The organism is Pantoea sp. DY-17, from assembly GCF_019795975.1.
Lineage (GTDB): Bacteria > Pseudomonadota > Gammaproteobacteria > Enterobacterales > Enterobacteriaceae > Pantoea > Pantoea leporis.
The window spans coordinates 172730-230400 of record NZ_JAIMIG010000004.1 but is presented as its reverse complement, the minus strand read 5'-3'; the positions used below and the strand labels follow the sequence as shown (position 1 = coordinate 230400).

Here is a 57671-nt window from a genome sequence, read left to right as displayed (position 1 = left end):
CACCGCTTCACGCAGATCGGCGGTGGTCACATCTTCAGCATGCTGGGTCGAGAGTACAACTGCATCGATACCGACAATTTTGCCGTCATCGTACTGGAAGGTGATCTGGCTTTTTGCATCCGGACGCAGCCACGGCAGTGAACCACTTTTACGCACTTCAGCCTGACGCTGCACAAGACGGTGCGCGTAGGTGACCGGCGCTGGCATCAGCACATCGGTTTCGTTGCTGGCGTAGCCAAACATCAGGCCCTGATCGCCCGCGCCTTGTTCCAGCGGATCGGTACGGTCAACGCCCTGATTGATGTCTGGAGATTGCTTACCAATCGCGCTCAGCACTGCGCAAGAGTTCGCATCAAAGCCCATATCGGAATGGACATAGCCGATTTCACGTACGGTATTACGGGTGATCTCTTCGATATCCACCCATGCGCTGGTGGTGATTTCACCGCCAACCAGCACCATACCGGTCTTTACGTAAGTTTCGCAGGCCACGCGCGCTTTCGGATCCTGCTCGAGGATCGCATCCAGCACGGCATCGGAAATTTGGTCAGCGATTTTATCAGGATGTCCTTCTGATACGGACTCAGATGTAAAAAGGTGTTTAGCCATTCTGTTCTTTACCTTAAAAATGGTTTGAATACGACTGCATAGCGTAAGCGGAATCAGACCGACTCGACGCCCCTTCAGGCAAAGCCGCAAGCAGTGGCAGCGAGAGCATTAACTCACACCGCCTGGATGTTAATCAGTTTAGATGGAAAACCATCTGGACGGCTATTCTAGGTTACTCAGTGAGCACTTTTCCAGTGCTTTTTCCGATCCCGCATTTTCCGCAACATCCTAAGTGGAATCATTTCCTGACACCGCGCGCAGTTACTGACAAAGATTTTGCAATTTACCCCGCGTGGCTGTATAAAACGCCGCTGCTGTCGACCACAGCCGCAAAGGATGACGCCGCCGTGCGTCGCGCCGTCAGATGCCATTTAATCTGACCTTCACCCAAGCCGTTTCTCGCATGCTTTAAGCAGGCGATGGAGGTGATTAAAGTAATGAACCACTCTTTCTCTCGCTTTGGTTCACTGCGCTGTTCCGGCGCGCTGGCACTCCTTTCACACTCCAAACCCGTTCTTTTCTCTTATCGACGTTGTGTTCATTCTCCCGACACGCGCGCCGGTTAACATTTCTCTGCATCTATTACTCTATTTCGCTGTCTACTGACCGTGGAAGTCTCAGGCTATTTGCCCCGACTTTGGCGCGGTGTTTTACACTTAGAGTCAGCATTGCACAGTGCAACCTTACAGAGGCAGCAAGCAGGATGAGGCAATTTTTACCTGGCGCCACCATGACAAAACTCGGTAACAAATTCATATTTCAACGGAAAATTGAGGTTCGCGATGTCTGACGACATGAAGAATATCAAGGGTTCGTCAGCTGGCGAACAAGGTGTACTCCGCTCCATGCAGGAGGTGGCGATGAACGATCAGGAAGCGAGCAGAATGCTGCGTACCTACAACATTGCCTGGTGGGGAAACAACTATTACGACGTCAACGAGCTGGGGCACATCAGCGTGTGTCCCGATCCGGATCAGCCGGAAGTGCGCGTTGACTTAGCGAAGCTGGTGAAAGAGCGCGAAGCCGACGGTCAACGTCTGCCAGCGCTGTTCTGCTTCCCGCAGATTCTCCAGCATCGTCTGCGTTCGATCAATGCCGCCTTCAAACGCGCGCGTGAATCTTACGGCTATAAAGGTGATTACTTCCTGGTTTACCCAATCAAGGTGAATCAGCATAAGCGCGTGATTGAGTCGCTGGTCAACTCTGGCGAACCGCTAGGCTTGGAAGCCGGTTCGAAAGCCGAGCTGATGGCTGTGCTGGCCCACGCCGGTAAAACCCGTTCGGTGATTGTCTGCAACGGCTATAAAGACCGCGAATACATTCGTCTGGCGCTGATCGGTGAAAAGCTCGGCCACAAAGTCTATCTGGTGATCGAGAAGATGACCGAAGTGCGTCTGGTGCTGGAAGAGGCCGAGCGTCTGAATGTGATTCCGCGTCTTGGTATCCGTGCGCGTCTGGCGTCGCAGGGCTCAGGCAAGTGGCAGTCGAGCGGCGGTGAAAAATCGAAGTTTGGCCTGGCGGCATCGCAGGTGTTGCAGCTGGTCGATATCATGCGCAAAGCGGGCCGTCTCGATAGCCTGCAACTGCTGCACTTCCATCTCGGTTCGCAGATGTCCAACATCCGCGACATCGCGACCGGCGTGCGTGAGTCGGCGCGTTTCTACGTGGAGCTGGCGAAGCTGGGCGTTAACATCAAATGCTTCGATGTGGGCGGCGGTTTGGGCGTGGATTATGAAGGAACCCGCTCGCAGTCAGATTGCTCGGTCAACTACGGTCTGAACGAATACGCCAACAACGTGATTTGGGCGATTGGCGATGCCTGTGAAGAGAACGGGCTGGAGCATCCAACCGTGATCACCGAGTCAGGTCGTGCGGTGACGGCGCACCACACCGTGCTGGTGTCCAACATCATTGGTGTTGAGCGTAACGAGTTCAGCACGCCGGTGGCACCGGATGCCGATTCACCGCGTCCGATTCAGAGCCTGTGGGATACGTGGCAGGAGATGCACGAACCTGACGTGCGTCGTTCGCTGCGCGAATGGCTGCACGATAGCCAAATGGATCTGTTCGACATCCATACCGGTTATTCATCAGGCACCTACGATCTCGGCCAGCGCGCCTGGGCAGAGCAGCTTTATCTGAGCATCTGCCACTACATTCAGCAGCATCTCGATCCCAGCAACCGCGCGCATCGCCCGATCATTGATGAGCTGCAGGAGCGCATGGCGGATAAGATTTACGTCAACTTCTCGCTGTTCCAGTCAATGCCGGATGCGTGGGGCATCGATCAGCTGTTCCCGGTGCTGCCGCTGGAAGGGCTGAATAAAATGCCGAAGCGTCGCGCGGTGTTGCTCGACATCACCTGTGACTCCGATGGCACCATCGATCACTACGTCGATGGCGATGGCATTGCCACCACCATGCCGATGCCGGAATACGACATCGACAATCCGCCGATGCTCGGCTTCTTTATGGTGGGCGCGTATCAGGAAATTCTCGGCAACATGCATAACCTGTTCGGTGATACCGAAGCGGTTGATGTGTTTGCGTTCCCGGATGGCAGCGTGGAAGTTCAGCTGTCGGATGAGGGCGATACCGTAGCGGATATGCTTGAGTACGTGCAGCTGAATCCTAACGATTTGATGACGCTGTTCCGCGATCAGGTAACGCAACAAACGGATATAGATGAAGAGCTGCGCGCGCAGTTCTTGTCTGAATTCGAGAGTGGCTTGTACGGTTATACCTATTTAGAAGATGAGTAATTAATTGCTCTTAAACCGAGCTCACAAGGGCTCGGTTTTCGCTTTTCCTGCTATATCCGCGCCTGGCAATAATAATTTAATTTGATTTGTGAAGACGATCACCTTTGGCTTATTTGTAACCTGTCTCGTAAATCCCACATTTACCTCCCCAAATGCTATCTCCTTCTTTTCTCTAATAAAGCGAGTCGGCAACGCTGATTATTTTCTTAATATCCTTACCTTACTTACTGATTCCTCATGGATTAAGCAGTTATTCTGTTATGTATTCTTTGCAATGCATAATAAAAATTTAAACATTAATATTTTAATAGTCACTATAGAAATTAGTGATTATTGGCGCTTTTTGGAAGCATAGATGCCAGATAAAACATTTTGCAATTTGAGTTAAGGAGAGCTATTAAATCGTGCAGAATCTTTTTTTATCGTTATTTTTCAATTCGATAAGGTTTTTACATGTCTTTTAAAGTAAACGATAAGTTAAATTAGATTAAGAATTTTCTGAGCTTTTGTGAATTTTAGAGAAATTTACTTACGTTATTGATTGATTTAAACGATTGAAGTTACCTAAAGTGTTTACTGAAATCTATTTCTCAAAGTGTAAGTAGTACGTTAACCTTCAGTTAAGACATTAAGTTTTATCAATGTTTACCTTACTTCTTACATGAGAAATCCTGACAGTTTAAGGCTATCAGGCAGTTGCAGTAAGGATATGAAATGAGCAATCAACCGAAGACAGTGTTCTTGTTGGAGCCGGTTTACGATTTATCCGGCCAGGTGATTGCCAGGGAATTGTTAACGCGTCTTGCAGACGACGCAGATATCAATAATAAGCGTAACCCTGAAAGGGATGTTGGGTTCTTCAGTCAGCTTTCTGCTGACGTTAAATGGCAGTTATTCCTCCACCAGATCGAAAAACTTATTCAGCTATACCAGAAAGGGTTCGACCAGATTGTCAGTGTCAATGTTGATAGAGATATCGTAGCCAGCATTTTTAAAGATGCTGAAATGCAAGAAAAACTGGCTCAACTGACGCTGTTGCGTCTGGAAATATCAGCATTCTTTACTGCGCGATTTAATAGCGCCGATCTGTTGATTTTAAAAGGTGTCGCGAAAGTGACGCCGGCCCCTTTATGGCTCGATGACTTTGGTCCGGGTTATTCCAACCTTTCCATGTTTGATAGCGGAATATTTGAAATCGTCAAGATTGACAAAGAATTTTTTTGGCAATTTGGCGACGGTCGCACCTTTGACATTCTGCTCGACCATCTCAACGAATTATGCAACGGCGTCATCGTTGAGGGTGTTGAAAATCAACAACAGGTCGACCTGCTGTCGCATAAAGCAATTTATGGCATGCAGGGCTATTTGTGGCAGAGCGTCTATCTCGATGATTTATTAGCTTAATCCTGAAATTATTGGGTTGGTTTCATCCCTCGGGGAAGTAAAAAAATGTCAAAGCCTGGGCTTTATGCGTTTCACGTCATTTGTGCCCGGCCGCTTGAGAATAAATATATTTTTCCCGTGGTGATTTTAAGAAATAAAACCAATCAGTTATCAGGATGGCGGCTAAACAAAACTCAACGCGATTTCATTCTCAGCCTGTATGAAATCGATCAAGAGAAGAAGTGAATAATCGTCGCGATTATTCGCTGTAAAAGCCGGTGTCTGCTGATACCGGGCGTGATTATGGAAACTGCGGGATCTCGATAACATGAATAATATCTCAGTAACCCCAAAAGGTGGGACCGTTGCTTCTGAGCTGAGTGGAAATCAAGTTAATTTGACCGCTCCGAGTTTGGTGAAGCTGCATCTTAATCAGTCTGATATTAAGTCTTTCACACGCAATGGTAATGATTTAGTCGTCACCACGAAGTCTGGTGAAGTGGTTGTTATTCATAATTTTTATAGCCCGAATGGCGATAGCGATCTGGTTCTGCAGGACGATCGCGGCGCCATGTGGTGGGTTGAAGATCCCGGTACAGAAGGTTTCCAGTACGTTTCAATCGACAGCACCGAAGGGCTGTTAGCGGAAAACACCACCAATAACGGCACCATTGCCGCCTTTGGTATCGGTGGTGCGGCGCTGGCGGGCTTAGGTGCGCTGTTTGCCGGTTCAGGTGGTGGTGGCGGTAATGCCTCGCCGACCAATCCCGATGACGGTAACAACGGCGGCAATCCCACCAACCCAACTAATCCTACCAACCCAACCAATCCCACCGATCCCGGTGAAAACGACACTACGCCGCCAACCGCCATCACGGATTTGGTGATCAACGACGCCGTAGGTCCGTACCAGGGCGTGATTGGCGCGGGTGCCATTACCGATGACAACACGCCCACGCTGAGCGGCACCGCTGAAGCGGGCGCGATTGTCAGCATTTACGATGGCAGCACGCTGCTCGGCACCGTGACCGTTGGCGCCGATGGAAGCTGGAGCTTTACCACGCCAGCGCTGGCGGAGGGTCAGCATAGTTTGACCGCTACCGTCACCGACGCGGCGGGGAACACCAGCCCAGCGACCAATCCGGTGGATTTCACCGTGGATACCGTGGCGCCCGCAACGGTTGGCGACCTGAGCGTCATCAACAACAGCGGTTCGACTGCGCAGCCCATAGCTAACGGCGGCGCGACCAAAGACACTACGCCAGTGCTGAGCGGAACCGCAGAAGCGGGCTCAATTATCACTATCCGCGATGGCGATACGGTGCTCGGCAGTGTCACCGTTGGCAGCAACGGTGCATGGAGCTTTACCAGCCCAACGCTGGGCGAGGGCAGCCATACGTTGAGCATCACCGCCACCGATGTGGCGGGCAACGTCAGCACGCCAGCGACCATCACCTTCACCGTGGATACGCAAGCGCCAGCAGCAGTCATCGACCTGCAGGTTAACGATAATTCAGGCGGCAGCGGCGGCACCGTAACTAACGGCGGGACAACCGATGACAATACGCCGACGCTTACCGGCAGCGGTGAAGTGGGCGCGATTGTCAGCGTTTATGATGGGCAAACGCTGCTGGGTACGGCGGTCGTGGGTTCCGATGGCAGCTGGAGTTACACCACCAGCGCCCTGAGTAATGGCAGCCACAGCCTGACTGTGATCGTGACCGATGCGGCTGGCAACGTCAGCGCGCCATCAGCCCCTTATGAAATCACCGTGCAGGCCGCTATTCCGCCTGCCACAACGTCGCTGGAAATCACCGATGACTCCGGCAACACGCTGGTGCAGCTCAGCAACGGCGCCAGCACTCAGGATAACACGCCAACGTTGAGCGGCCTGGCGACGGCGGGTGCGCTGATCACGCTGTATAACGGCACCACGGTGCTGGGTAGCGTGGTTGCGGGCAGCGATGGTCAGTGGACCTTTACCCCAACTGCGTTGGCTGACGGTGCCTACGCGCTGCACGCCACCGTTGATAACAACGCGGGCAGCGTGACGCAAACGCCGACCATCACCATCACGGTGGATACCGTCGCGCCCGCTGCGGCTGGTGGCGTAACGCTGAGCGATAACGATGGCAGCACGCTACAACCGATTGCCGCCGGTGGCGCGACCAATAACACCACGCCGGTGCTGAGCGGCACCGCTGAACCGGGTAGCACCGTCACCGTGCGTGATGGCGATAGCGTGCTCGGCACGGCAACCGTGGGCAGCAATGGGTCATGGAGCTTCACTGCGCCGACCTTAACCGAAGGCGGTCACAGCCTGACCGCCACGGTCACCGATGCGGCAGGTAATGTGGGTCCAACCTCGACGCCGATCGCCTTCACCGTGGATACTCAGGCACCTGCGGGTGCCAGCAATGTGGTGATCAGCGATAACGTCGGTGCTGCAACCGGCCCAATCACCGCGGGCGGCACCACCGACGACAGCACACCCACGCTATCCGGTAACGGTGAAGCCAACGCCATCGTCAAAATTTATGATGGCAACACGCTGCTCGGCAGCGTCACCGTTGGCAACGACGGTACCTGGAGCTTTACCACGCCAACGTTGAGCAACGGTAGCCATTCGCTCAGCGTAACGGTGACCGATGCGGCAGGTAACGTCAGCCCGGCGACAACCGGTGTTGGCTTCACCGTCAACGCTGGCGTACCGCCAACCACCAGCACGCTGGAAATCACCGATGACAGCGGCAGCACACTTCGCCTGTTGCCAGAGGGTTCCAGCACGCAGGACACCACGCCAACCTTGAGCGGTCTGGCCTCGGCGGGCGCGCTTATCGAGTTATATAACGGTACCACGCTGCTCGGCAGCACCGTCGCGGGTGCGGATGGGCAATGGAGCTTTACGCCAGCCACTGCGCTGGCCGACGGGACTTATGCCTTCCACGCCACGGCCACTGATACCAATGGCAATGTGACCGATTCCGGCACCCTCAACATCACTATTGATAACACCGCGCCGGCTGCGGCTGGCGACTTGCAATTGAGCGATAACAGCGGCAGCACTGTGGTACCCATTGCCTCTGGCGGCACCAGCAATGACAACACGCCAACCTTGAGCGGCACCGCAGAACCGGGCAGCACCGTTACCGTGCTGGATGGCACCAACGTGATCGGCAGCGTAACGGTGGGCAGCGACGGCAGCTGGAGCTTCACCTCGCCAACCCTGAGTGACGGCAACCACAGCCTCACCACCACCGTCACCGATCCGGCCGGTAACACCGGTCCGGCGTCGCCAGCCGTTACTTTAACAGTGGATACCACGCCGCCAGCCGTTATTGCCGATCTGGTGATCGAAGATAGCGTCGGCGCGGTACAAGGGCCGTTAACGTCCGGCGATACCACCGATGACCGCGCACCAACCCTGAGCGGCACCGGCGAGCCGAATGCCACCATCAGTATTTACGATGGCACCACGCTGCTGGGTAACACCACCGTGGACACCGACGGCACATGGCGTTTCACCACGCCAGCGTTGAGCAATGGCAGCCATACCTTCACCGTAACCGCCACGGACAGCGCCGGTAACGTCGGCCCAGCCAGTCCGCCGATTGTGATCAACGTTGATGCGGCTATTCCGCCAGCCACATCGTCGCTGGAAGTGACGGATGAAAACGGCAATACCGTGGGTCAGCTGACTGACGGCGGCAGCACCAACAATGACAGCCCGGTATTAACCGGTTTGGCGGGGCCCGGCAATATCATAACCCTGTATGACGGCACCACCGTGCTGGGCAGCACCACGGCGGGCAGTAACGGTCAGTGGATTTTCTATGTCACCGGTTTAGGCAATGGTCCGCATGCGTTGCACGGCACCATTACCGATGCCAACGGCAACGTCACTGATACCGCCACCATCAACATCACCGTCGATACTGTTGCGCCAGATGCCGCAACCGACGTGGAACTCACCAACGATGCGGGCAGCATTACGCAGCCAGTTACCGCCGGCGGGGCCAGCAATGACGCGACGCCAGTGTTAAGTGGCAGCGCGGAAGCGGGCAGCACTGTCACTATCCTCGATGGCACCACCGTGTTGGGTACCGTGACTGTCGGCAGCGACGGAAACTGGAGCTTTACCACACCGACGCTGGCGGAGGGCAATCACAGCCTGAGCACCACCGTGACCGATGCGGCGGGCAATGTCAGCCCGGTGACCACACCGATCGCCTTCAGCGTAGACACCACCGCGCCAGCGCCGGTCAGCGGTTTGGTGGTAAACGATAACGTCGGCGGCAGCACCGGTCCGTTGACTTCGGGCACCATCACCGACGACAGCACGCCAACTTTGAGCGGCAGCGCCGAAGCGGGATCGGTGGTGCGCGTCTATGACGGCACCACGCTACTGGGCTCGGCGACAGTGGGCAGCGACGGTAGCTGGAGCTTCACGCCAGATGCCGCGCTGACTAACGGCCAACACAGCCTGACCACCACCGTCACCGATGCGGCAGGCAATGTTAGCCCGTCGTCGCCGGTATTTACCCTCAATGTCGATGCTGGCGTTCCGGCGACCAGCAGCCTGCTGGTGGTGACCGACGACAGCGGCAGCACGCTGGTTGAACTGCCAAACAACTCCAGCACTAACGACACCACGCCGATTCTTAGCGGCCAGGCGGGCGCGGGCGATCTGATCACGCTGTATAACGGCACCACCATCATTGGCAGCACGGTCGCGGGTAGCGATGGGCAGTGGAACTTCACGCCTGCGGCGCTGGCCGATGCCACTTACGCTTTCCACGCGGTCGCCACCAACGCCACAACCGGCGTGGAGACCGATTCGCCAACCATCAACATCACCATTGATACCGTGGTGCCGACCGCGCCAACCGGCGTGGCGCTGGAAGATGGTGCAGGTGTGCCGATCCCGGAAGGCAGCAGCACCAACACCAACACGCCAACCTTGAGCGGCAGCGGTGAAGCAGGCAGCACGGTCACCATCTCGGATGGCACCACCGTGCTCGGCACCACCACAGTGGGCAACGATGGCAGCTGGAGTTACACCACGCCACCGCTGAGCGATGGCGATCATAGCCTGACCTCAACCGTTACCGATGCCGCCGGTAATACCGGCCCGGCTTCTACGCCGGTGACTGTAACCATCGATACCCAGCCGCCTGCCGCAGCGGGCAATGTGCAGTTCACCAACGATGATGGCACACCGCTGGCTTCAGGTAGCACTACCGGCGACACCACGCCAACCCTGAACGGCACCGCCGAACCGGGCAGCACCGTGACGGTGAGCGATGGCACTACGGTGCTGGGCACCGCAATCACCGGCATCGACGGCAACTGGAGCTTTACACCAACCGATCCGCTGAGTGAAGGGCAGCACAATCTCACCACCACCGTCACCGATACGGCCGGTAACGTCGGCCCTGCGTCGTCGGTGGTGATTGTGATTGTGGATACCACGCCACCGGCAGCGGCGACCGATTTGCAACTGAGCAACGATGGCAGCGGCACGCTGGTGCCGGTCGCGGATGGCGGCACCACCAACGATGTCACGCCGGTGTTGAGCGGTCGTGCGGAGCCGGGCAGCGTCGTGACGGTGTCTGATGGCAGCACGGCGTTGGGTTCGGTGACCGTCGGCAACGATGGCAACTGGAGCTTTACCTCTCCGGCGCTCGGCGATGGCTCACACAGCCTGACCACCTCCGTGACCGATGCGGCGGGCAATACCGGCGCGGCCAGCGCGCCATTGACCTTCACCATTGACACCACGGCACCGCCAGCACCGGGCGGTGTGCAGCTGAGTAACGACAGCAGCGGCACGTCTGTTCCTATTCCCTCTGGTGCGGCAACCAATGATGCAACGCCAGTATTGAGCGGCACCGCAGCGGCGGGCAGCACCATTACCGTTTCTGATGGCGCTACCGTACTCGGTACCGTCACCGTCGGCAGCGGCGGAACATGGAGCTTCACCACGCCAGCGCTGAACGAGGGCAATCACAGCCTGACCGCCACCGTTACCAGTCCGGCGGGCAACACCGGTGCGCCCTCTGCGCCCATTGTGGTCACCGTGGATATCACGCCACCTGCGGCGGCAACGGGTCTGCAACTCAGTAACAATGAAGGAGCGACGCCGGTACCGATTGCTGCGGGCGGCACCACTAATGACACCACACCTGCGCTGAGCGGCATCGCAGAAGCGGGCAGCATCGTCACGGTGAGTGATGGCACTACCGTGATCGGCAGCGCAGCCGTTGGCAGCGATGGCAGCTGGAGCGTGATCCCAACCGCACCGTTGACGGCGGGAGAGCACACGCTTACTGCGACCGTCACCGATCCGGCCGGTAACGTTGGCCCGGCATCGGCCCCCATCGTCGTCAATATCGACACCGCCCAGCCGCCAGTCGCAGCTGACCTTGAGCTGAACAATGACAACGGCGGCACGCCAGTTCCGATTACGTCCGGCGGCGCGACCAATGACACCACGCCGGTGCTCAGCGGTAGCGCAGCGGCGGGCAGCACCGTCACCGTACTGGATGGCACCACCGTGCTCGGCACCGTTGTGGTTGGCAGCGGCGGCAGCTGGAGCTTCAGCACACCGGCGTTGAGCGAAGGCGCGCACAGCCTGACCACCACCGTCACCAGCGCATCGGGTAACGTCAGCGATCCGTCTGCGCCGATTAACTTCACCGTGGATACGCAGCCACCGGCAACCTCAACCGGCCTGCAACTGAGTAACGACGACGGTACGGCGATTGCCGCTGGCGGCCTCACCAACGACAGCACGCCCGTATTGCGCGGCAGCGCCGAAGCGGGCAGCACCGTCACCGTACTGGATGGCACCACCGTGCTGGGCACTGCCACGGCGGACACCGACGGCAACTGGAGCTTTACGCCAACGATCGCGCTGGGCGAGGGCGCACACAGCCTGACTACCACCGTCACCGATGCGGCGGGCAACAGCAGCGGCGCATCCACGCCGGTTACCTTTACCGTGGATACCACACCGCCAGCCGCCGCCACCGATCTGCAGCTCAGCAATAACAACAGCGGCACGGCGATTCCTGTTGATACCGGCGGTCGCACCAACGACACCACGCCAGTGTTGAGCGGCAGTGCCGAAGCGGGCAGCGTCGTCACGGTGCGTGATGGCACCGAGGTACTGGGCAGCACCACCGTCGGCACCGATGGCAAATGGAGCTTCACTCCGGCCAATCCGCTGGACGAGGGCGCGCACAGCCTGACCGCTACCGTCACCGATCCGGCCGGTAACGTCGGCCCGGCCTCTACGCCGTACGCGGTTACCATCGATACCACCGCGCCGCCAGCCGTGATTACGGTGGTACTCAGTAACGATCAGGGCAGCACGCCAACGCCAATCGTCTCGGGCGGAGCCACTAACGACACCACGCCGGTGCTGAGCGGTACCGCCGAGGCGGACAACATCATCATCGTGCGTGACGGCACCACCGTGCTGGGCTCGACGATTGTTGGCACCGATGGAACCTGGAGCTTCACCTCGCCAGCGCTGAGCCAGGGCGCGCACAGCCTGACGGCAACCGTCACTGACGCCGCAGGCAACAGCAGCGCACCGTCTACGGCAATCGCCTTTACCGTCGATACCGAGGCACCGAATGCGGCGACAGGGCTGCAACTGAGTAATGATTCCGGCCAAACGCCGGTACCGATTGCTGCAGGCGGCGCCACCAACGACACCACACCGGTGTTGAGCGGCAGCGCTGAAGCAGGCAGCATCGTGATTGTTTCTGACGGCAGCAACGTGCTGGGATCTGTTGTGGTCGGCAGCGGCGGCAGCTGGAGCTTCACTTCGCCGGAGCTGGGCGAGGGCGATCACAGCCTGACCACCACGGTGACCGACGCCGCAGGTAACGTCAGTTCGCCGTCCGCGGCCCTGAACTTCAGCATTGATACCACGCCACCAGTGGCGCCAGGTGCGATCGCGCTGAACAACAACAACGGCAGTTCACCGGTTACGATTGAGGCAGGCAGCACCACCAACGATGCCACACCGGCGATCAGCGGTACCGCAGCAGCCGGCAGCACCGTGACCGTGCTGGATGGCGCTACCGTGCTGGGCACCGCGATTGTTGGCAGTAACGGACAGTGGAGCTTCACCACGCCAACGCTGGGTGAAGGTGCGCACAGCCTGACGGCGACCGTCACCGATCCAGCGGGTAACGTCGGTCCTGCCTCCGCAGCCATTGCCTTTAACGTTGATACCGTTGCGCCTGTTGCGGCAACCGGACTGGTGCTGAACAACGACAACGGCGGTTCGCCGGTGCCGATTGCTAACAACGGCACCACCAACGACAACACGCCAGAGTTGAGCGGTACCGCAGAAGCCAACAGCATTGTGATTGTGTCTGACGGCACCACCGTGCTGGGCAGCGCCGTCGCCGATGCGCAGGGCGCCTGGAGCTTCTCACCCAATCTGACCGATGGCACGCACAACCTGAGCGTGACGGTGCGTGACGCCGCAGGTAACACCGGACCGGCAAGCAGCACCATCACCGTCACCGTAGATACCGTGGCACCGCTAGCGGCGACCGGCCTGACGCTGACCAACGATATTGGTACACCCGTTAGCATTCCGAACGGCGGGCTCACCAACGACAGCACACCGGTGCTGAGCGGTTCTGGACAAGCGGGCAGCATCATCACCGTATCCGATCAAAACGGCGTGTTGGGATCCACCACCGTCGGGGCGGGCGGAACCTGGACCTTCACGCCGGCGAGCGCGCTGGCGGATGGAACCCATACCTTTAGCGTCACGGCCAGCGATGCGGCAGGAAACGTCAGTGCGCCGAGCACCATTGGCGTCGTGATTGATGCCACACCGCCAGCGGCAGCGCTGAACGTGGTCGCCAGTAATGATGAAGGCACGTCGCCGGTGGCTATCACCAACGGCGGCTTCACCAACGACAACACGCCATTCCTTACCGGTACCGCCGAAGCGGGCAGCACGGTGATTATCCGTGACGGCACAACCATCATCGGTAGCGCTTCGGTGGGCAGTAACGGCCAATGGAGCTTTACCTCACCCACGCTGGATGAGGGCGCGCACAGCCTGAGCACCACCGTGGTGGATGCGGCGGGCAACGTGAGTACAGCGTCAGCGGCGATTGATTTCACCGTCGACAGCGTGGTTCCAGCGCCAGCCACGCTGGTGGTGAACAATGACAACGGCGGGACGCCCGTACTGGTGCCGAACGGCGCCACCACCAGCGACAACACGCCGTTGCTGAGTGGGACAGCGGAAGCGGGCAGCCTGGTCACTCTTTATGATGGCACCACCGTGATCGGCTCGACCACCGCAACGGCGGGCGGAACCTGGAGCTTCAGCTCACCGACCTTAACTGAGGGTTCGCATACGCTGACCGCTACCGTAACCGACGAGGTCGGCAACGTCAGTTCGCCATCCTCGACCTTTACCGTGGTGGTGGATGCCACCGCACCGCAACCGGCTGACGATCTGCTGCTGCAAAATAACAATGGTGGCTCACTGGTGACCATTGCCGATGGCGGCATTACCAATGACAGCACGCCAGCCATCAGCGGCACGGCGGAAGCCAACGCGATCGTTCGCGTCTATGACGGCACCACCTTAGTGGGTTCAGTCGTGGCAGGCAGCAACGGCGCATGGAGCATCACCACCAGCGCGCTGACGGACGCCACCCATACGCTGAATGTCACCGTGACCGATGCGGCGGGCAACGTGAGCGCCAATGCCTCGGTATCACTGACGGTGGACACCTCTACGCCGGCAGCGGTGTCGAGCTTTGCTATTTACAATAATGCGGCCACTACCACCGTGCAGGTGGCGGATGACGGTGACTCCAACGACAACACGCCTTTGCTGAGCGGAACCGGTGTAGCGGGCACCATCATCAACATCTACGAGGGCAGCGATCTTCTTGGCACCACCACGGTAGGCGACAACGGCGAGTGGCGCTTTGAAACTGCGGCTTTAGATGATGGCCAGCACAGCTTCACCGTTTCAGTCACCAACGCTGCGGGGACGACGGGCCCGGAAGCGATACCGATTACGATTAATATTGATACGGCTGCACCGGCAACGGTCAGCGATCTTGTCGTAACAGACGATGAGGGGGGCAGCACCGGTCCGTTGACATCGGGTGACACCACCGATGACAGCACGCCAACGCTGAGCGGCTCCGCTGAAGCGGGCAGCCGAGTGTCGGTTTACGATGGCACCACGCTGCTGGGCACCGTGATCGCCACTGGCGGCACATGGAGCTTCACGCCGGGCAGCGCGCTCTCTAACGGCGAGCATAACTTCACCTTCACAGTGACCGATGCAGCAGGCAACGTCAGCGCGGCAAGCAGTCCGGCGTTTACGCTCAATATCGCAGCGGATCTGCCGCCAGCGGTCAGTACGCTGGTGATCACCGACGATAGCGGCAATTCACTGGTTACCGTGAATGACGGCGCCAACATCAAGGACGGTACGCCGGTATTGACCGGTGCGGCGACGGTCGGTGATGTGATTACCATTCACGATGGTGCAACCGTGTTGGGTAGCGTTACCGTCGGTGCGACCGGACAGTGGACCTTCACGCCAACGCTGAATGATGGACCGCACGGCATCTATGTCACCACGGTCAATTCAGTGGGTAATCCGGGCGCAACCTCGCCAACGGTGAACTTCACTATTGATACCGTGGCACCGCTTGCAGCAACTAACCTCTCTGCCGCTAATAACAACGACGGCGTAACCGTGCCCATTGCTAACAATGGCACCACCAACGACAGTACCCCGCGGCTCGCCGGTCTCGCGGAAGCCAACGGCATTGTTACGATTTATGACGGCAACACGGTTATCGGCTCAACGGTCGCCAATGGTAGCGGTGAGTGGAGCTTCACGTCGCCAACGCTGAGTCAGGGCGGACATGCGCTGAGCGTCACCGTGACGGATGCGGCGGGTAACGTCGGTCCACGCTCTGATGTAGTAAACCTCACTGTCGATACCGTGGCACCGAACGCCTCGACGCTGGTGGTCACCAACGACGTCACCAGCACGGTGGTGCCAAATGGCGGTTCGACCAACGACAACACGCCAACGCTGAGCGGTACTGCGGAAGTGGGCAGTGTGATCACCGTTTACGATGGTACGACCTTGCTCGGTTCGGTTGCTGCCGGAACAGGCGGAGCATGGAGCTTTATTTCACCGGTACTGGGCGAAGGCAGCCATTCGCTCACCGTGCGCGTGACAGATGCCGCCGGTAACACTAGCGCGGCATCCAGCACGGCAACGGTGACTGTGGATACCGTCGTACCAACGGCGGTGAGCGGTTTGACTGCTGCCAACAACAACGGCAGTTCGCCGGTGACCATTGCTGCGGGGGGGAACACCAACGACAACACGCCAGCGCTGAGCGGTACGGCGGAAGCGGGTAGCGTGGTGGTGATCCGTGATGGCGTCGACATTATTGGTTCTGTCACCGCAGGCAGCAACGGCGCATGGAGCTTCACGTCACCCACGCTGGCTGATGGTCTGCATACCCTGAACGTGACGGCGACCGATCTCGCCGGTAACGTCAGCCCGAATGCGGCGATCAGCTTCACTGTGACCACAGCAGCACCAACGCCAGTCACCGATCTGGTGGTTTCTGACAACGTAGGTGTAACACAAGGGGCACTCACCAGCGGTGCGGCGACCGATGACAACACGCCAACGCTGAGCGGTAATGCCACCGCTGGCAATATCGTGATTATCTCGGAAGGCACCACGGTGCTGGGTTCGGTGGTGGCGGGCAGCAATGGTGCGTGGAGCTTTACCACTGCCGCATTGAGCGACGGATCGCATCCGTTGAGCGTGACGGTGCGCGATGCAGCCGGTAACACCAGCGCGGCAACCAACTTCACGGTCAATGTCGATACGGTGGCGCCAGCCAACGCAACCTTGTTAATCACTAATGATCTCACCAGCACCACGGTGCCGAATGGTGGTGCAACCAACGACAGCACGCCAACGCTGAGCGGTACGGCGGAAGCCGGCAGCCGCGTGTCGATTTACGATAGCGGCACCCTGCTAGGTACGGCGGTGGCAGGCAGCAACGGCGCATGGACCTTCACCACCGATGTGCTGACGCAAGGCGCTCATCCACTGAGCGTCACGGTCACCGATGCGGCGGGTAACGTCAGCGGCAGCACCTCGGCCACGGTGATTATCGATATCGTCGCGCCGGTGGCGGTAACCGGCTTGGCCGCTGCCAACAACAACGGCAGTACGCCGGTGGCGATTGCCAATAACGGCAGCACCAATGACAACACGCCAGCGCTGAGCGGTACGGCAGAAGCGGGCAGTCTGGTGATTATCCGCGATGGCACCTCGATTATCGGTTCTGTTACCGCAGGCACTAACGGCGCATGGAGCTTCACCACGCCAACGCTGGCGGAGGGGCCGCACACCTTCAACGTCACGGCGACGGATGCAGCGGGCAACGTCAGCCCGAATGCGACGCTTACCCTGACCGTGGATACCGTGGCACCTGCGCCCGTCACTAACCTGGTGATCAACGACGATGTGGGCGGCATTCAGGGGCCGCTGGCGAACGGTGCGGTGACCGATGATGCCACACCAACGCTGAGCGGTACGGCGGAAGCGAATGCGATTGTCACCATTTACGACGGCACCACGGTGCTGGGTTCAGTGGTGGCCGGCGCGGGCGGTGCGTGGAACTTCACCACTACCACGCTAGGCAACGGTGTGCATCCGCTGAGCGTAACGGTGAAAGATGCAGCGGGTAACACCAGTGCCGCCACCACGCCGGTTTCCATCACGGTAGACACCGTGGCGCCAGCGGCCTCAACTTTGGTGATCACCAACGACATCACCAGTAGCACGGTGCCGAGTGGTGGCTTCACCAACGACAACACCCCAACGCTGAGCGGCGTGGCGGAAGCGGGCAGCCGCGTGTCGATTTATGATGGCGCGACGTTGCTGGGGACGGCGATTGCGAATGGCACAGGCGCGTGGACCTTCACCACCGACGTACTCTCCGCCGGCACGCATCCACTCAGCGTCACGGTCACCGACGCGGCGGGTAACGTTAGTGGCAGTACCTCGGCCTCGGTAACCATCGATACCACGCCGCCAGCGGCAGTCACCAATCTGGTGGCCGCCAACAACAACGGCAGTACGGCGGTGACCATTCCGAACAACGGCGTGACCAACGACAATACGCCGCTGTTGACCGGTTCCGGCGAGATTGGCGCGAAGATCAGCGTTTACGATGGCACCACGCTGCTGGGCAGCACCACGGTGGGCAGCGGTGGCACATGGAGCTTCGTCTCGACGGCGCTGAGCAACGGTGTACATACGCTGAACGTCACGGCAACCGATGCGGCGGGCAACGTGAGCCCGAACGCCTCAACCATCCTGACGATTGATACCGTGGCGCCGAACCCGGTGACCAATCTGGTGATCAATGATGACGTCGGCACTCTTCAGGGGCCGCTGGCGAACGGTGCCTTCACCGATGACGCCACGCCAACCCTGAGCGGCACGGCGGAAGCCAACGCGATTGTGACCATCTACGACGGTACCACCGTGATAGGTTCCACCACCGCCAATGGTTCAGGTGCATGGAGCTTCACCACCGCGACCCTGAGCAACGGTAGCCATTCGCTGAGCGTGACGGTGACCGATGCAGCGGGTAACACCAGTGCGGCATCGGCGACGGTTTCCATTACGGTGGATACCGTGGCTCCAGCGGCGTCAACGCTGGTGATCACCAATGATGTCACCAGTACCGTGGTGCCGAGCGGCGGTGCTACCAACGACACCACGCCAACGCTGAGCGGCGTGGCGGAAGCGGGCAGCCGTGTCTCGATCTACGATGGTGGAACCTTGTTAGGCACGGCGATTGCGGGTAGCACTGGCGCATGGACCTTCACCACCGCCGCGCTCACGCAGGGCACGCATCCATTGAGCGTGACGGTAACGGACACGGCCGGTAACGTCAGCGGGACTACGTCGGCGTCGGTCATTATCGATACCACGCCGCCAGCGGCGGTCACCAACCTGGTCGCTGCCAATAACAACGGCAGCACGGCGGTGACCATTCCGAATAACGGCATCACCAACGACAGCACGCCGCTGTTGACCGGTAACGGCGAAGTCGGGGCACGGATCAGCGTGTACGACGGCACCACACTGCTGGGCACCACCACGGTGGGCAGCGGTGGCACATGGAGCTTCGTCTCGACTGCGCTGAGCAACGGCACCCATACGCTGAACGTGACGGCAACCGATGCGGCGGGCAACGTCAGCCCGAACGCCTCGACCACGCTGCGCATCGACACTGTGGCACCAACGGCCAGTACGCTCACCATTACCGACGACGCCGGCAGCACGCCGGTGACGCTGACCAATGGCGCGTACACCCGTGACACCACGCCAGTGCTGAACGGCACGGCGGAAGTGGGCGCGATTGTCATCATCTACGATGGCACCACCGCGCTGGGTTCAGTAACGGTTGGCGCCGGTGGCAGCTGGACTTACACCCCCAGCGCACTGGCGAACGGTGCGCATCCGTTGAGCGTAACGGTGACTGATTCGGCGGGTAACGTCAGCACCGGTAACACGGCGGTGACGGTGAACGTCGATACTGTGCCGCCTGCGGCGGTAAGTGGCCTGGCAATCAACGGTGCCGGTACCACGGTCACCGGTAGCGGTGAAGTGGGGGCAACGGTAACGGTACGTGATGCGGGCGGTAACGCGCTGGGTACAACGACGGTAGGCAGCGGCGGTTCATGGTCGGTGAGCCTGAGTACGGCGCAAACCACCGGTGCTTCGCTGTCGGTGATTCAGACTGACCGCGCAGGCAACGTATCGACCAGCACCCCGCTGACCGGTGCGATTCAAATCGTGGCAGCGAATGATGTCAACGAAGTGGATTACACCACCCAAATCGGCACCATCACCAATGCCAATACCAGTTCGACCAGCGTCGCATTGCTGAGCGTTAACCTCGGCAGCGTGCTGGGTGTGGGAGTATTGAGCAGCACTAACGCCTATATGTTTAACGTTGGCGCAGGGGATACGCGCACGGTGACATTACACGCCTCGGCCACCAGCCTGGCGGCGCTGACATCGACTTATACCTTGTACCTCTATCAACAGCAGGCGAACGGCACCTGGGCGCTGAAATCCAGCAACGCCAACTACATCACCACGGTTCTGACCATTGGTACACAAACCGGTGGCAACGTGACTTACAGCAACCTCGGTACAGGTAACTATGCCGTGCTGTTGGGCACCAGCACCGGTGTTGGCGTGTTGCCATCGACTACCGTCACCACCACGTCGGATATTACGACGCTGGCGTTGACCGTGGCGGCGACTGTCACCGGCAACCTGTTGACCAACGATACCAGCTCCGTCGCCGGTACGGTGCCGAACGGTACGGTGGTCACCCAGGTGACTGGCAATGCGATTGCGGCCACCGGTAACACGGTGATCACCAGCAGCTACGGTACGCTGACCATCGATTCGCACGGTAACTACACCTATACGCTGAAGGCGGGACTAGATGCCGATCTGGTGCCAGCCACCGACGTCTTCACCTATTCGGTGCGTGATGCCAGCGGCGCGGTGACCTCGGCCAGCTTGACGGTGAACCTGCACAACGGTGCATCCACCAGCACGCTGCTGGCGACCAACAGTCTGGTGGCCGAAGCCACCAATGACCACGACGCCAGCGGCAGCATCTACGGTTCAGCATCGGGCACGCACACCGGAACCTTGAGTATCACTAATGAACACGGCGATATCACCACGGTTCACAGCGTGGGTACGACGTCGATTGCCGGCGACTTTGGTGTGCTGAGTATTGCCGCCAACGGTAACTACACCTATTCACTGAACGCGGGCGTGGATGGACAATCCATTACCCATAAAGAGGTGTTCAGTTACACCCTGGCGGCGAGCGATGGCACCATCACCACGCAGTCGTTCACCATTGAGCTGCATCCAACCATCACAGGAACCACGGGGGCTGACACGCTAACCGGCGGTGCCTACGACGACACCATCACCAGCGGTGCCGGCGCAGATACGTTGGTGTATCACTTATTGGCGAGTGCGGATGCTACCGGCGGTAACGGTCACGATACCTGGACCGACTTCAATGTCGCGCAAGGCGACAAAATTGACGTCAGTAACTTGCTTATCGGCTGGAATGATTCCACAAGTAATATTAATGATTTCGTGAAAGTGGATCATACTTCAGATGGCAATACGGTGCTCTCCATTGACCGTGATGGTACCGGTACGGGTTACAGCACCACTCAGCTGATTACGTTGGAAGGCGTGAACGTTTCTCTGGAGGAGCTGCTGCAACAACCGCACCAAAACCACACGGCGTAATCGCTCTGTGATGCAGGGATGCAGTTAGGGCGCAGGGATGTGCCCCTTTCTCTTTATTGACTGGTGGACTATCGATGGAACTGATGCACTCAGGCGCAACTTTTCGCCGTTCGTTTAAGCTCAGCGTTCTCTGTGTGGGCATGGCTTTACTTTACAGTTCTCCACTTTTAGCGGCCAGTGACGCGTTAACCCGGGCGGGGCACATCACCTCAGCAGGTTTAGCGCAACAGCAAGAACTGCCTTCATTAACCGGTGAAGTGGCGGAACCCGCCCTCGCCAACGTCCCCGACTTTCTCACCATCAACCAGGCGGTGCAGCGCGCTGTTCAGTGGCATCCCGATATCGCTCAGGCAGTAGGAAAAATGCTGGAGCAGGCTAATCAGGTTGATGTGGCGAAAGCCAAATACTATCCACAAATCAGTGCCGGCATGAACAACGGCTACAGCAATGCCTACAGCGAAAAGGGCTTCAGCCCGTCGTTTGTGCTGTCGGTTTCACAGATGTTGTATGACTTCGGCAAGGTCAGCAGTTCGGTGCGTTCCGCCGAAGCGGGCGTGGCGCAGGAGCAGGCCAACGTGCTGGTGAGCATTGATACCGTGGCGCACGATACCGCCGCGGCGCTGGTGGAAGTGCAGGGTTATCAGCAACTGGTCAAAATTGCGCGTGAGCAGCTCACGGCGTTGAGTAAGATTGGCGATCTGGCGCGCCAGCGTAATGAAGAGGGCGCGGCGTCGCTTTCGGATGCCACCCAAACCGATGCGCGTATCGAAGGCGCGCGTACCACCCTAACGCAGTATCAAGCCAACCTCGACCGCTGGCGCGCCACGCTGGCAACCTATCTTGGCTGGCCGCTGGTGAAAAAGGTCAGCGACGATTTTCCCACCAAACTCACCCAGTCCTGTCAGGTGGCGAAAGCCGATGACAAGCTCAATCCGTCGGTGCTGGCGGCCTGGGCGCAGGCCAATCAGGCGCAGGCCAAACTCGATAATGCTAACGCGCAAAACATGCCAACCATCTCGCTGGAACCGCAGGTGACGCATTATCTCAATAATCACTATTCCGGCAGCGAATCGCTGGATCGCACCCAATATTCGGCGTTTGTGAAAGTGGAAATGCCGCTCTATCAGGGCGGCGGTATCACCGCCAGCCGGGACGCGGCCGCCAATGCATTGCAGGCCGCCAATGCGGCCGTCAACTCGGCGCGGCTTAAAGCGCGTCAGCAGCTAAGCGAGTCGCAGAACGCGTCGCAAAGCCTGGCGCTCAGCCTGGCGATCATGGGTCGGCAACAGACGCTGGGCGAGAAAACCCAGTCGCTCTATCAGGATCAGTATCTGCAACTCGGCACCCGTCCGCTGCTGGACGTGCTCAACGCCGAGCAGGAAGTGTTCCAGACCCGTTTCACATTGCAGCAAACCATCAGCCAGTTACGCTCACTGCAGCTCGATTGCCTCTACAGCACCGGGCATATGCGGTCGGCGTTTGCTTTGAATAATCAGCGGATCCAGTCCGTGGAGATCCAGCCATGACGCAATTACAGATTCCCGACGCGCCTGATAGCGCGTCCGGGGGAAACGTGCCCTTACACGGATGGGCCACCGCAATCATCCTGATCGCCAGCCATTATCGCTTGCCCTGTTCGCCGGGCATGATCATGGCCGCTGCCGAATGGCAGGGCAAACAGTCACGCGATAAAGCGTTACGCCATCTGGCGCGCCAGGCCGGCTTATCGCTGCAATTATATGAAGAGAATAAGTGGGAGATCACCAGCTGGCGCTTGCCGTTGGCGATCGAGCTGGCCGACGGCCAGGTGGGCGTTATCACCCAGTTTGATGGCGACGATGAAGTGCGGGTGCATTTTGCCGGTGATGAACAGCCCGCACCGATTGCGCTGGAGACGTTGCTGCCGGAAATCCGCTTTGCCGCCGCGCTGCGTCCGGTTACCGCCGCCAAAGATAGCCGCGTCGATCGCTATCTCGCCACGGTAAAACCGGATTGGCTGCGCCGTTTGGTGCTGCACGATCTGCGGCCGTACGGCTACGTGATGCTCGGATCCTTCCTGATCAACCTGCTGGCGCTGGTCGGTATTATCTTCTCGATGCAGGTGTACGATCGGGTGATTCCGGCGCAGTCCTATCCCACGCTGTATGTGCTGTATATCGGCGTGATCATCTCGGTGGTGTTCACTTATATTCTGCGCGTTGGGCGCGATCACGTGACCGATCTGCTGGGCAAGCGTGCCGATATGCGCGTCTCCGATCGGGTATTTGGTCACGCACTGCGGCTGCGTAACAGCGCGGTGCCGCGCTCGACCGGCACCTTTATCTCGCAGTTGCGCGAGCTGGAGGCGATCCGCGAAATGGTCACGTCCACCACGGTCACCTCGATTGTCGATATGCCGTTCTTCCTGCTGTTCATGCTGGTGATGGCGATTATCGCGCCGCAGCTGGCGTGGATTGCGCCGGTGGCGGTGCTGCTGATGATCCTGCCGGGCGTGCTGAGCCAGAAGAAGCTGGCGAAGCTGGCGCAGCAGAACCTGAAAGAGTCGACGCTGCGTAATGCGGTGCTGGTGGAGAGCGTGCAAGGGCTGGAAGATATCAAGCTGATGCAGGCGGAAGATCGCTTCCTGCAACAGTGGAACAGCTACATTCGCATTACCGCGCAATCCGGCGTGGAGATGCGCAAAGTGATGCACTCGCTGATTACCTGGGGCGTGACGGTACAGGGTTTGGTATACGCCAGCGTGATTGTGATCGGTGCGCCGATGGTGATCAACGGCGATATTACCACCGGTGCGATTGTGGCGGCGTCGCTGCTCTCCTCGCGCATGATTGCGCCGATGGCCACGCTGTGTGGCGTGCTGGCGCGCTGGCAGCAGGTGAAAGCGGCGAAAGGCAGCCTCGATGCGCTGATGAATTTGCCGGTGGAAAACAGCAAAGACGAAACGCGGATCCACACGCCGGTGCTGTTTGGTCACTATCAGTTCACCGACGCAATGTTCCGTTACTACACCGATTCGATGAACATCGCGCTGCGCATTAAAAGCCTGATCATCAAACCGGGCGAGCGTATTGCGGTGCTGGGACGCAACGGTTCGGGTAAATCGACCTTGCTGCAGGCGATGATTGGCGGCATCGATCTGGTCGGCGGTGAACTGCGGCTGGATAACCTCAGCCTGCCGCACATTGATGTGGCCGATGTGCGGCGTAACGTTGGCCTGCTAACGCAAAACGCGCGGCTGTTCCACGGCACGCTGCGCGAGAATCTCACCATGGGCGCGGCGCACGCCACCGATGATGCCATCTTTGGCGCGCTCACCGTCAGCGGCGGCGCAGATTTCATTCGTCGTCTGCCGCTCGGCCTCGACCATCCGATCATGGAAGGCGGCGTTGGGCTTTCGGGCGGACAGCGTCAGTCGCTGCTGCTGGCGCGCATGCTGCTGCGCGATCCCAACATCATCCTGCTGGATGAACCGACGGCGGCGCTCGACGATCACACCGAGAAAGAGTTTATCGAACGTCTCGGTCAGTGGCTCAACGGGCGCACCTTGATCGTGGCGACGCACCGTGCGGCGATCCTCGCGCTAGTGGATCGTGTGCTGGTGCTGAAAGAGGGACAACTGGTGATGGACAGCCCGAAAGAGAACGCCTTGCCGGCACCGCGTGCTAACGGCAGCCTGCCGGAGGCGCAATCATGATCAAACAATTACCGGCAAGACTGCGCTTAGTGACGGCGGCAGAAGTGGATTCTTCCGACGATCTGCTCGGCGAGCTGCGATCCGAAACCCATTACACCGGCGCGGTGCGGCTGATCGTCATCAGCACCGCACTGATCCTCGTTGCGGTGATCTGGGCCTGGTTTGGCGTGCTGGATGAAGTCTCAACTGGCACCGGCAAAGTGATCCCCAGCTCGCGCGATCAGGTGCTGCAATCGCTGGAAGGCGGCATCCTCACCGAGCTGTATGTGCACGAAGGCGATCAGGTGCAGGCTGGGCAAGTGGTGGCGCGCCTCGATGCCACGCGCTCGCAATCCAACGTCGGCGAAAGTGCGGCACGCTATCGTGCGGCATTGGCTGCCGCCGCGCGTCTCAATGCGGAAGTGAACGATCAGCCGCTGAGTTTCCCGGCAGAGTTGAATGAGTTCCCCGATCTGATGGCGTCAGAAACGCGGCTGTATAAAACCCGCCGCGCACAGCTCACGGATGCGACTGCGCAGTTTAAAGAGTCGCTGGCGCTGGCTAACCGCGAGCTGGCCATCACGCAGCGTCTGGCCAAAACCGGTGCCGCCAGTAGCGTGGAAGTGCTGCGTTTGCAGCGCGATAAATCAGATCTGGAGCTGAAACTCACCGATATGCGTTCGCAATATTACGTGCAGGCGCGTGAGGAGCTGGCGAAAGCCAACGCCGAAGCCGACAGCATGGCGCAAGTGGTGAAAGGGCGTGAAGACACGGTGACGCGACTGACCATCCGTTCGCCGATGCGCGGCATCGTAAAAAACATCAAAGTCTCCACCGTGGGCGGCGTGGTCCCACCGAATGGCGAGCTGATGAACATTGTGCCGATGAACGATCGTCTGCTGATTGAAGCGCGTTTGTCACCGCGCGATATCGCCTTTATCCGTCCCGGCCAGCGGGCGGTGGTGAAGATCTCGGCGTATGACTACGCCATTTATGGCGGCCTGAACGGCGTGGTGGAGAGCATCTCGCCGGATACCATTCAGGATGAGGTGAAACCGGAAATTTACTATTACCGCGTGTTTATCCGTACCGATAACGACTACGTGCAGAATAAAGCCGGTAAGCGCTTCTCCATCAGTCCCGGCATGGTTTCTACCGTGGATATCAAGACCGGTGAGAAGACGGTGATGGATTATCTGATTAAGCCGTTTAACAAAGCGCAAGAGGCGATGCGCGAACGCTAATTGGAACGGTATAACGCGTTAGTTTAAAACCGCTGTTTTCTTCAGGAAACGGCGGTTTTTTATTTGGGTGATTGATGAGGGCACCATGAAGTTTCGGCAACTATTATACGAACCGTTAAATATCAAATCCCGCACTCATATAATTAATTATAGCAAGAAATGTCTTGAGCTGGCTTGTTATTAGAGAAAAGGGGTTCCCGAAGTGAACGATAACAAGCCGTTTCTCAAAGGCGCTAAGTGCGCTTAACGCTAAGCTGAGCGCTTTGATACGTTACGCATATGAAATTATGAACAAATCAACGTGGTTTTATTTTCGAGCGCGGGAAGACGGACGCGGTACTTTTCTTTAATACGCTGCAATTCGTCACCAAAAAACATCACGAAATATTGGATTTTCCTCGAGGGGCGGCAGGGTTATTAATGCGCAGAGCCGCAGGCCGAACCTCAATGATGTGCTACGGCACGCTTATGAATATTTGATGATTGCTTCATGTTAATAAAAGAGAATTCCACCTTATCAAAGTTTGAAAAAAGATTGGGCGTTGTTTCTTTCGCCAATCTTAAACAGCACCTCGGAAAAGCGATCATTTTTCTCCCAATGACGTTGCTGATTATTTATCTGGCAATATTCAGTCAGCCGCGTTTTGTGAGCGAATCCAAAGTCGCGATTAAACGCTCAGATGATCTTGCCAGCAATAATGTGAATTTTGGCTTGTTGTTGGGGGCGATTAATCCCAGTTCGGTTGAAGATGCACTCTACTTAAAGGAGTACATCAATTCGCCGGATATGCTGGCAGTGCTAGATAAACAACTTAATTTCCGTCAAGCCTTCAGCCAAAGCGGGCTGGATTTCTTGCACCATCTGTCTCCTGATGAAACTACCGAAAAATTCCTGCGTTATTATCGTGAACGTCTCAGCGTAACGTATGACGATAAAGCCGGATTGCTGGCTATTCGCACGCAAGGCTTTACGCCGGAGTTTGCCCTTAACTTTAATAAAGCGGTGCTGAAAGAGTCCGAACGCTTCATTAATGAGTTGTCGCACCGTATTGCGCGTGATCAGCTGACCTTTGCGGAAAAGGAGATGGAAAAGTCCCGCTCACGCCTGAATAACAGTAAATCCGAGCTGCTGGCGTATCAGAACAGCAACAATGTGCTGGATCCTGAAGCGCAAGCGTTAGCAGCCAGTTCACTGGTTAACACGCTGATGGGCCAGAAGATCCAGATGGAAGCGGAGCTGCGTACTCTGCTGACCTATCTGCGTGATGACGCTGCGCAAGTTGTCAGCGTACGTAACGCCATTGCCTCGATGCAGGCGCAGATCGATAACGAGAAAGGCAAAATCACCGCGCCGCAGGGCGACAAACTTAACCGCATGGCGGTGGAGTTTGAAGAGATTAGATCGCGTGTCACCTTTGATAATGAGCTTTACAAGCTCGCGCTGATCTCCATCGAAAAAACACGCGTGGAAGCCGCTCGCAAACTGAAAGTGCTTTCGGTGATCAGTTCACCGCAGCAGCCGCAAGAGTCCACTTTCCCCAACATTCCGTATTTGATCGCCTGCTGGTTGCTGGTGTGCTGCTTAATGTTTGGCACCCTGAAACTGATATTGGCGGTGATTGAAGATCATCGGGATTAATGCTGTCGCAGAATGAGTCTGTTATGAAAATTTTAAAATCATTTGTAATGATCGCAGCTTGCTTCACTGCGCAGGCCAATGCGGCCTTAAATATTAATTCTGATGCAAACTTAACCGGCGTTAAAACACAATCTTTGCTCAATTCGGCACCGGTAAATATCAGCAGCAATAACAGCGGATTTGATGATACGCCTGTGCCAGTTGCACCTGTGGTACTTAGCCGTATGTTTGGTGCCCAGCTGTTTAATGGCAATAGCGGAGAGAACGGGGCAAGCGTAGGTTTCAATCCCGGCTATATCCTGAATCCAGGAGATAGCATTCAGGTGCGTTTATGGGGCGCATTTACTTTTGACGGCGCGTTGCAGGTTGATCCCAAAGGCAACATTTTTCTGCCAAATGTGGGGCCGGTAAAAGTCGCTGGCATTAGTAACAGCCAGCTAAACGCGTTGATTACCAGCAAAGTGAAGCAGGTCTACCAAGCCAACGTCAGTGTGTATGCATCGCTATTACAGGCACAGCCTGTGAAAGTCTACGTCACCGGTTTTGTTCACAGCCCGGGTTTATATGGCGGCGTGACGTCGGATTCCCTATTGAACTATTTGATTAAAGCGGGCGGCGTTGATCCTGAACGTGGTAGCTACGTCGATATTGCAGTGAAACGTGGCAATAAAGTGCGATCCAATATCAACCTGTATGATTTTTTGCTTAACGGTAAATTGGGATTATCACAATTTGCCGATGGCGACACCATTGTGGTCGGGCCGCGTCAGCATACGTTCAATGTGCAAGGCGATGTATTCAATAGCTATAACTTTGAATTTCGCAACAGCACTATTCCTGTCACCGAAGCTTTGAGCTGGGCGCGAGTCAAACCGGGTGCGACGCATATTACTATTGTGCGCCAGCAAGGTTTAGCAAAGCGCAGCGAATATTATCCAATTCGCGAGGCGAACGGCCGCTTCCTGCAAGATGGTGACAGACTGATTGTGAGCACCGATCGCTATGCCAGCACGATTCAGGTCCGCGTTGAAGGCGCACACTCAGGTGAACACGCGATGGTACTGCCTTACGGATCCAACATGCAGGCGGTGTTGAAGCAGATTCGACCTAATAGTATGTCGCAGATGAGTGCCATCAAGCTGTATCGTCCCTCCGTGGCCTCCCGCCAGAAAGAGATGATGAACCTGGCGTTGCAGAAGTTAGAGGAAGCCTCGCTTTCTGCGCAATCATCCACCAAGGAGGAGGCTGGTCTTCGCTTCCAGGAAGCGCAATTGGTCAGCCGATTTGTGGCGAAAGCGCGTCAGGTCGTGCCAAAAGGTGAAGTCATTCTGAACGAGAAAAACCTCGCGGCCACCCTGCTGGAAGATGGTGATGTGATTAGCATTCCTCAGAAAACCTCACTGGTGCTGGTACATGGTGAAGTGCTGTTCCCGAATGCAGTGAGCTGGGAGAAAGGCTTACGCGCGAAAGATTACATCGCCAAAAGTGGTGGCTTTACGCAGAAGTCCGGTAATGCGCGCGTCATCGTTATTCGCCAGAACGGCGCGGCCGAAGACGCGGAAGATGTCGGTGCGCTGAATCCAGGTGATGAGTTAATGGTGCTGCCGAAGTATGAATCGAAGAGCATCGAAGTGACGCGTGGCATTTCCACCATCCTGTATCAATTAGCCGTTGCGGCGAAAGTGGTTCTTACGCTGTAAGGGTGCATCGTGATGATTGGTATATTCTCTTCAGGCATTTGGCGAATTCCATTTTTGCGTAATTTCCTGGCCCAGCCGTGCCAGAAATTATCGCTGCAACGGCCTGTCGCCGATGCCGTGACCACCATTGCAGTGTGGGGATATCGTCCCAACACAAGTCAGCCGGTGGCGTGGGCGCGTGGTGTAGGAAAATCAGTGCTGCGACTGGAAGATGGCTATATCCGCTCGCTGGATCTTGGCGTTAATGGCGCGCCACCTTTTTCACTGGTGCTGGATAGATTGGGGATCTATTACGATGCTAACCGGCCCAGCGAGTTAGAGAAGATGATCCAGGAAAGAGAAGTTAATCAACGGCTTGCCGATGACGCCAAACGAGCAATGAGCATCATCGTTGAGCAAGATTTATCGAAATATAATCAGGCCCCGGCTTTTATTGCAGGAGCATGTGCAACCAGCAATGTAGTATTAGTTATTGACCAAACGCTAGGTGACATGTCCGTAACCTATGGCAATGCGGGGCCGAATAATTTTGTCCTGATGTTAGAGGCGGCGATACGGGAAAATCCTGGTGCCGTGGTCTGGATAAAGGTCCATCCGGACGTACTACAAGGCAAGAAGTCGGGATATTACCACTCCTTCCAATCCACGCATCATATACATCTCATGGCTGATGATGTGAGCCCACAATCTCTGTTGCGGCATGTCTCACGTGTCTATGTCATGACTTCGCAGTATGGATTTGAAGCATTGATGGCAGGTAAACCGGTGACGTGCTTTGGCCAACCCTGGTATGCCGGTTGGGGATTGACCGACGATCGCCATCCACAAGCTAAGCAGCTAAGTGAACGGCGTGGCAACGCTACGCTTGAGCAACTGTTTGCGGCGGCCTACTTGCGCTATAGCCGCTATATCCACCCGTTGACCGGCGAGCCCGCAACGCTGTTTGATGTTTTGCATTGGATCCAATTGCAACGCAACTATCAGCTACCACGTATCGGACACCTTTGGGCGCCGGGTTTATCGATGTGGAAATACACCATCCTTAAACCGTTTTTGCGTACCGCTACCAATACGCTGAGTTTTTCAAAAAGTAATAAGCTGGCTACCGCGTGTGTGGTGTGGGGAATTGCTGGCGAGCAGCGTTGGTTGGAAAAAGCGCAAGCCCAACAATTACCTGTTTGGCGGATGGAAGATGGTTTTTTACGCTCTTCGGGCCTGGGTTCAGATCTTATGCCGCCGTTGTCCTTGGTATTGGATAAACGTGGTATTTATTACGATGCCACGCGACCCAGTGATTTAGAGGTGTTGCTCAATGAAAGTGAATTAACCGATGCTCAATGTTCGCGGGCGAGGAAGATTCATCATCGGCTCGTAAATAACAGAATCAGTAAATACAATCTTGGAGTTGATTTTACTTTGCCAGCCGATTCAAAAGGGAAACGTGTATTATTGGTGCCAGGTCAGGTAGAAAATGATGCATCTATTCAGACCAGCACCTTTACAATCTGTACTAATCGGGATTTGTTACGAACCGTACGGGAGCGTAATCCTGCGGCATACATTATTTACAAGCCACATCCAGATGTAGTAGTAGGCAACCGCAAAGGGCATATTACTGATAGAGAAATTAATCAATATGCTGATTATCAGGCGCTGGATGCAGACATTATTCAATGTATTCAGGTTTCCAATGAAGTACATACCATGACATCGCTTTCAGGATTCGAAGCTTTATTGCATGGCAAACGCGTGTACTGCTACGGCATGCCATTCTATGCTGGATGGGGATTAACATATGACGAGCATGATTGTTTCCGCCGTGTGAAACAGTTAGGCCTTTACGATTTAATCTATCAAGCATTAATTGCCTATCCAACTTACATTCATCCGTTACGACTGGATGCTATTTCAGTCGAAGAAGCCATTGAAATTCTCATCAATACACCACGAGCAAATATGGTGATTGATAAAAATTGGCGAGACAGACTTATGCGGATGGGAAAAAAGTTATCAATGTTTATTAAGGTTAAGTTAGCATTCTAAACCATGAGTGAAGCTATTAAAAAGCTGCTAAAAGGAAAGCAGTTCCTATTGTTGCAAGGGCCAATGGGACCTTTCTTTAATGACATGGCTTATTGGCTGGAGTCATTAGGGCGTGAAGCCGTGAATGTCGTATTCAACGGCGGCGACCGCTTCTATTGCCGTAAACGTAAATACCTCGCCTTCATGCAAACAGAAAAGGAGTTTTCGGCTTGGCTCAACCAAGTTAAGCGGGATTATGACTTTGATACGATTTTGTGCTTTGGCGATTGCCGGACGCTGCATAAGGTAGCGAAGGGCTGGGCGCATACGCAAGGGGTAAGATTTTTCGTATTCGAAGAAGGTTATCTGCGACCAAATTTTATTACGCTCGAGGAGGGCGGTGTCAATGGCAACTCTTCATTGCCGCGCGATGCTGAGTTCTATCGACAGCTACTGGCGCAGCCAGCAGCGAAAATAGAGGCATGTTATCCATCTAAAATCCGCAGGATGGCGCATGCCAGTTGGTATTACTTCATTAGCTGGTATTATCGACATACCTTTGACCAATATTGTCACCATAAACCATTTTCACCTTGGCGCGAAGCCACATATTGGTTTCGTGCTGGGTGGCGCAAGACATTATATCAATTTAAGCAGAGATATATACTTAATAGATTAACGATTGAGCTAGATCAACGCTATTACCTGGCGATTTTACAGGTTTATAATGACAGCCAAATAGAGCATCATAGCCCTTATAATGATGTGCGGGATTATATCCGTGAGGTAATGTGCTCTTTTGCGCAGCATGCACCAGCGGATACTTATCTGGTGATTAAACATCATCCAATGGATTGTGGGCATCGCAATTACGCAGCGCTGATCAATGAGCTATGCAAGCGTTTAAATATTATAGATAGAGTAGTTTATATTCATGACCTCCCTTTGCGGGAATTAATTTCACATGCTCAAGGTGTGGTTACGATTAACAGCACTGCAGGAATTTTAGCGTTGATGCATGGTAAGCGTTTAAAAGTGATGGGAGAGGCATTGTACGACATTCGAGGAGTTACGTTTCAGTCGGGTTTGGATTTTTTTTGGCGGGATCAATTTACTACAGATGATTATTTGTTCAAAAATTTTATGTCACATTTGACCTGCCAGACGCAAGTTAATATCCATTATTACCAATGGAACGTTTTTTCAAGTAAAGTTTGGTATGAATTAGAAGACGTGCAAAACTTTGAATGAGCTCAATTTCAGCGTTGTTAATTAAAGCCATGCTGACACTCAGGCGCAGCATGGTTCGTCAATTTCGGGTTCCCATTCAATATTAGTCCATGTTGTTTAGTAAGGTTCTGCTGGCAGGAAGTCCATAGGAATGAGTGCACGCTGCCACCTGACGTTTTCTCTGATTATTTTTGCAGGAATACCAACGGCTAAACTTCCGGGCGGAATGGTTTTTGTCACTAATGCTTTGGAGCCAATTATGCTATTCTTTCCAATCGTAATGCCTTTTTGAATTGTGACATTCTCACCCAACCATACTGAATCCTCAATGACGATACATTTGGCAGGATTTATTCTTTCTCCAGTCATATCATCAATGATTGAATGCCAATCTGTCGTAGACATCGTTATGTCAGAGAAAAGGCAATCCTTGCCTATGGTGATTGATGCGCCTTCAGTAGCAACAATAAGTACATGACGATTCATTGCTGTTTGATCTCCGATTTCAATTTTAGATCCAGCACCAATAAAGTAACGTCCGCGAATGTAGGTTTTTTTACCAACTTTCCATTCACCGTTACCATTTTCCATATTAATAGATACATTATTTAATATGCATCCTTCGCTGAAAGTAATGCTGGAGTTCTTACCTGATTGGAAATTTAGACTGAAATCACCTAAAACTTTTTCGGGTTTACCTATAACAACATTCCCTGCTGCAATGAAGCTTGCAATCTGTTTCTCATAACTATCATTCATAACAACGTTGTTCCTATTCATTTTAAATGTTTTTCGATTGCAATCACTATAAAGAAGCTTTGTCATTCTTTTTACGTCATGACTTTACGAGATAAAAAATGATGATAGAAATTCATTCAATCTTTCACTGTAACCATCATGATTAAATTCATTAGAGCTAAAGTCATTCGCACAAAATGAATGTGGGAGATTATTGTCTTTTTTGCCATTAATAAGCGCTCGATAGAAACTGCCTGATGCAGGAGAACGGATATTAAAATAAAAACAGATGTCCAGATTCGGCGCGGATTTACCCAGAATATATTGATGATATGGAACGAGGAAGGTAGCAACATTTAAGTCATTCGTCGCTCTGAATTTGTTTCTGGAAAATGCAGCGATTTCATGTTGAAACATAGACGTACTTTCTTCAAAAACAGATTTAATCAAAGGTACATAAGTATGAGTCAGTGTATTGTCAAATCGAACAGCAAATTTTGATTCGAAAATACCGTTACAATTTTGACATGCTGATAACGTTGCTGTTGTTCTTTCTTTACCTGGAGAATATGAAGTGCTTTTGTTACTGACAAATAAACTCGCTATCCCATTTGACTTGAAGAAATGCTCAGGGGTGTTTTTTTGAGCAACAAAGAAGTCATCGTTAAAGTAAATAAAGTGTTCTGATAATCCCTTAATTTTGTGTAGGTAAGCTTCAATTACATGTGAGTTAAATGTGGGCAGATATTGTTGTGGGATGATTTCGGAATGATCAACTAACACCACTCTATCCTTGAGGCTATCTGGAATTAATGGTGTTTGATGGTCAGTGACTATAAATATCCTGTTTACCCACGGTATATTTTTTTCAATACTGAGTAGAGAGTAATAGAGTTCATTATGGTTACTGAATCTTGATTCTTCAGTTGCATAAAGTGCATATGATATGTCTGCATTGCTGTGCAGCCTTTTTTTTTGCAACCATGCTGAATCATTTGCATCGACCCAGGTGTATACAACATCGATTTTGAAGGCAGGTTTGAAGGAAGCTATTGAGTTTTGTAAAGCACTAACAATAATACCTTCTGTTGCATTGATTATATTGTTATGATTTAAGATTAAAGGGTGTCGTTTTAATAGGTAATCTCTCAAAAAGAGTATTGGTGCTCTTTTGAATTTCCTGATTTTTCTAAGAGAAATAGTTAGCATCTTATTGGGTTTCATTTTTAAAATTAATCCACTCTGTGATTTTTGAGAATGGACTAATTTATTTTTTTATTTTAATGACTCAATTCCTGCTTCACGGATAAATAGTGTTCGTCACGTGAAACATGAGGAACAATCGTATCTAAAAACATAGCATAGTCATCGTTTTTATCATTCATCTTGTTGAATGTTACGGCGGGAGGACATCTTTTCGAGCCATGCACAGATTGTATCCAGATGAATTTTTCTTCATATCCTCTATCAAGCAGGGCAAACTGAATGGGTGATTTAATTATACTTTGCTCTCCCTTAGTCATAGTGTTAGAAATGGGTAAGAACTCGAATAAGTAATCATGTGGGTTACTGACAGACTCAAGTATGTTGTTGTAATGACAAAGTTGCATATTATCAACGCAACAGAATTTTTCAGCGGGTGAAAAATTATAATCAAATTCACAGAAGTGTTCTGTAAAGGTGTTTTTTACTCGGTCGATGTTTCTTTTTTTATTCTTAATGAAAGTATAAGGAATACCCGTTGGAGATATAAAATCTTTATTCGTAACCTTCTTAAGGAATAGAAAGTTCAAATCTATAAATATAAATAACTCTCGTTTTGGACTGATATTTCTTATCTTGTTTTTGAAGGCGTCACTGTAGTTTTTAAAAACACTTATGTCACTGTTGTTGCTTATTATACTTTGGCTAATGTATGAGAGACTTTTAAAATTAGTGTACTTAATAATACTGCGATACTGATACCTTATTAAGCTTTCTTTGAATTTTATTTTATCACTTATCGTGTCGATGACTATTAAATGAATGTTTAATTTTTCATTATCATATTTTAGTAATGGAGGCTCAGTGATTTTTTCAACCGTTGGTGTTGTGTTTGCTGCATTAATTATTTCTTTTGATCTTCCACCCAGAATATTCTTAAAAGCATCCTTAACGAAAAGACCGGGGGTATTTAATAATTTTGAAGCTTTAGTCATCATTCACACTCCTTTAATAGCTTATCCATAACTTTAGATATTTCGTATTTCTCAAGATAGGTTTTTCGACTGTTCTCTCCAAGTTGAATTAGGAAGTTCTCATCAGCCATAAGTCTTTCCATGTTCATGGCAAAGTGTTGAGTATCAAAACAGGGAGAAACTAAAGCGTTATATTCATTCACCAGGAAATCTTTAGGACCATAGCCTATATCATAACTAACCACAGGTTTGCTCATGCTAAAGCTTTCAATATAGACCATCCCAAAAGCTTCTTTAGCAGATGTGAGTGCGCAGAATGCACTATTATAGATCTCTTCATAAACTAATGATGTCGGTGGATGAATGGTAACTTGCGATGTTAAACCTAGCGTTGAAATCTGATTGATAAGGTTTTCTTTTTCATCACCGTCACCAAAAATGTCTAAAATCCAATCTGGGAATTTTTTTGCTATTTTTGCAAAAGATTCTATTAATAAATTGAATTGTTTTAGCTCAACCAAACGACCAAAAGAAACAATTCTTTTCTTCTGGATATCCCTACCCGATTGTGAAATTAGTGGAAACTTATCTTCGAGTCCATTTGGAATGGGAGTAACCTTACTAATTCCTTGAGCATTGTACTCTTCTTTTTGAAAAGAGGTGAGAGTAAGTACCTTATAAGCTTTAGGATAGTTTCTTAACAAAGTTATCTGTATTTCTTTAGAGTGTGAGCTAAATTCACGATGTTCTTGAACAATGACTTTATTCGACTTATGGGCATGCTTGATGATATTCACACATAGGCCTGGGAATGTACCTATAATTGTTGCGTTCTTAATGGTTTTTATAATGCTTACCAGTTTAAAGTCTGTCAACAAAGATAAGCCATTATAAAGATCTTCTGATTTTTTGAAAATCTTTGAAGAATATTGAGCGAGGTGATTATCCAGCTTTGTGCGGAACTTGCCATTGCTGCGTGCATCATTGAGATATTCAATACGTACACTGGGATCAAGTTGTAGCTTAGGTGTATCACTGGTGCGCCGCATTGAGATAATGGATACCTGATAGCCAACAGAGACCAGATAATTTGCCTGGTTTATAACTGTTTGTACTGTTCCACCAACGCCATAGATATTATAACAGCAGTAAACAATGTGCTGTTGTTTATCGGCAATCACGTTATCCAGAAATTTATTGGTTTTATTAAAATTTTCATAATCACGGATGACTTTAAGGAAATCCTTTCTGGCTCGATGTTTGATCTTGAAATCAATGCTTTTGTCTGAAAATAGGTCTTCAAGTTCATCAATAGTACGCACGACTGAACCGTTGAATTCATAGGGGGATTTTAAAAAATGACCTCGTTCAAACTTGTAATTATCATAGTCAAATTGTAGAAAAATAACCGGTGTTTTTATCAGGTTAAATTCAAAGGCAATTGATGAGTAATCTGTTATGCATACAGCCGTATCTTTTAATACTACTGAAAAGTCATCATGCCCGACAAATGAAATAGCTCCATCATAGAGTTTTTCTATCATTGGTTTAAGATGGAGTATCTTTTCATGCAAATAAAATGCGATGTTTAAATTTCTTTTATTTGCATAATCAATGATTCCTTGGCTGTTTTTAATCTGCTGAACTATGTCTAAAAATGGATTGTCATCGCCAGGTTTTGTCCACTCTTCACGCCAGGTAAAAAAGAATAATATGTTTTTTTCATTTTTCTTCTTCATTGGTAGTAGCTCATGTCGCGACAAGCCACTATTGATCACTCTTTTGTCGAGGAAACCAATATTCAGTATGAGTTTCTTTAGCGCCTGTAAATCATCTACCTCAACAGAATTTTTGTTAACGTAATATCGCTGGAGTAGCAAGATATAGAAATCTTCCAGGTTATTCCTGGAAAAAAAGTCATCGTAGTGTGGTATTTTGTATTTGATGGCTAATCTTTTTGTTTGGTTAATATCTTTTTGTGTTTGTAGTGTATTGATAACGATATTTTTCTCTGACTTCAACGAAGTGCTAAAATATCTTATTCTACCGTTGTAGTGACCTTTAAATATGAATATTCTCTTGTAAGAGATGATTCCGTGTTGAAGGTATACGATGGGAGCCCAGCCCTTTTCTAATGGTTTTTTATTAAAAGAGGGGAAAGTATCAAGATATCCGTCATTAAGCAGGAGGTAATCTGCATCATAAAATATCTTATGATGCTTTTTGCTATCCTTAAGTATGATGTTTTTATTAAAAGGTAAAAGTTTTTCTATGTCGACATTCTGTTTGCTATATATGAAAAAAGTGTTTTTAAATCCTGACTTCATTCTATGCTGAAAATAACAAAAGCCATTATCACGGGCCTGCAACCCTCCTTTTTCTCCAATGAGTATCAACAAATCTTGATGTTCGATTCCCTTCATTTCTCTTACCTAAAATAGATTGTTGTAAAATGATCAGCGGTGTTATTTATATTGGAATAGTATTTTTGTTATTTTCACTTCTTAAGTAAGCTTCAATAGCATCATTTACCGAGTCATAATAATTGACATAATTATCCCTACCAATGAAAATAGCTGCGTCACAATACTCTTTGAGCGTACTTAAGCTATGCGACACCATCAAAAAACTCGCACTTTTATGTCGTTCCTGGAACATCCTTGAGCATTTTTCTTTAAAGCGCGCATCACCTACCGCGGTGACCTCATCCACAAGATAATAATCAAAATCAAAAGCCATGCTTAAACCAAAACTTAATCTTGATTTCATTCCGGATGAATAAGTTTTGATCGGCATATTGAAGTATTTACCCAATTCAGCAAATGACTCAACAAAATCTATTTTCTCTTTCATCTCACTATGTTTGGCATATAAACGCGCGACGAATTTAACGTTTTCCCTACCGCTAAGACTGCCCTGAAAACCGCCAGTAAGGCCAACCGGCCAGGAAATCGTTTTATTGGTAGTGATTGCGCCGCTATCAGGCCGGTCAATACCACCAATCATGCGCAGTAATGTTGATTTACCTGCGCCATTTCGGCCAACCAACGCCACACTTTTTCCACTTGGAAGGGTGAGGTTCAAATCTTTAAACACGAAGTGCCGGCCTGATGAGGTGCGGTACGACTTTGTGAGATTTTCAATCTTAATCATGATGTCAGCATTGCCTCTTCACGGGTGCGATAGATGGCAAGCCCCAAAAATAATGTCGTTAGTGTGAGAATGGCGAGATAAATGAGGCTGACGCCTTCGCTACTATAGCCCGGCATCACGGCTGCTCGGCTGAGTTCCACCACATGCAGGAGGGGATTCCAGAGTAGAAATGGCCAGTAATCTTTCGGCACTGCGTGCAGTGGAAACATTATTCCCGAGATGAAATAGAGCGGTTTAAGGAGAATTGGCAAAAGTTTCTGCGTTTCTGTGTAGGTTTTACCTATCACCATAAAAATGAGTCCAGCGCCACATGAGAAAATAATCAAAAGACTCCATGCACCCACTATTTGCAGTAGATTTTCTACAGAAAAATACTCCCCGGCAGCCCAAACAATCAACATCAGAAATATATAGACAGTTACGTAGATAATCGTCTCTAACATCGCCCTTGCTAAAACAGTATCGATGGGTTTAACCGGTCGATAATTAAATAAGCCTTGGTTCGCGTCAATTGCTCCAAGTGATCGAGTAGAGATATTAGAAAAAATGAAATAGGGAATGATCCCATTAAGTAAGAATACAGGGAAGGAAATGTCTGGCATTGTCCTATGCATGATGAAGCCAAAAATGGCCATCAATATTAATAAATGGGCTGATGGTTCTAGTATCGCCCAGAGATACCCCAAACGGAACTTACCGAATCTGGTTCTTATCTCTCTAAAAAACAATGCGTTAATCGTGGCGCTTTGTACATTTAATCCACTTCTTGCCATTTAAAACTCACAGTATTCTTGATTAATAGATATGCTACCGCCCTTGGCTTAACAGTTACCAATGCGCTGAAGATAAGATAATAGATAATAAGCAGACTCGAATGGTCGCGTTGATTTGCCATCTACAGTTAGCTGATTAAATGGGTTGTTATTTGATTTGTATCGTATTTGCTACTTTTCAATCGATGAAATTATTGCCTGCCTTCCTATGAAGATAATTGAGAAAAGGCTCAATTTTCCTTATTCACTTTGCTCAAAACATTCTTGATTAAATTATTATCGTTTGTGGTTTCAAGCTCTCTCCAGCCGAAATGATTGACCTTGATTTTTCTGGAGGCTTACCACGTCAAAGCATTGATTGCACCCAACTTCAATCTTCGTAATAATCACGCCCATCTATCCCTTCCTCGTAGTATTTACGTTGAGGGGATTTTTTTCATCTATACCTAAACAGACCTATCGACTTACGGATCTTAAGAGGACCAGTTATGCATAACACCTTGGGCAATCACTATGATAACTCATTGGTTTCTAACGCTTTTGGTTTCATGCGCTTCCCCCTCAACTTCCAGCCTTACGACAGTGACGCTGAGTGGGTGATCACCGGTGTTCCTTTCGATGCCGCGACCTCAGGTCGTCCAGGCAGCCGTTTAGGTCCGGGGGCAATCCGCCAGATTTCCACCAACCTGGCATGGGAAGGCTGTCGCTGGCCGTGGGATTTCGATCTGCGCCAGCGTTTGAACGTGGTGGATTGCGGCGATCTGGTTTATGCCTTTGGCGATTCACAGGATCTCTCTGACAAACTACAGGCACACGCCGAGAAACTACTGGCGAACGGTAAGCGCATGCTGACCTTTGGTGGTGACCACTACGTCACGCTGCCGCTGCTGCGTGCACACGCTAAGCACTTCGGCAAAATGGCGCTGGTGCATTTCGATGCGCACACCGATACCTATTCCAATGGTCCTACTTTCGATCACGGCACCATGTTCTTCACCGCGCCAAAAGAGGGTTTGATCGATCCGCAGCACTCTGTGCAGATCGGTATTCGTACCGAGTTCGATAAGAGCTTGGGCTTCAACGTGCTGGATGCCGCGCAGGTCAACGATCGCAGCGTTGATGACATTCTGGCGGAAGTGAAGCGTACCGTTGGCGATCTGCCGGTGTATCTGACCTTTGATATCGATTGTCTGGATCCCGCCCACGCACCGGGCACCGGCACGCCAGTGATTGGCGGCTTGAGCAGCGATAAAGCCACCAAGCTGATTCGCGGTTTGCAGGGCATGAATATCGTCGGTATGGATCTGGTGGAAGTGGCGCCGGGCTACGATCACGCCGATCTGACCTCGCTGGCCGCAGCCACACTGGCGCTGGACATGCTGCACGTGCAGGCGGCAAATAAAGGTTAATCCTTTCTCCTGCGGCTACACTTATTGACGGTTAATTAATCTGCGGAGGCGACTATGGGTTTACTGGACGATTTAGTAGGATCGCTAGGAAACAGCAACGGAAGCGGGCAGGGCAACCAGATGCAACAGCTGATGGCTATCTGGAACTGGGTGCAGGAACAGGGCGGCGTTGAAGTGCTGCTGCAGAAGTTTCAACAGGGCGGACTCGGGCAGGTGCTGAATAGCTGGCTTGGCAGCGGCAGTAACATGTCGATTGATGGCGGCGAGATTCAAAATGCGCTTGGCAATGATCAGCTGCAGTCGCTGGCGGATAAGCTCGGCACCGATGTACAGGGTGCGTCCGGTACGCTGGCTGCCTTATTGCCGCAGGTGATTGATAAGCTGTCGCCGCAGGGCCACATTAAGACGTCGAATACTCAGGATTTGGGTGCGATGGTGGATGGATTGTTTAAGCGTTGAAGATTGTTTGCTTTGATCTTTGCTTACTGTCCCCCATCCCGGCCTTCCCCCATGAATGGGGGAAGGAGACGCAGCTAAATGCAGCTTCCTCACTGACATGTGGCAGCATCTTCCTCCCCCATTCATGGGGAAGGACCGAGGAGGGGGACAGCAAGCACGATCTATTTCCCAGCCGCAATACGCTCACGAATATGCTGGGCGCGGGCTTCCGAATCCGGATGCGAGTCAAACATCGAACTCTGTCTTCCTTGCTCCAGTTTCGCTAGCTTCTCAAAGCTGGTCGCTAATCCCATCGGATCGATGCCGCGCTTTTTCAGCAGGTCGAACGAGTAGTCATCGGCTTGTGTTTCCTGAGTTTGCGAGAATTGCGCATTCACCAGCTTTTCGCCCATTTCACCCAATTGTGATTGTGACAGCGAGCCAATTACGCCGCCGACGGAAGCCGCAGCGGTGCGCGTTGCGGTGGTCGTCAGCGCCACCTGCATCGCTTTGCGCGTATGGCCCAGCGCGACGTGGCCCATTTCATGGCCCAGCACACCTTCGACTTCGTTATCGGTCATCATATCCATCAACCCGCTATAGACGCGGATACAACCGTTCGCCATCGCCCAGGCGTTAACGTCTTTGGTCTGATAAACCTTGTAGTTGGCAGGCACGCCGTTGATGTTGTCGCCTAGCGCCGCAGCGATTTTGTTCAGGCGCTGCTGGTATTCACTGTTAGCGGGCGCAACCTGATTGTCTTTATCCATCTGCGCACAGGATTGATCGCTCAACTCTTTCACCTGCGTATCGTTCAGCGCATAGGCCTGATAAGCCTGCGCACCCGATTGTAGCAGCGCGTTGTTATCAAACCCTTCGCAGCCGCTCAGCAGCGAAGCCATTCCCAGAGCAACAATCGTGGCTCTCATTTTCATATCGGCATCCTTTGGGTAACAAGGTAAAGAAAACAAACACCTGAAACTGGCCCAGGTGTTTAAACGCTTTGGTTATAGCTCGCATGTTGTTCAATGACTAGCAGACAAGCCCGGAAATGCAAACGGTTACCCGTGATTTAGCACCCAGATGCATGTACTTTTGTCCTGATTTTCATGTACATTGATGTGCGACTTTTTTCTCGCTTCGCCTTATAACTGATTAATTACAATAAGTTAAGCGTGGCGGAGCATTAATCCGACCTGGAGTAGAAGATGCCCTCTCGTAAAGAGCTTGCCAACGCCATTCGCGCGTTAAGTATGGATGCAGTACAGAAAGCCAATTCGGGACATCCGGGTGCCCCAATGGGCATGGCGGACATTGCCGAAGTGCTGTGGCGTGACTTCCTGAACCATAACCCTACTAACCCGCTGTGGGCAGACCGCGACCGCTTTGTGCTGTCGAACGGTCACGGCTCAATGCTGATTTACAGCCTGCTGCACCTCACTGGCTACGATCTGCCAATGAGCGAGCTGCAGAACTTCCGTCAGCTGCACTCTAAAACTCCAGGCCACCCGGAATACGGCTACACCGCAGGCGTTGAAACCACCACCGGCCCGCTGGGTCAGGGCATCGCTAACGCAGTGGGTTTTGCCATTGCCGAGCGCACGCTGGCAGCGCAGTTCAACCGTCCGGGTCATGACATCGTAGACCATAACACCTACGTGTTTATGGGCGACGGCTGCATGATGGAAGGCATCTCACACGAAGTCTGCTCCATCGCCGGTACCCTGAAGCTGGGCAAACTGGTTGCCTTCTACGATGACAACGGCATCTCCATCGACGGTCACGTTGACGGCTGGTTCACCGACGACACCGCCAAACGCTTCGAAGCCTACGGCTGGCACGTAGTGCGCGGCGTGGACGGTCACAATGCGGACGCGATTAAAAAAGCGGTGGAAGAGGCCAAAGCGGTTTCCGACAAGCCTTCGCTGCTGATGTGCAAAACCGTGATTGGCTTCGGTTCGCCGAATAAAGCCGGTACGCACGACTCGCACGGCGCGCCGCTGGGTGCCGATGAAATCGCGCTGACCCGCAAGCAGCTCGGCTGGAACCACGGTCCGTTTGAAATCCCTTCAGACATCTACGCGCAGTGGGATGCCAAAGAAGCCGGCCAGGCGAAGGAGTCCGCGTGGGACCAGAAGTTTGCCGCCTACGCCGCCGCGCATCCGGAGCTGGCTGCCGAGTTCAAACGTCGCGTGAACAATGAGCTGCCGGCGAACTGGGCCAGCGAGTCGCAGAAGTTCATCGAGCAGCTGCAGGCCAGTCCGGCGAAAATTGCCAGCCGTAAAGCCTCGCAGAACGCCATCGAAGCCTTCGGCAAAATCCTGCCGGAATATCTGGGCGGCTCCGCTGACCTCGCGCCAAGCAACCTCACCATGTGGTCCGGCTCGAAGCCGATCAACGAAGACGCGGCGGGCAACTACATCCATTACGGCGTGCGCGAGTTCGGTATGACCGCCATCGCCAACGGTATCGCGCTGCACGGCGGCTTCCTGCCGTACACCGCCACCTTCCTGATGTTCGTCGAGTACGCGCGCAACGCCGCACGTATGGCCGCGCTGATGAAGATCCGTCAGATCATGGTCTACACCCACGACTCAATTGGTCTGGGCGAAGATGGCCCGACGCACCAGCCGGTTGAGCAGATGGCCAGCCTGCGCGTGACGCCAAACATGAGCCTGTGGCGCCCGTGCGACCAGGTTGAGTCAGCGGTGGCGTGGAAGTACGCGATTGAACGCGTGGACGGCCCGTCGGCGCTGATCTTCTCGCGTCAGAACCTGGCGCAGCAGGATCGTAGCGCTGAGCAGCTGGCTAACGTGGCGCGCGGCGGTTACGTGCTGAAGGACAGCGAAGGCACGCCTGAGCTGATCCTGATCGCCACCGGTTCTGAAGTGGAACTGGCGGTGGCTGCGTTTGATCAGCTGACGGCGGAAGGCCGCAAGGTGCGCGTGGTGTCTATGCCATCCACCGACGCCTTCGACAAGCAGGACGCGGCGTACCGTGAATCCGTGCTGCCAAAAGCGGTTGCCGCACGCGTGGCGATTGAAGCGGGTATCGCGGATTACTGGTTCAAATACACCGGCCTGAACGGCGCGATCGTCGGTATGACCACCTTCGGTGAGTCAGCGCCAGCGGATCAGCTGTTCAAAGAGTTTGGTTTTACGGTTGAGAACGTGGTGAAAACGGCGAAATCTATTCTGTAACTTTGCGCAGTAAATTGCGCCGCTACCGGTTAAGCACAGCCTGTAGCGGCGCGATTCATCGCGCGCACCTGCAATGCAGGCGTATCTAACCTGAAACGGTTCAATTATTCCTGCAGTAATAATCCGTCAGTGGAAAATTTGTGACGGAGATCCAATATTCAGCCACTCACTTGATCGCAATCATTCCCGTTATTCCTCTCTTGCATTACTCTAGCTGAACCGTTTCAGTTGTGAGCGAAATCGTGCATCTCACTCATGTGGGTAAGCAATAATTCCCTGTACAAACCGGTGTGAAACGCTCAGGCTAATCGGCACGTTTTTTCGGGTGTGGTTGAAGGTAGAGATGACCGTTCGCGTAGCAATAAATGGTTTTGGTCGTATCGGGCGTAATGTGTTGCGTGCCCTGTATGAAACCGGTCGCCGGGCTGAGATCACCGTGGTCGCCATTAATGAGTTGGCAGACGCCGTCGGTATGGCGCATCTGCTGAAGTACGATACCAGCCACGGTCGCTTTGCTTTGGACGTGCGCCAGGAGCGCGATCAGCTGTTTGTCGGTGACGACACCATTCGCATCCTGCACCAGGCCGAAATTGATGCGCTGCCGTGGCGCGAACTGAATGTGGATATCGTGCTGGATTGCACCGGGGTGTACGGTAGCCGCGCTGATGGCGAAGCCCATTTGGCGGCGGGCGCGAAAAAAGTGTTGTTTTCGCATCCGGGTGGCAACGATCTCGATGCCACAGTCGTGTTCGGTGTTAACGAACAAGCTCTTAAACAAACTGACCGCATTGTCTCCAACGCATCCTGCACCACCAACTGCATTATTCCGGTGATCAAGTTGCTGGATGACGCCTTTGGCATTGAGTCGGGCACCGTGACCACCATTCACTCGGCGATGCACGATCAGCAGGTGATCGACGCCTATCACAGCGATCTGCGTCGTACCCGCGCCGCCAGCCAATCGATCATTCCGGTAGATACGCGTCTCGCTGCTGGCATTACCCGTATTTTTCCGAAATTTAACGATCGCTTTGAGGCGATTGCCGTGCGCGTGCCCACCATCAACGTGACAGCCATTGATCTGAGCGTGTCGGTGCGCGAAGCGGTGAAGGCGTGTGAGGTCAACGCGTTGCTGCAAAACGCGTCAGAAGGGGCGTTTCGTGGTATAGTTGACTATACGGAATTACCGTTAGTCTCAGTAGATTTTAACCATGATCCGCACAGTGCCATAGTCGATGGCACGCAAACGCGGGTCAGTGGTCATCACCTTATCAAAACGCTGGTTTGGTGTGACAACGAATGGGGCTTTGCTAACCGCATGATCGACACCACGTTAGCAATGGCCGCAAGCGGTTTCAGGTAAGACGCGGACTGCGTCTGGCAAAACTTATGAGAATCAACGAGAGGGTTCACCATGTCTGTAATTAAGATGACCGATCTGGATCTTGCTGGTAAACGCGTTCTGATCCGTGCCGATCTCAACGTGCCAGTGAAAGAAGGGAAAGTGACGTCAGATGCACGTATTCGTGCTTCTCTGCCTACCATCGAAGCGGCGTTGAAACAGGGCGCGAAAGTGATGGTTACCTCTCACCTGGGGCGTCCGACCGAAGGTGAATACAACGAAGAGTTCTCCCTGCTGCCGGTTGTAAACTACCTGAAAGACAAACTGAACGGCACCAACGTCACCCTGGCAAAAGATTACCTCGACGGCGTTGAAGTCGGCGCGGGCGAATTGGTTGTGCTGGAAAACGTACGCTTTAACAAAGGCGAGAAAAAAGACGAAGAAGGCCTGTCGAAGAAATATGCCGCGCTGTGCGACGTGTTCGTGATGGATGCGTTCGGTACTGCGCACCGCGCACAGGCTTCTACCCACGGCGTGGGCAAATTCGCCCCAATCGCGTGTGCCGGTCCGCTGTTGTCAGCTGAGCTGGAAGCGCTGGGCAAAGTGATGAGCAACCCTGAGCGTCCGCTGGTTGCTGTGGTTGGCGGTTCTAAAGTGTCGACCAAATTTGATGTGCTGCAGTCGCTGGTGAAGATTGCTGACACCGTGATTGTCGGCGGCGGTATCGCGAATACCTTCGTTGCTATCGATAACAACGTCGGTAAATCACTGTACGAGCCAGACTTCGTCGAAGCAGCAAAAGGTCTGCGTGATCAGTTTGGTATCCCGGTTCCTACTGATTCTCGCGTAGGCACGGAATTCTCTGAAACTGCCCCGGCAACCGTGAAAAAGGTTTCCGAAGTGGCGGATAACGAAGAGATTATGGACTTCGGCGACGAAACCGCACAGGCGATGGCCGCGATTCTGAAAGGCGCGAAAACCATTTTGTGGAACGGTCCGGTTGGCGTGTTCGAGTTCCCGAACTTCCGTAAAGGTACCGAAATCGTGGCAAATGCAATCGCCGATAGCGATGCATTCTCAGTGGCAGGCGGCGGCGATACGCTGGCTGCAATCGATCTGTTCGGTATCGAAGATAAGATCTCTTACATCTCTACCGGCGGCGGCGCATTCCTCGAGTTCGTGGAAGGTAAAAAACTGCCAGCAGTTGCTATGCTGGAAGAGCGCGCGAAGCAGTAACTCTTTGGGGGCGACGCTTGGGCGTCGCCTAAAGGCTAGCCCTTTATGGGGCAAACAAATCGCAATCCCTTCGGGGATGAACGGTAACGAAACGGGACACAAACATGTCTAAAATTTTTGATTTCGTAAAACCCGGCGTTGTCACTGGTGACGACGTTCAGAAAATTTTCCAGGTAGCGAAAGAGAACAAATTCGCTCTGCCAGCAGTTAACTGCGTCGGCACGGATTCTATTAACGCGGTATTGGAAGCTGCGGCCAAAGTGAAAGCGCCGGTCATCGTTCAGTTCTCCAATGGTGGTGCTGCCTTCATCGCCGGTAAAGGTTTCAAAACCGACAAGCCGCAGGGCGCGGCTATCTTCGGCGCTATCGCGGGTGCATACCATGTGCATCTGATGGCTGAACAGTACGGTGTGCCAGTAATCCTGCATACCGACCACTGCGCCAAGAAACTGCTGCCGTGGATCGACGGTCTGCTGGACGCGGGTGAAGAGCACTTCAAGAAAACCGGTAAGCCACTGTTCTCTTCTCACATGATCGACCTGTCTGAAGAGTCTCTGGAAGAGAACATCGAAATCTCTTCTAAGTATCTGGCGCGCATGGCCAAACTGGATATGACCCTGGAAATCGAACTGGGTTGTACCGGTGGCGAAGAAGACGGCGTGGACAACAGCCACATGGACGCTTCTGCGCTGTACACTCAGCCAGAAGACGTTGATTACGCTTACACCGAGCTGAGCAAAATCAGCCCACGTTTCACCATCGCTGCTTCATTCGGCAACGTGCACGGCGTGTACAAGCCAGGCAACGTGAAACTGACGCCGACCATCCTGCGTGATTCTCAGGAATACGTGACTAAAAAACACAACTTGCCGCATAACGCGCTCGATTTCGTGTTCCACGGCGGTTCAGGTTCATCTCCAGAAGAAATCAAAGAATCAATTGGTTACGGCGTAATTAAAATGAACATCGATACCGATACCCAGTGGGCAACATGGGACGGTATTCTGAAGTTCTACAAAGAAAACGAAGCATATCTGCAAGGCCAATTGGGCAACCCTAAAGGCGTGGATAGCCCGAACAAGAAATACTATGATCCACGCGTATGGCTGCGCTCAGCGCAGGCTTCCATGGTGACTCGCCTGGAGCAGGCTTTCAAAGAGCTTAACGCTGTCGACGTACTGTAATTTTTCCGTACAGTACAAAAAAGGCCCGCAAGGGCCTTTTTTTATGCGTCTCATTCAGAAAATCCCACGAATTCAGGCCATTTTTGGCGCTTCGCCTTATTTTTGTTTACCCTTGTATTCGGAGTGTCGGAGTCAATCTGGCAGTTTTTGGCAATTTCCCGCGGGAAACTCAACAACAGGGCTAACAAATGGAAGATTTACATGTCGTTGATGGCATTAATAGTGCTGGTGGATGGCTGATACGTAATCAGGCGTTGATCCTGAGCTATGCGGTCAATATTGTGGCGGCGATTATTACCATCATCATTGGTATGTTCATTGCGCGCATCGTCTCCAATGCGATTAACCGCGTTCTGCTGGCGCGTCATATTGATGCCACTGTGGCAGATTTCCTTTCTGCAATGGTGCGCTACGGAATTATCGCTTTTACCGTCATTGCTGCACTGGGACGCGTTGGCGTACAAACCGCCTCTGTGATTGCCGTGCTGGGTGCTGCTGGCTTGGCTGTGGGTTTGGCGCTGCAAGGTTCGCTGTCCAACCTGGCTGCTGGCGTGCTGTTGGTGACCTTCCGCCCGTTCAAAACCGGTGAGTTTGTCGATCTCGGCGGCGTGATGGGTACCGTACAGAACGTGCAGATTTTCTCCACTACGCTGAAAAGCGCTGATGGCAAAATCGTGGTGGTGCCTAACGGTAAAATTATCGCCGGCAATATCGTTAACTATTCACGTGAACCGATCCGTCGCAACGAGTTCATTATTGGTGTGGCTTACGATGCGGATGTCGATCAGGTTATTAGCCTGTTGCGTGAAGTGGTTGATGCGGACGAGCGCGTACTGCAAGACCTCGGCGTACAGATCGGCCTAAATGAACTGGCGGCTTCATCGCTCAACTTTGTGGTGCGTTGCTGGAGTAAAAGCAGCGATCTGCAAAACGTCTATTGGGATCTGATGAAGAACTTCAAACGTACGCTGGACGCGAACGGCATCGGCATTCCTTACCCGCAGATGGATGTGCATCTGCATCAGGTGAAGAGCGAGCAACAACAGCCTGCACGCAGCGAATAACAGAGAAGGGCACCTGCGGGTGCCTTTTTTATTACTCATTCTAATAGCCTATTAAATATTTCAATTTCCTCTAATATCTTCGCGTCACTATACTGCATCGCATCTCCCCAGTTATTAAGGTTATTTCCGTGTTATCTGTTTATTTACAAGGGCTTGCCCTTGGTGCTGCGCTGATTTTGCCGTTAGGGCCGCAAAATGCTTTTGTGATGAATCAGGGCATTAAGCGCCATTACCATCTGATGACCGCATCGCTATGTACCCTTAGCGATATTGCGCTGATTTGTGGTGGGATTTTTGGCGGCAGCGCGTTGCTGAATCAATCGCCTCTCTTACTGATGCTGATCACTTGGGCGGGCGTGGCGTTTTTGCTGTGGTACGGTTGGGGCGCGCTGCGCGCTGCATGGCAAGGTGATGTGTCGCTGGCATCTGATGCGGAGATAAAGCAAGGGCGCTGGCGCATCATCGCCACCATTCTGGCGGTGACCTGGCTCAATCCGCACGTCTATCTCGATACCTTTGTGGTGCTCGGCAGCCTCGGTAGCCAGCTTCCGTCTGAAGACGCGCGTCGTTGGTTTGCATTTGGTACCGTGAGTGCCTCAATTATCTGGTTTTTCGGCCTGGCATTACTGGCCGCGTGGCTGTCGCCGCGGCTGCGCACCGTGCGGGCGCAGCGCATTATCAATTTGCTGGTCGGCGGCGTGATGTGGTTTATCGCGATTCAGCTGGCGCGTCAGGGCATTGCTGCACTCTAATGCAGATGTAATCCGTACAGTGCGGGCAGCGCGCCCGCACTGGCGAGCAACTCCAGTCGAATCTGGCTAAAAATCACGCCTTCTGGCACCGCGTGATGACACAGCGAGTGATGATTTTCCGTCACGTCTGCCAAAAGCATCTCATCCAGCCATACGCGATAATGTGTGGTGCAGTGCGGCGTCACAGCCTGTGCGTGGCCCATTTGCACCGTTTCCATCGCATGGTCGAAGTCGTTGTCAAACAGCAAGGTAATGTGTTTCGCCTGCTGCGGTTCATTCCAATGCCAGCTGACGTTGGGATGCGTGTCATCCTGCGCCGGCACCCAGCAGTTAGTGTGCTGTTCCGGGCGCAGCTTGCCGTTGAGCAGATAGTCGCCGTGCCACAGCTGCAGCGGCGTTTCCAGCGCAAAGGCCAGCAGGATTTGCTGTGGAGCCCGGCGCGGCAGCCAGAAATCAAACTCATCAACGCCGTAATCGCCATCGTTAATCTGGCGTGTGCGTTTCGCCACGCGCGGATTGAGACTGTTGAACACCATCATCACGCCCGGCAAACGCTGGCTGGTTAATGCAACCTCAATCGCAGCGTTCTCCTCAAAGGCGATAAATACATAGCGATCGCATTCGGCGCGATAATCAAAGCTCAGTCGATAAGTGCCTTGCTCAGTAACCGTGATGCTTTGCGTGCTCAAATGGCTGTCGCCGCAGGTATTGGCCGGATTAGCGCTGGTGAGCAGCGATACCTCTAATTTCTGCGCGTTGGCGGCGCGCAGCTGCACGCTGATTGCTGGCAAGCCTTCGCCCGCTTTGAGCGGCAGCAGCAACGCACAGCGAGATTGCAGCGGCTGCCAACCGGCATCGGCGGGCAGGGCGCGCAACTCTAAGGTGCTGCTCACCGTGACATACGCCTCGCGCGCTGGGTTGGCCAACGGATGTCGCGGGATAAACGCACCCTGACGCAGCAGATGCTGCTGCAGCTGCCCAACGCGCTCTGGCTGCGCCAGTTCGGCGGGCGTGATCTGCTGTTGCTGGCACAGCGCCGCCGCGCGGCCCACCACTTCGCCCAGCACGCCGCAGGTGCACATGACGCGTGCGCTGCCAAAGGCGACGTGCGTAGCGGAGATCAGTCGGCCGGTGAGCAGCAGATTGTCCAGCGACTGGCTGTAGAGCGCGCGGAAGGGAATGGTGTAAGTCCCTTTGCTGTGGAACTGACGACATCCATCGTGTTCGCTGTAGACGCCGTCGGCCGGATGCAGATCAATCGACCAGCCACCATACGCCACCGCATCGTAGTGGTCGCGTTGTTCGATGATGTCCTGCTGGCACAACATCGTCTCGCCGAGAAAACGCCGGCTCTCGCGCTTGCCGGGAATCAGGCCCACCCATTCGATGGTGAGGTTATCGGCATCGGAAAATTCGCCGGAGTTTTTGATGTAATCCCACACGCCCCAGACAATTTTCCACAGTTCCCACTTGATGGTTTCGCTCTCATGCACGGTATCGAGCCGTCCGCCCCACTCCAGCCACCATAAATCGCAGCCGTTCAGCTCTGAACTCAGCCGTTTATAGCGCGGAATGGCGGTGATCTCTTTTAGTGCGAAAGAGGGCGCCACGAAGCGTACCGGTTGTGCCGTGCGCTTGGTGTAGAAGTAAATGGAATGACCGAGCTTGTGGCCGAAATTCTCGCCCGGCGCCATCTTCTCGCCAAACTCCTCCACGGATTCCGCGCCCACGCGATGCGCTGCACCGGCCAGATAGCCCAATACGCCATCGCCGCTGGCATCGATAAATTGTGTAGCCGAAACCCGATAACGCGTTTGATTAATGGCATTGAACGCCTGCACTGACAGCAAACGGCGGCCAGATTTTTCGATATCGGTCACCACCGTATTGAGCAGCAAAGTCACGCCGGGCTGCGCCTGTACGATGTCCAGCAGCACCATATCGAACAGTACCGGATTGCCCTCTTTATTGCGCCACAGGTTCTCCTCCATGATCTCGCCCATGATGCCGCCTTCGCGCGCCCAACGATTGTTATTGCCCATGTGTGAGGTCGCACCGTTGGCCCACAAGCGCACTTCGCTGGAAGCGTTGCCGCCCAGCACCGGGCGATCCTGAATCAGCACCACATCAAGGCCATCGCGTGCGGCGGCCAGCGCGGCACACACGCCCGCCAGTCCACCGCCGACGATCAGTAACTCCGCTTGTAGTCGTTGTTGCGGAAAGTGGCGCTCATTTTGCGTAGAGAAAGTCTGCATCATTTCATTCCTCTGACTCTAAGGCTAAGATTGGAGTTTGCCCGCCGCAGGTGATCTATGTCTTCTCAACCGAACCAAAGCCTGATTGACGGTATTCGCTGTCTGCAATATCTGGTGTCCAGTGATAAGGCCGTGGGTTGCCGTGAACTGGCGCGCCAGATGGGGATGAACAGCACGCGTGTGAATCGACTGCTGATGACCATGGCGTCGATTGGACTGACGACGCAGGATGAGCATCGACGCTATCTGCCTGGCCCCGGTATTCACGCGCTGGCGGCACAGGCGATTCGCGGATCTTCGCTGTTCGCGCAGGCGTTGCCGCAGCTGGAACGCCACGCGCCGCGCGATATCGTGGTGGCGCTGGGCGTGCTGTGGGAGGATCAGGTGATCTATATCTGGCACTCGGAACCCGGTGAACGCATCAACGCCAGCCAGGCGCTGGCCGGTTTCCGCATGCTGCCCGCGTGGCAATCGGTGATTGGCGTGTCGTTGCTGGCGGCGGAAAGTGACGAGGCGCTGCGCCCGCGTTTTAGCGAAGAACAGTGGCTGCAAATCGCGCCGCTGCTGGCGCGTAAGCGTGCTGAGGGTTACCTGATCTGGCACCGCGATGATGGCGAAATCAGTATGGCGCAGCCGATTGATCACAATCGCGCGGCATTGGCGTTCGCCAAAATCTGGCAGGACGATGAGGCGCACCTCGCGCAGCGCCTGCAACAGTTGCAATCGCTGGCGAAAACCGTGTTCACCCCGCGCTAACATGATCGATTTTCCCGACAATAAACAGGTAACTGCAGATGCCAATCGCGGCCAGCACGGCGATAAATGCCAGGGCTGGCGCGAAGTTATCGCCGTCGATTAACGCACCAATGGCAATCGGCACCACGATGGATGACAGCGCACCGGTAAAGTTAAATACGCCGCCCGCCAGACCAATCAAGTGGCGCGGCGCCAACGCCGTGACAAACACCCAGGTAATGGTCGCCAGGCCGTTGCCGAAGAACGCCAGCGACATAAACAGAATAATCAGCGTGGAATCGTTGGTGTAATTGGCGCCAAGGATAAACAGCGTCAGGAACAGGCCAAGGATCACCGGTAGCTTGCGCGCCACGCTAGCGGAGATACCGCGACGTATCATGCGATCTGAGGCAAATCCGGCCAGCAGCACGCCACAGAAGGCGGCGAAGTAGGGCACCGAAGCAACGTAGCCGCTTTTGATGAAGCCCATGTGACGATACTCCACCAGATACGTCGGGAACCAGGTGAGGAAGAACCAGAAGGTGGCGGAAATGGTGAACTGGCCAATATAGATGCCGACCAATTTACGACTGCGGAACATCTGCGCCAAATCGCCCCAGCGCGCTATGGGCTGCTGCGAATTTTGTCGACTCTCCAGCAGCGCACCGTTGTCACGCAAATAGCTGAGCTCAGCTTTTGACACGCCTTGATGCTGATTCGGCTCGCGGTAGAGCCAATACCACACCAGCGCCCAAATCATCCCCGCAAGTCCGGTGATCAAAAACAGTCCGCGCCAGCCAAAAGCATCCTGCAGATGAAACAGCAGCGGCGTCATACACGCCAGGCCGACAAACTGCGCTGAGGAGTAAATGCCGATGGCACTGGCGCGCTCTTGCTCCGGGAACCAGCTAGAGATCACCCGGTTGTTGGAGGGCATCACCGGCGCTTCAAAAGCACCGACGCCGAGCCGCAGACCAAATAGCGCGCCAAAGCTGTTGGCAAGCGCGTGCAGCGCGGTGATCAGCGACCAGGCAAATAAACCGACGCCATAAACCACGCGCGCGCCAAGGCGATCGATGAGGAAGCCGCCGGGAATTTGTAGCGCAGCGTAGATCCAGCCAAAGGCGGAAAAGATCAATCCCATCTCCATGGGCGAGAAGCGCAATTCGCCAGCCATTGCCGTAGCGGCAACCGACAGGTTAGTGCGATCCATATAGTTGATAATGATGTTAATAAACACCAGACCGAGCATCAGAAAGCGCGTGCGTCCCGCGCGAGCGCTGGCAACGGTTTGGCTAAGCGGCTGTTCTGTCATTGGCAACTCTCCCGAACTCAGAGGTGTTTCTTTAATAGAAACGAACAAGTGTTTTATTGGCGAATCCGTACAGCTAAATTTGCGATCGCGGCTACGTTAAAAAGGAGATTGCTCGAACTTTTGAGCCGTTTACTAATCAGATAAGCACACATGTTAATGTGTTTTGGGTTTAGCCATAATGGCGACCTGCAAATTGAATCCCTCAAGGAGGACTTTCGTGAAACTGAAAGCACTGGCGCTGGCCGCCGTAATGAGCACGGGCGCACTGTCCGGTTTAGTTCAGGCAGGCGAATTGCCAAATGGACCGCATGTGGTGACTTCTGGACAGGCAAGCGTTGATGCCACGCCAGATCTCGCGACGCTCGCGATTGTGGTGAATGTTTCGTCGAAAGACGCGGCAGAAGCGAAGAAACAAGCTGATGACCGCGTGGCGCAATATTTCGATTTCCTGCAAAAGAACGGTATCGAGAAAAAAGATATTGATGCGGCAAACCTCAGCACGCAGCCAGAGTACGATTACACCAAAGAAGGTAAGTCGGTACTGAAAGGCTATCGTGCCGAGCGTCAGGTACAGGTAACGCTGCGCCAGCTGGACAAACTCAACGAGCTGTTGGATGGTGCGTTAAAATCTGGCCTGAATGAAATTCGTTCGGTCGAGTTAGGTGTGGCGAATCCGGACAGCTACAAAGAGAAGGCGCGTAAAGTGGCCATCGCTAATGCTACGCAGCAGGCTAACGCGCTGGCAGAAGGGTTTAACGCTAAGTTAGGTTCGGTTTACAGCATCCGCTATCACGTGGCGAACTATCAACCGATGCCGATGGCGCGCATGTTTAAGGCCGCCGCAGTACAAGCTGATACCACCGCGCAGCAAACTTACGAGCAGCAGAGCATTCACTTTGACGATCAGGTGGATGTCGTCTTTGAAATCAAACCAAACACGCCGTAAGGTTTGATATCAGGTCGCCATGAAGGGCGACCTGAATCTTTACGCTGGCAACACATCCTGACGCAGCACGCGATGTCCGTGCGCAATCAGCGCGTCGGTCACGCTGCGCATCAAACGACTTTCCGGCGCAAACCGGTGCCAGTACAGCATACGACGCTGATACAGGCCTGGCGTCAAATCCACCAGTTCACCTTGCGCTAACTCGCGCTCAATCTGCAGATGCGGAATCATACAGCACACCGAACCCTGACGCGCCAGCTGCACAAAGGCTTCTGACGAGTTAACGATGTGGCAAGGCACGCTGCCCGGCGACAGGTCAAAGTTCTGCTGTAAAAACGCCTGATGCATATCGTCCAGATGATCAAATGCCACCGCCGGCGCTTTCAGCAGCGCAGAGCGTGTTACGCCGTTCGGGAAATAGCGAGCAGCAAAATCAGGTGAGGCGCAGAAGAGATAATCGAGCGCACCCAGTTGATCCACCAGACAGCTTGGCAGCGGCTGCGGCTGAATACTCACCGCGCCGACCACTTCACCGCGACGTAGACGTTCCTGCGTGCGGGTTTCATCTTCTACCTGCAAATTCAGGCGCACTGGCGAATCGGCCAGCACGTCTTTCAGCGCGGGCAGCAGCCAGGTGGCCAGGCTGTCGGCGTTGACCGCCAGCGACAGCAACAGCGGCGTGGTTCCACCGTTATCATCACCCAGCCACTCCTCTTCCAGCAGTTCAACCTGATGCAACAACGCCAGTAACTTTTGTCCCTGCTCGGTCGGACGCGGCGGCACGGTGCGCACCAGAAGCGGCTGACCAAATAAATTTTCCAGCTGTTTAATACGCTGCGAAACCGCGGATTGGGTAATGCAGAGTTTTTGTGCCGCACGCTCAAAGCCGCGCTCGCGAATCACAGCATCCAGCGCCTGAAGCGTTCGATAATCCGGGCGTTTCATTGTTGTTCTCTCTCGTTCAGGGTGGACATTACTATGCCATAAAACTGTCAAATTGTGCTGCGGCGCATTTTTTGCGGGCTGGCTTCCAAAGCGTTAATTCGGCTGTCTAACAGTCGCGCTTTTTTACAGCGCCTTGTTTTATACTACGCGCACTTCGATGTCGCACAGGTTTTAAACATACCATGACCCAGGATGAACTGAAAAAAGCGGTAGGTTGGGCAGCCCTGCAGTACGTAGAACCCGGCACCATTGTCGGCGTAGGCACGGGATCGACAGCAGCGCATTTTATTGATGCACTCGGCACCATGAAGAATCAGATTGAAGGTGCGGTTTCCAGCTCGGAAGCCTCAACGGAGAAATTGAAAGCGCTGGGCATTCACATCTTCGATCTCAACGAAATTGATGAACTGTCGGTGTACGTTGATGGCGCCGATGAGATCAATCCGCAGATGCAGATGATCAAAGGCGGTGGCGCAGCGCTGACGCGTGAGAAAATCGTTGCGGCGGTGGCGAAGAAATTTGTCTGCATTGCCGATGCATCGAAAGAAGTTGATGTGCTGGGCCATTTCCCGCTGCCGGTTGAAGTGATTCCGATGGCGCGTTCGTATGTGGCGCGTGAACTGGTCAAACTCGGTGGCTTGCCGGAGTATCGCCAGAACGTCATTACCGACAACGGCAACATTATTCTCGACGTGCATAATCTGCGTATTCTCGATCCCATTGAGCTGGAAAAAACCATCAATGCGCTGCCGGGCGTAGTGACCGTTGGCCTGTTTGCGGGACGTGGTGCGGATGTCGCACTGATTGGTACCGCAGAAGGCGTGAAAACCATCGTAAAATGATCTGTCCGGCGCGCGTAATGCGCCGGTTATTTCCATCCGCAAAACATCTTTTCTTACCAGGCTGAAATTTGGTGACTTATGTCACAAAAGATTCATCAGCAGTAAGTTCGTACTTCGTCCATTAAGGATGTCACGATTTTGTACGGCATTGTGCTGTCTCCGCGTGGGCGCGTGCTGGCTCCCAGGCAATCGTTTGTATTGCTGCGCACGAAATTTTTGATATTTTGACAGAAGGCTACCTTATGGTAGTCCTCATTGAATTCTGAATAGGGTCGGGAAATGGCAAAGGTATCACTGGAAAAAGACAAGATTAAGTTCCTGCTGGTGGAAGGCGTTCACCAGAGTGCGCTGGAAAACCTGCGTGCAGCAGGCTATACCAACATCGAGTTTCACAAAGGGGCGCTGGATGCGGAGTCGCTGAAATCCTCCATCCGCGATGCGCACTTCATTGGTATCCGTTCCCGTACCCAACTGACTGAAGA

The 57671-nt window shown here is 53.4% G+C and carries 33 protein-coding genes (2 of these 33 running past the window's edge); 22 read left to right on the top strand and 11 right to left on the bottom strand.

Translation table 11 applies throughout. The annotated features are described in order from the left end of the window. On the bottom strand, nucleotides 1-609 hold the 5' portion of the coding sequence (gene metK / locus K5Y33_RS17865) for a methionine adenosyltransferase (protein WP_061720231.1). Its footprint begins 546 nt before the window's first position; the window shows 609 of its 1155 coding nt (coding positions 1-609); the start codon lies at nucleotides 607-609; its stop codon lies beyond the left edge, outside the window. Between the two features lie 782 nt (nucleotides 610-1391). Between metK and speA the strand changes: the two genes are divergently transcribed. The 10 genes from speA (at nucleotide 1392) to K5Y33_RS17815 (ending at nucleotide 32706) form a co-directional block, all read left to right on the top strand. Next, nucleotides 1392-3371 (top strand): biosynthetic arginine decarboxylase, encoded by a 1980-nt coding sequence (gene speA / locus K5Y33_RS17860; RefSeq protein ID WP_101761914.1) that lies wholly within the window; start codon nucleotides 1392-1394, stop codon nucleotides 3369-3371. A gap of 714 nt (nucleotides 3372-4085) precedes the next feature. Beyond that, on the top strand, nucleotides 4086-4775 hold the full coding sequence (locus K5Y33_RS17855) for an EAL domain-containing protein (protein ID WP_222234740.1): 690 nt from the start codon (nucleotides 4086-4088) through the stop codon (nucleotides 4773-4775). Between the two features lie 307 nt (nucleotides 4776-5082). Beyond that, the gene (locus K5Y33_RS17850) at nucleotides 5083-21177 is read left to right on the top strand and encodes an Ig-like domain-containing protein (RefSeq protein WP_222234739.1); all 16095 of its coding nucleotides are present in this window, start codon (nucleotides 5083-5085) and stop codon (nucleotides 21175-21177) included. A 74-nt stretch (nucleotides 21178-21251) separates the two neighbouring features. Then, complete coding sequence (locus tag K5Y33_RS17845) at nucleotides 21252-22703, top strand: TolC family outer membrane protein (RefSeq protein ID WP_222234737.1); 1452 nt, start codon at nucleotides 21252-21254, stop codon at nucleotides 22701-22703. Next, complete coding sequence (locus tag K5Y33_RS17840; RefSeq protein ID WP_222234735.1) at nucleotides 22700-24871, top strand: type I secretion system permease/ATPase; 2172 nt, start codon at nucleotides 22700-22702, stop codon at nucleotides 24869-24871. Before K5Y33_RS17845 ends, K5Y33_RS17840 begins: the two co-directional genes overlap by 4 nt. Next, nucleotides 24868-26094 (top strand): HlyD family type I secretion periplasmic adaptor subunit, encoded by a 1227-nt coding sequence (locus tag K5Y33_RS17835; RefSeq protein ID WP_222234733.1) that lies wholly within the window; start codon nucleotides 24868-24870, stop codon nucleotides 26092-26094. The genes K5Y33_RS17840 and K5Y33_RS17835 overlap by 4 nt, the downstream gene beginning before the upstream one ends. Nucleotides 26095-26584: 490 nt before the next feature. Further along, the gene (locus K5Y33_RS17830) at nucleotides 26585-27733 is read left to right on the top strand and encodes a capsule biosynthesis protein (protein WP_222234732.1); all 1149 of its coding nucleotides are present in this window, start codon (nucleotides 26585-26587) and stop codon (nucleotides 27731-27733) included. A 23-nt stretch (nucleotides 27734-27756) separates the two neighbouring features. Further along, the gene (locus K5Y33_RS17825; protein ID WP_222234730.1) at nucleotides 27757-29433 is read left to right on the top strand and encodes a polysaccharide biosynthesis/export family protein; all 1677 of its coding nucleotides are present in this window, start codon (nucleotides 27757-27759) and stop codon (nucleotides 29431-29433) included. A 12-nt stretch (nucleotides 29434-29445) separates the two neighbouring features. Next, nucleotides 29446-31476, top strand: coding sequence for a capsular polysaccharide biosynthesis protein (locus tag K5Y33_RS17820; RefSeq protein WP_222234938.1), 2031 nt, complete (start codon nucleotides 29446-29448; stop codon nucleotides 31474-31476). 3 nt (nucleotides 31477-31479) lie between these two features. Continuing rightward, nucleotides 31480-32706: a capsule biosynthesis protein gene (locus K5Y33_RS17815; protein WP_222234728.1), complete on the top strand. Its 1227-nt coding sequence runs from the start codon at nucleotides 31480-31482 to the stop codon at nucleotides 32704-32706. Nucleotides 32707-32802: 96 nt separating this feature from the next. Here the strand turns inward: K5Y33_RS17815 and K5Y33_RS17810 are convergent, their stop codons facing one another. The 6 genes from K5Y33_RS17810 to K5Y33_RS17785 form a co-directional block, all read right to left on the bottom strand. Next, nucleotides 32803-33444 (bottom strand): acyltransferase, encoded by a 642-nt coding sequence (locus K5Y33_RS17810; protein ID WP_192412055.1) that lies wholly within the window; start codon nucleotides 33442-33444, stop codon nucleotides 32803-32805. 84 nt (nucleotides 33445-33528) lie between these two features. Beyond that, nucleotides 33529-34647 carry a Stealth CR1 domain-containing protein gene (locus tag K5Y33_RS17805; RefSeq protein WP_255610360.1) on the bottom strand — a complete coding sequence of 373 codons (1119 nt, stop codon included), beginning with the start codon at nucleotides 34645-34647 and terminating at the stop codon, nucleotides 33529-33531. Between the two features lie 56 nt (nucleotides 34648-34703). Beyond that, a complete protein-coding gene (locus K5Y33_RS17800; RefSeq protein ID WP_222234726.1) occupies nucleotides 34704-35624 on the bottom strand; it encodes a hypothetical protein in 921 nt (306 codons plus the stop codon). Beyond that, nucleotides 35621-38023, bottom strand: a complete 2403-nt coding sequence (locus tag K5Y33_RS17795; protein WP_222234725.1) for a glycosyltransferase — start codon at nucleotides 38021-38023, stop codon at nucleotides 35621-35623. Before K5Y33_RS17795 ends, K5Y33_RS17800 begins: the two co-directional genes overlap by 4 nt. A 46-nt stretch (nucleotides 38024-38069) precedes the next feature. Continuing rightward, complete coding sequence (locus tag K5Y33_RS17790) at nucleotides 38070-38753, bottom strand: ABC transporter ATP-binding protein (RefSeq protein WP_222234724.1); 684 nt, start codon at nucleotides 38751-38753, stop codon at nucleotides 38070-38072. Then, on the bottom strand, nucleotides 38750-39526 hold the full coding sequence (locus tag K5Y33_RS17785) for an ABC transporter permease (RefSeq protein WP_110868005.1): 777 nt from the start codon (nucleotides 39524-39526) through the stop codon (nucleotides 38750-38752). Before K5Y33_RS17785 ends, K5Y33_RS17790 begins: the two co-directional genes overlap by 4 nt. A gap of 488 nt (nucleotides 39527-40014) precedes the next feature. Here K5Y33_RS17785 and speB point away from each other — a divergent pair, with 488 nt between their 5' ends. Together speB and K5Y33_RS17775 are read left to right on the top strand one after the other, a co-directional pair. Next, the gene (gene speB, locus K5Y33_RS17780) at nucleotides 40015-40935 is read left to right on the top strand and encodes an agmatinase (protein ID WP_217549400.1); all 921 of its coding nucleotides are present in this window, start codon (nucleotides 40015-40017) and stop codon (nucleotides 40933-40935) included. Nucleotides 40936-40989: 54 nt separating this feature from the next. After that, nucleotides 40990-41394 (top strand): YidB family protein, encoded by a 405-nt coding sequence (locus tag K5Y33_RS17775; RefSeq protein ID WP_101761933.1) that lies wholly within the window; start codon nucleotides 40990-40992, stop codon nucleotides 41392-41394. Between the two features lie 161 nt (nucleotides 41395-41555). On the opposite strand, the gene K5Y33_RS17770 is transcribed toward K5Y33_RS17775, so the two are convergent. Further along, the gene (locus tag K5Y33_RS17770; protein WP_101761934.1) at nucleotides 41556-42308 is read right to left on the bottom strand and encodes a M48 family metallopeptidase; all 753 of its coding nucleotides are present in this window, start codon (nucleotides 42306-42308) and stop codon (nucleotides 41556-41558) included. A gap of 273 nt (nucleotides 42309-42581) precedes the next feature. Here K5Y33_RS17770 and tkt point away from each other — a divergent pair, with 273 nt between their 5' ends. From tkt to argO, 6 genes are all read left to right on the top strand, one after another. Next, complete coding sequence (gene tkt / locus K5Y33_RS17765) at nucleotides 42582-44573, top strand: transketolase (protein WP_192236433.1); 1992 nt, start codon at nucleotides 42582-42584, stop codon at nucleotides 44571-44573. Nucleotides 44574-44916: 343 nt separating this feature from the next. Then, nucleotides 44917-45936, top strand: a complete 1020-nt coding sequence (gene epd, locus K5Y33_RS17760) for an erythrose-4-phosphate dehydrogenase (protein ID WP_222234723.1) — start codon at nucleotides 44917-44919, stop codon at nucleotides 45934-45936. Between the two features lie 51 nt (nucleotides 45937-45987). Then, entirely contained in the window at nucleotides 45988-47151 is a 1164-nt protein-coding gene (pgk, locus tag K5Y33_RS17755) for a phosphoglycerate kinase (protein WP_101761937.1), read from the top strand. Nucleotides 47152-47255: 104 nt separating this feature from the next. Continuing rightward, nucleotides 47256-48335 carry a class II fructose-bisphosphate aldolase gene (gene fbaA, locus K5Y33_RS17750; protein ID WP_110868001.1) on the top strand — a complete coding sequence of 360 codons (1080 nt, stop codon included), beginning with the start codon at nucleotides 47256-47258 and terminating at the stop codon, nucleotides 48333-48335. A 188-nt stretch (nucleotides 48336-48523) separates the two neighbouring features. Further along, nucleotides 48524-49399 (top strand): small-conductance mechanosensitive channel MscS, encoded by an 876-nt coding sequence (mscS, locus tag K5Y33_RS17745; protein ID WP_101761939.1) that lies wholly within the window; start codon nucleotides 48524-48526, stop codon nucleotides 49397-49399. Between the two features lie 128 nt (nucleotides 49400-49527). Further along, nucleotides 49528-50151, top strand: coding sequence for an arginine exporter ArgO (argO, locus tag K5Y33_RS17740; protein WP_110868000.1), 624 nt, complete (start codon nucleotides 49528-49530; stop codon nucleotides 50149-50151). On the opposite strand, the gene K5Y33_RS17735 is transcribed toward argO, so the two are convergent. Continuing rightward, entirely contained in the window at nucleotides 50148-52406 is a 2259-nt protein-coding gene (locus K5Y33_RS17735; protein WP_370634149.1) for an FAD-dependent oxidoreductase, read from the bottom strand. The genes argO and K5Y33_RS17735 overlap by 4 nt on opposite strands. A gap of 57 nt (nucleotides 52407-52463) precedes the next feature. Here K5Y33_RS17735 and K5Y33_RS17730 point away from each other — a divergent pair, with 57 nt between their 5' ends. Beyond that, nucleotides 52464-53162: an IclR family transcriptional regulator gene (locus tag K5Y33_RS17730; protein ID WP_222234720.1), complete on the top strand. Its 699-nt coding sequence runs from the start codon at nucleotides 52464-52466 to the stop codon at nucleotides 53160-53162. Here K5Y33_RS17730 and K5Y33_RS17725 read toward each other — a convergent pair. Next, the gene (locus tag K5Y33_RS17725) at nucleotides 53149-54456 is read right to left on the bottom strand and encodes an MFS transporter (protein WP_192412050.1); all 1308 of its coding nucleotides are present in this window, start codon (nucleotides 54454-54456) and stop codon (nucleotides 53149-53151) included. The genes K5Y33_RS17730 and K5Y33_RS17725 overlap by 14 nt on opposite strands. 217 nt (nucleotides 54457-54673) lie before the next feature. On the opposite strand from K5Y33_RS17725, the gene K5Y33_RS17720 reads away from it, so the two are divergent. Continuing rightward, nucleotides 54674-55402 (top strand): oxidative stress defense protein, encoded by a 729-nt coding sequence (locus tag K5Y33_RS17720; protein WP_222234718.1) that lies wholly within the window; start codon nucleotides 54674-54676, stop codon nucleotides 55400-55402. 39 nt (nucleotides 55403-55441) lie between these two features. On the opposite strand, the gene K5Y33_RS17715 is transcribed toward K5Y33_RS17720, so the two are convergent. Beyond that, nucleotides 55442-56347, bottom strand: coding sequence for a LysR family transcriptional regulator ArgP (locus K5Y33_RS17715; protein WP_007890292.1), 906 nt, complete (start codon nucleotides 56345-56347; stop codon nucleotides 55442-55444). 182 nt (nucleotides 56348-56529) lie between these two features. On the opposite strand from K5Y33_RS17715, the gene rpiA reads away from it, so the two are divergent. Beyond that, nucleotides 56530-57189, top strand: a complete 660-nt coding sequence (rpiA, locus tag K5Y33_RS17710; RefSeq protein ID WP_110867997.1) for a ribose-5-phosphate isomerase RpiA — start codon at nucleotides 56530-56532, stop codon at nucleotides 57187-57189. Between the two features lie 279 nt (nucleotides 57190-57468). Continuing rightward, on the top strand, nucleotides 57469-57671 hold the 5' portion of the coding sequence (gene serA / locus K5Y33_RS17705; RefSeq protein WP_176973613.1) for a phosphoglycerate dehydrogenase. It continues 1036 nt past the right edge of the window; only the first 203 of its 1239 coding nucleotides appear in the window; its start codon is at nucleotides 57469-57471; the stop codon falls past the right edge of the window.

Coding starts and splice junctions, on each gene's coding strand:
- speA (WP_101761914.1), top strand. CDS start 1,392: ATGTCTGACGACATGAAGAATATCAAGGGTTCGTCAGCTGGCGAACAA.
- K5Y33_RS17855 (WP_222234740.1), top strand. CDS start 4,086: ATGAGCAATCAACCGAAGACAGTGTTCTTGTTGGAGCCGGTTTACGAT.
- K5Y33_RS17850 (WP_222234739.1), top strand. CDS start 5,083: ATGAATAATATCTCAGTAACCCCAAAAGGTGGGACCGTTGCTTCTGAG.
- K5Y33_RS17845 (WP_222234737.1), top strand. CDS start 21,252: ATGGAACTGATGCACTCAGGCGCAACTTTTCGCCGTTCGTTTAAGCTC.
- K5Y33_RS17840 (WP_222234735.1), top strand. CDS start 22,700: ATGACGCAATTACAGATTCCCGACGCGCCTGATAGCGCGTCCGGGGGA.
- K5Y33_RS17835 (WP_222234733.1), top strand. CDS start 24,868: ATGATCAAACAATTACCGGCAAGACTGCGCTTAGTGACGGCGGCAGAA.
- K5Y33_RS17830 (WP_222234732.1), top strand. CDS start 26,585: ATGTTAATAAAAGAGAATTCCACCTTATCAAAGTTTGAAAAAAGATTG.
- K5Y33_RS17825 (WP_222234730.1), top strand. CDS start 27,757: ATGAAAATTTTAAAATCATTTGTAATGATCGCAGCTTGCTTCACTGCG.
- K5Y33_RS17820 (WP_222234938.1), top strand. CDS start 29,446: ATGATTGGTATATTCTCTTCAGGCATTTGGCGAATTCCATTTTTGCGT.
- K5Y33_RS17815 (WP_222234728.1), top strand. CDS start 31,480: ATGAGTGAAGCTATTAAAAAGCTGCTAAAAGGAAAGCAGTTCCTATTG.
- K5Y33_RS17810 (WP_192412055.1), bottom strand. CDS start 33,444: ATGAATGATAGTTATGAGAAACAGATTGCAAGCTTCATTGCAGCAGGG.
- K5Y33_RS17805 (WP_255610360.1), bottom strand. CDS start 34,647: ATGAAACCCAATAAGATGCTAACTATTTCTCTTAGAAAAATCAGGAAA.
- K5Y33_RS17800 (WP_222234726.1), bottom strand. CDS start 35,624: ATGATGACTAAAGCTTCAAAATTATTAAATACCCCCGGTCTTTTCGTT.
- K5Y33_RS17795 (WP_222234725.1), bottom strand. CDS start 38,023: ATGAAGGGAATCGAACATCAAGATTTGTTGATACTCATTGGAGAAAAA.
- K5Y33_RS17790 (WP_222234724.1), bottom strand. CDS start 38,753: ATGATTAAGATTGAAAATCTCACAAAGTCGTACCGCACCTCATCAGGC.
- K5Y33_RS17785 (WP_110868005.1), bottom strand. CDS start 39,526: ATGGCAAGAAGTGGATTAAATGTACAAAGCGCCACGATTAACGCATTG.
- speB (WP_217549400.1), top strand. CDS start 40,015: ATGCATAACACCTTGGGCAATCACTATGATAACTCATTGGTTTCTAAC.
- K5Y33_RS17775 (WP_101761933.1), top strand. CDS start 40,990: ATGGGTTTACTGGACGATTTAGTAGGATCGCTAGGAAACAGCAACGGA.
- K5Y33_RS17770 (WP_101761934.1), bottom strand. CDS start 42,308: ATGAAAATGAGAGCCACGATTGTTGCTCTGGGAATGGCTTCGCTGCTG.
- tkt (WP_192236433.1), top strand. CDS start 42,582: ATGCCCTCTCGTAAAGAGCTTGCCAACGCCATTCGCGCGTTAAGTATG.
- epd (WP_222234723.1), top strand. CDS start 44,917: ATGACCGTTCGCGTAGCAATAAATGGTTTTGGTCGTATCGGGCGTAAT.
- pgk (WP_101761937.1), top strand. CDS start 45,988: ATGTCTGTAATTAAGATGACCGATCTGGATCTTGCTGGTAAACGCGTT.
- fbaA (WP_110868001.1), top strand. CDS start 47,256: ATGTCTAAAATTTTTGATTTCGTAAAACCCGGCGTTGTCACTGGTGAC.
- mscS (WP_101761939.1), top strand. CDS start 48,524: ATGGAAGATTTACATGTCGTTGATGGCATTAATAGTGCTGGTGGATGG.
- K5Y33_RS17735 (WP_370634149.1), bottom strand. CDS start 52,406: ATGCAGACTTTCTCTACGCAAAATGAGCGCCACTTTCCGCAACAACGA.
- K5Y33_RS17730 (WP_222234720.1), top strand. CDS start 52,464: ATGTCTTCTCAACCGAACCAAAGCCTGATTGACGGTATTCGCTGTCTG.
- K5Y33_RS17725 (WP_192412050.1), bottom strand. CDS start 54,456: ATGACAGAACAGCCGCTTAGCCAAACCGTTGCCAGCGCTCGCGCGGGA.
- K5Y33_RS17715 (WP_007890292.1), bottom strand. CDS start 56,347: ATGAAACGCCCGGATTATCGAACGCTTCAGGCGCTGGATGCTGTGATT.
- rpiA (WP_110867997.1), top strand. CDS start 56,530: ATGACCCAGGATGAACTGAAAAAAGCGGTAGGTTGGGCAGCCCTGCAG.